Annotated in this window: 47 protein-coding genes; 24 read left to right on the top strand and 23 right to left on the bottom strand. The window is 68.3% G+C overall.

Translation table 11 applies throughout. The features are described 5' to 3' along the window. Nucleotides 1–288: 288 nt before the first annotated feature. The 3 genes from metX to ACZ5IK_RS04975 all read right to left on the bottom strand — a co-directional run bounded on the left by metX (nt 289) and on the right by ACZ5IK_RS04975 (nt 3185). The gene (gene metX / locus ACZ5IK_RS04985; RefSeq protein WP_465486594.1) at nt 289–1410 is read right to left on the bottom strand and encodes a homoserine O-acetyltransferase MetX; all 1122 of its coding nucleotides are present in this window, start codon (nt 1408–1410) and stop codon (nt 289–291) included. Continuing rightward, nucleotides 1407–2708 carry a bifunctional o-acetylhomoserine/o-acetylserine sulfhydrylase gene (locus ACZ5IK_RS04980; protein ID WP_465486593.1) on the bottom strand — a complete coding sequence of 434 codons (1302 nt, stop codon included), beginning with the start codon at nt 2706–2708 and terminating at the stop codon, nt 1407–1409. Before ACZ5IK_RS04980 ends, metX begins: the two co-directional genes overlap by 4 nt. Before the next feature lie 78 nt (nt 2709–2786). Further along, nucleotides 2787–3185, bottom strand: a complete 399-nt coding sequence (locus tag ACZ5IK_RS04975) for a VOC family protein (RefSeq protein ID WP_465486592.1) — start codon at nt 3183–3185, stop codon at nt 2787–2789. A 58-nt stretch (nt 3186–3243) separates the two neighbouring features. Between ACZ5IK_RS04975 and ACZ5IK_RS04970 the strand changes: the two genes are divergently transcribed. From ACZ5IK_RS04970 to ACZ5IK_RS04960, 3 genes are all read left to right on the top strand, one after another. Beyond that, nucleotides 3244–3603: a PadR family transcriptional regulator gene (locus ACZ5IK_RS04970; RefSeq protein ID WP_101610374.1), complete on the top strand. Its 360-nt coding sequence runs from the start codon at nt 3244–3246 to the stop codon at nt 3601–3603. After that, complete coding sequence (locus ACZ5IK_RS04965) at nt 3600–4037, top strand: VOC family protein (RefSeq protein ID WP_465486591.1); 438 nt, start codon at nt 3600–3602, stop codon at nt 4035–4037. The genes ACZ5IK_RS04970 and ACZ5IK_RS04965 overlap by 4 nt, the downstream gene beginning before the upstream one ends. A 193-nt stretch (nt 4038–4230) precedes the next feature. Further along, nucleotides 4231–5784: a PucR family transcriptional regulator gene (locus tag ACZ5IK_RS04960; RefSeq protein ID WP_465486590.1), complete on the top strand. Its 1554-nt coding sequence runs from the start codon at nt 4231–4233 to the stop codon at nt 5782–5784. Between the two features lie 141 nt (nt 5785–5925). Here ACZ5IK_RS04960 and ACZ5IK_RS04955 read toward each other — a convergent pair whose 3' ends face one another. The 3 genes from ACZ5IK_RS04955 to ACZ5IK_RS04945 all read right to left on the bottom strand — a co-directional run bounded on the left by ACZ5IK_RS04955 (nt 5926) and on the right by ACZ5IK_RS04945 (nt 7631). After that, nucleotides 5926–6153 (bottom strand): hypothetical protein, encoded by a 228-nt coding sequence (locus tag ACZ5IK_RS04955; RefSeq protein ID WP_007033850.1) that lies wholly within the window; start codon nt 6151–6153, stop codon nt 5926–5928. Nucleotides 6154–6270: 117 nt separating this feature from the next. Continuing rightward, the gene (locus ACZ5IK_RS04950) at nt 6271–6690 is read right to left on the bottom strand and encodes a pyridoxamine 5'-phosphate oxidase family protein (protein ID WP_465486589.1); all 420 of its coding nucleotides are present in this window, start codon (nt 6688–6690) and stop codon (nt 6271–6273) included. Beyond that, nucleotides 6690–7631, bottom strand: a complete 942-nt coding sequence (locus tag ACZ5IK_RS04945) for a zinc-binding dehydrogenase (protein WP_465486588.1) — start codon at nt 7629–7631, stop codon at nt 6690–6692. The genes ACZ5IK_RS04950 and ACZ5IK_RS04945 overlap by 1 nt, the downstream gene beginning before the upstream one ends. A gap of 165 nt (nt 7632–7796) precedes the next feature. On the opposite strand from ACZ5IK_RS04945, the gene ald reads away from it, so the two are divergent. The 4 genes from ald (at nt 7797) to ACZ5IK_RS04925 (ending at nt 15324) form a co-directional block, all read left to right on the top strand. Next, nucleotides 7797–8912, top strand: a complete 1116-nt coding sequence (ald, locus tag ACZ5IK_RS04940) for an alanine dehydrogenase (protein ID WP_465486587.1) — start codon at nt 7797–7799, stop codon at nt 8910–8912. Nucleotides 8913–9426: 514 nt separating this feature from the next. Beyond that, nucleotides 9427–10590 carry an ABC transporter ATP-binding protein gene (locus ACZ5IK_RS04935; protein ID WP_465486586.1) on the top strand — a complete coding sequence of 388 codons (1164 nt, stop codon included), beginning with the start codon at nt 9427–9429 and terminating at the stop codon, nt 10588–10590. Beyond that, the gene (locus ACZ5IK_RS04930) at nt 10590–11474 is read left to right on the top strand and encodes an ABC-2 transporter permease (RefSeq protein WP_101610381.1); all 885 of its coding nucleotides are present in this window, start codon (nt 10590–10592) and stop codon (nt 11472–11474) included. The genes ACZ5IK_RS04935 and ACZ5IK_RS04930 overlap by 1 nt, the downstream gene beginning before the upstream one ends. Nucleotides 11475–11601: 127 nt before the next feature. Beyond that, nucleotides 11602–15324 carry an ABC transporter ATP-binding protein gene (locus ACZ5IK_RS04925; RefSeq protein WP_465486585.1) on the top strand — a complete coding sequence of 1241 codons (3723 nt, stop codon included), beginning with the start codon at nt 11602–11604 and terminating at the stop codon, nt 15322–15324. An 816-nt stretch (nt 15325–16140) separates the two neighbouring features. Here ACZ5IK_RS04925 and ACZ5IK_RS04920 read toward each other — a convergent pair. Further along, nucleotides 16141–16452, bottom strand: a complete 312-nt coding sequence (locus tag ACZ5IK_RS04920) for a hypothetical protein (protein WP_465486584.1) — start codon at nt 16450–16452, stop codon at nt 16141–16143. A gap of 74 nt (nt 16453–16526) precedes the next feature. Here ACZ5IK_RS04920 and ACZ5IK_RS04915 point away from each other — a divergent pair, with 74 nt between their 5' ends. Continuing rightward, nucleotides 16527–17096 (top strand): DUF4291 domain-containing protein, encoded by a 570-nt coding sequence (locus ACZ5IK_RS04915; RefSeq protein ID WP_465486583.1) that lies wholly within the window; start codon nt 16527–16529, stop codon nt 17094–17096. On the opposite strand, the gene ACZ5IK_RS04910 is transcribed toward ACZ5IK_RS04915, so the two are convergent. Further along, entirely contained in the window at nt 17093–17359 is a 267-nt protein-coding gene (locus ACZ5IK_RS04910) for a hypothetical protein (RefSeq protein WP_465486582.1), read from the bottom strand. The genes ACZ5IK_RS04915 and ACZ5IK_RS04910 overlap by 4 nt on opposite strands. 373 nt (nt 17360–17732) lie before the next feature. On the opposite strand from ACZ5IK_RS04910, the gene ACZ5IK_RS04905 reads away from it, so the two are divergent. Continuing rightward, nucleotides 17733–21461, top strand: a complete 3729-nt coding sequence (locus ACZ5IK_RS04905; protein WP_465486581.1) for a multifunctional oxoglutarate decarboxylase/oxoglutarate dehydrogenase thiamine pyrophosphate-binding subunit/dihydrolipoyllysine-residue succinyltransferase subunit — start codon at nt 17733–17735, stop codon at nt 21459–21461. An 88-nt stretch (nt 21462–21549) separates the two neighbouring features. Here the strand turns inward: ACZ5IK_RS04905 and ACZ5IK_RS04900 are convergent, their stop codons facing one another. Continuing rightward, entirely contained in the window at nt 21550–22284 is a 735-nt protein-coding gene (locus ACZ5IK_RS04900) for a hypothetical protein (RefSeq protein WP_465486580.1), read from the bottom strand. A gap of 132 nt (nt 22285–22416) precedes the next feature. Then, nucleotides 22417–23982, bottom strand: a complete 1566-nt coding sequence (locus ACZ5IK_RS04895; RefSeq protein WP_465486579.1) for a S8 family peptidase — start codon at nt 23980–23982, stop codon at nt 22417–22419. A 392-nt stretch (nt 23983–24374) separates the two neighbouring features. Here ACZ5IK_RS04895 and ACZ5IK_RS04890 point away from each other — a divergent pair, with 392 nt between their 5' ends. Then, on the top strand, nt 24375–24890 hold the full coding sequence (locus tag ACZ5IK_RS04890) for a GNAT family N-acetyltransferase (RefSeq protein WP_465486578.1): 516 nt from the start codon (nt 24375–24377) through the stop codon (nt 24888–24890). 75 nt (nt 24891–24965) lie between these two features. Here ACZ5IK_RS04890 and ACZ5IK_RS04885 read toward each other — a convergent pair whose 3' ends face one another. From ACZ5IK_RS04885 to ACZ5IK_RS04870, 4 genes are read right to left on the bottom strand one after another with little or no spacing between them, the layout of a single operon-like run. After that, nucleotides 24966–25865, bottom strand: coding sequence for an ABC transporter substrate-binding protein (locus ACZ5IK_RS04885; protein ID WP_465486577.1), 900 nt, complete (start codon nt 25863–25865; stop codon nt 24966–24968). Further along, nucleotides 25862–26551, bottom strand: a complete 690-nt coding sequence (locus tag ACZ5IK_RS04880) for an ABC transporter permease (RefSeq protein ID WP_101610391.1) — start codon at nt 26549–26551, stop codon at nt 25862–25864. The genes ACZ5IK_RS04885 and ACZ5IK_RS04880 overlap by 4 nt, the downstream gene beginning before the upstream one ends. Further along, the gene (locus ACZ5IK_RS04875) at nt 26548–27231 is read right to left on the bottom strand and encodes an ABC transporter permease (protein WP_465486576.1); all 684 of its coding nucleotides are present in this window, start codon (nt 27229–27231) and stop codon (nt 26548–26550) included. The genes ACZ5IK_RS04880 and ACZ5IK_RS04875 overlap by 4 nt, the downstream gene beginning before the upstream one ends. Then, the gene (locus tag ACZ5IK_RS04870) at nt 27231–28319 is read right to left on the bottom strand and encodes an ABC transporter ATP-binding protein (RefSeq protein ID WP_465486575.1); all 1089 of its coding nucleotides are present in this window, start codon (nt 28317–28319) and stop codon (nt 27231–27233) included. The genes ACZ5IK_RS04875 and ACZ5IK_RS04870 overlap by 1 nt, the downstream gene beginning before the upstream one ends. Before the next feature lie 91 nt (nt 28320–28410). On the opposite strand from ACZ5IK_RS04870, the gene ACZ5IK_RS04865 reads away from it, so the two are divergent. Both ACZ5IK_RS04865 and ACZ5IK_RS04860 read left to right on the top strand, forming a co-directional pair. After that, nucleotides 28411–29814 carry a bis-aminopropyl spermidine synthase family protein gene (locus tag ACZ5IK_RS04865; RefSeq protein WP_465486574.1) on the top strand — a complete coding sequence of 468 codons (1404 nt, stop codon included), beginning with the start codon at nt 28411–28413 and terminating at the stop codon, nt 29812–29814. 51 nt (nt 29815–29865) lie between these two features. Next, complete coding sequence (locus ACZ5IK_RS04860; RefSeq protein ID WP_465486573.1) at nt 29866–30606, top strand: DUF4190 domain-containing protein; 741 nt, start codon at nt 29866–29868, stop codon at nt 30604–30606. Nucleotides 30607–30702: 96 nt separating this feature from the next. Here ACZ5IK_RS04860 and ACZ5IK_RS04855 read toward each other — a convergent pair whose 3' ends face one another. Further along, nucleotides 30703–31878: an NAD(P)-dependent malic enzyme gene (locus ACZ5IK_RS04855; RefSeq protein ID WP_465486572.1), complete on the bottom strand. Its 1176-nt coding sequence runs from the start codon at nt 31876–31878 to the stop codon at nt 30703–30705. Nucleotides 31879–32255: 377 nt separating this feature from the next. Between ACZ5IK_RS04855 and ACZ5IK_RS04850 the strand changes: the two genes are divergently transcribed. After that, nucleotides 32256–32861 carry a dTDP-4-dehydrorhamnose 3,5-epimerase family protein gene (locus ACZ5IK_RS04850; protein ID WP_465486571.1) on the top strand — a complete coding sequence of 202 codons (606 nt, stop codon included), beginning with the start codon at nt 32256–32258 and terminating at the stop codon, nt 32859–32861. 1 nt (nt 32862) lies between these two features. Here ACZ5IK_RS04850 and ACZ5IK_RS04845 read toward each other — a convergent pair whose 3' ends face one another. Then, nucleotides 32863–34470: a GMC oxidoreductase gene (locus ACZ5IK_RS04845; RefSeq protein ID WP_465486570.1), complete on the bottom strand. Its 1608-nt coding sequence runs from the start codon at nt 34468–34470 to the stop codon at nt 32863–32865. 168 nt (nt 34471–34638) lie between these two features. On the opposite strand from ACZ5IK_RS04845, the gene ACZ5IK_RS04840 reads away from it, so the two are divergent. After that, nucleotides 34639–35316, top strand: coding sequence for a hypothetical protein (locus ACZ5IK_RS04840; RefSeq protein ID WP_465486569.1), 678 nt, complete (start codon nt 34639–34641; stop codon nt 35314–35316). Between the two features lie 84 nt (nt 35317–35400). Here ACZ5IK_RS04840 and ACZ5IK_RS04835 read toward each other — a convergent pair whose 3' ends face one another. After that, a complete protein-coding gene (locus tag ACZ5IK_RS04835) occupies nt 35401–35871 on the bottom strand; it encodes a hotdog fold domain-containing protein (RefSeq protein ID WP_101610400.1) in 471 nt (156 codons plus the stop codon). 63 nt (nt 35872–35934) lie between these two features. Between ACZ5IK_RS04835 and ACZ5IK_RS04830 the strand changes: the two genes are divergently transcribed. After that, nucleotides 35935–36528, top strand: a complete 594-nt coding sequence (locus ACZ5IK_RS04830) for an acid phosphatase (protein ID WP_410600611.1) — start codon at nt 35935–35937, stop codon at nt 36526–36528. Continuing rightward, nucleotides 36528–37010 (top strand): GNAT family N-acetyltransferase, encoded by a 483-nt coding sequence (locus ACZ5IK_RS04825; RefSeq protein ID WP_465486568.1) that lies wholly within the window; start codon nt 36528–36530, stop codon nt 37008–37010. Before ACZ5IK_RS04830 ends, ACZ5IK_RS04825 begins: the two co-directional genes overlap by 1 nt. Nucleotides 37011–37410: 400 nt before the next feature. On the opposite strand, the gene ACZ5IK_RS04820 is transcribed toward ACZ5IK_RS04825, so the two are convergent. Continuing rightward, complete coding sequence (locus ACZ5IK_RS04820) at nt 37411–37914, bottom strand: hypothetical protein (protein ID WP_465486567.1); 504 nt, start codon at nt 37912–37914, stop codon at nt 37411–37413. A 243-nt stretch (nt 37915–38157) separates the two neighbouring features. Between ACZ5IK_RS04820 and ACZ5IK_RS04815 the strand changes: the two genes are divergently transcribed. Together ACZ5IK_RS04815 and ACZ5IK_RS04810 are read left to right on the top strand one after the other, a co-directional pair. After that, nucleotides 38158–39084 (top strand): diacylglycerol/lipid kinase family protein, encoded by a 927-nt coding sequence (locus tag ACZ5IK_RS04815; RefSeq protein WP_101610404.1) that lies wholly within the window; start codon nt 38158–38160, stop codon nt 39082–39084. Nucleotides 39085–39357: 273 nt separating this feature from the next. Then, entirely contained in the window at nt 39358–39612 is a 255-nt protein-coding gene (locus ACZ5IK_RS04810) for a WhiB family transcriptional regulator (protein ID WP_026466945.1), read from the top strand. A gap of 303 nt (nt 39613–39915) precedes the next feature. On the opposite strand, the gene ACZ5IK_RS04805 is transcribed toward ACZ5IK_RS04810, so the two are convergent. Further along, on the bottom strand, nt 39916–41439 hold the full coding sequence (locus ACZ5IK_RS04805) for a sensor histidine kinase (RefSeq protein WP_465486566.1): 1524 nt from the start codon (nt 41437–41439) through the stop codon (nt 39916–39918). A 106-nt stretch (nt 41440–41545) separates the two neighbouring features. On the opposite strand from ACZ5IK_RS04805, the gene ACZ5IK_RS04800 reads away from it, so the two are divergent. Further along, nucleotides 41546–41620, top strand: a complete 75-nt coding sequence (locus tag ACZ5IK_RS04800) for a 50S ribosomal protein bL37 (RefSeq protein WP_369299112.1) — start codon at nt 41546–41548, stop codon at nt 41618–41620. A gap of 68 nt (nt 41621–41688) precedes the next feature. On the opposite strand, the gene rsrA is transcribed toward ACZ5IK_RS04800, so the two are convergent. Next, nucleotides 41689–42012 carry a mycothiol system anti-sigma-R factor gene (rsrA, locus tag ACZ5IK_RS04795; RefSeq protein ID WP_101610408.1) on the bottom strand — a complete coding sequence of 108 codons (324 nt, stop codon included), beginning with the start codon at nt 42010–42012 and terminating at the stop codon, nt 41689–41691. Further along, entirely contained in the window at nt 42009–42647 is a 639-nt protein-coding gene (locus tag ACZ5IK_RS04790) for a sigma-70 family RNA polymerase sigma factor (protein ID WP_101613491.1), read from the bottom strand. The genes rsrA and ACZ5IK_RS04790 overlap by 4 nt, the downstream gene beginning before the upstream one ends. 190 nt (nt 42648–42837) lie before the next feature. Here ACZ5IK_RS04790 and ybaK point away from each other — a divergent pair, with 190 nt between their 5' ends. Both ybaK and ACZ5IK_RS04780 read left to right on the top strand, forming a co-directional pair. Beyond that, the gene (ybaK, locus tag ACZ5IK_RS04785) at nt 42838–43314 is read left to right on the top strand and encodes a Cys-tRNA(Pro) deacylase (protein WP_465486565.1); all 477 of its coding nucleotides are present in this window, start codon (nt 42838–42840) and stop codon (nt 43312–43314) included. A gap of 182 nt (nt 43315–43496) precedes the next feature. Further along, nucleotides 43497–44060 (top strand): hypothetical protein, encoded by a 564-nt coding sequence (locus ACZ5IK_RS04780; protein ID WP_465486564.1) that lies wholly within the window; start codon nt 43497–43499, stop codon nt 44058–44060. Here the strand turns inward: ACZ5IK_RS04780 and ACZ5IK_RS04775 are convergent. After that, nucleotides 44010–44618, bottom strand: a complete 609-nt coding sequence (locus tag ACZ5IK_RS04775) for an alpha/beta hydrolase family protein (protein WP_465486563.1) — start codon at nt 44616–44618, stop codon at nt 44010–44012. The two genes, ACZ5IK_RS04780 and ACZ5IK_RS04775, sit on opposite strands and share 51 nt — an antisense overlap. Further along, on the bottom strand, nt 44615–45373 hold the full coding sequence (locus ACZ5IK_RS04770) for an SOS response-associated peptidase (protein ID WP_465486562.1): 759 nt from the start codon (nt 45371–45373) through the stop codon (nt 44615–44617). The genes ACZ5IK_RS04775 and ACZ5IK_RS04770 overlap by 4 nt, the downstream gene beginning before the upstream one ends. Nucleotides 45374–45474: 101 nt before the next feature. Between ACZ5IK_RS04770 and rsgA the strand changes: the two genes are divergently transcribed. The 3 genes from rsgA to ACZ5IK_RS04755 are packed head-to-tail and all read left to right on the top strand — an operon-like array spanning nt 45475 to nt 48314. Next, on the top strand, nt 45475–46485 hold the full coding sequence (gene rsgA / locus ACZ5IK_RS04765; RefSeq protein WP_465486561.1) for a ribosome small subunit-dependent GTPase A: 1011 nt from the start codon (nt 45475–45477) through the stop codon (nt 46483–46485). A gap of 60 nt (nt 46486–46545) precedes the next feature. Beyond that, entirely contained in the window at nt 46546–47439 is an 894-nt protein-coding gene (locus ACZ5IK_RS04760) for an SCO4651 family lipoprotein (protein ID WP_465486560.1), read from the top strand. Nucleotides 47440–47441: 2 nt separating this feature from the next. After that, the gene (locus ACZ5IK_RS04755) at nt 47442–48314 is read left to right on the top strand and encodes an SCO4651 family lipoprotein (protein WP_465486559.1); all 873 of its coding nucleotides are present in this window, start codon (nt 47442–47444) and stop codon (nt 48312–48314) included. The last annotated feature ends 86 nt before the right edge of the window (nt 48315–48400 follow it).

The following is a 48400-nucleotide window of genomic DNA, read 5'->3' as shown; positions in this document are numbered from 1 at the left end:
GGGGGTCCCCTTTTTTTTGGAGGGGGAGAGGGTCTGCCTTTGTGGGGGTGTGTGGTTTGGGGGTGTGTTTTGGGGGGCCACCCCCCCCCCCCCCCCCACGACCAACCCGCCGATCCCGCCACCGTGAGCGCCACATCAGCCTCCCGGGACGTCGCGAAAGCCACTTTCGCGACACGGCCACTCGGCACCGGACGAGGCAAAGGACGCCTTCATCCCACCGCCAGCCTCGCCCACGAACACGCCACCGTTGACTCACCCCTCAATAGATGAGCTTCGTGACCCAGGTGCCTAGCCGAGCAGCAGCTTCACCAGCCGCGAGATCTGCTCGGTTTCGATCAGGAACGAGTCGTGCCCAAAAGGCGAGCCGATGACGGCGAACTCCGCCCCGGCGACCCCGTCCGCGATCGCCTGCGATTGGTACAGCGGGTAAAGCCGGTCACTGTCCACCCCGGCGGCGACCGTGCGCGCGGTGATCCGGCCGAGCGCGTTCTCGACACCGCCCCGCCCGCGGCCGACGTCGTGGGTGTTCATCGATTCGGTGAGCACGACGTAGCTGCCCGCGTCGAACCGGCGGGACAGCTTGCCCGCGTGATGGTCCAAATAGGACTCGATGGCGAACCGGCCGCCGCGCAACGGATCTTCTTCGTCCTGATAGCGGCGGCCGAACCGTTGCGACAGCTCGCCTTCGCTGCGATAGGTGACGTGCGCGATCCGGCGGGCGATGCCGAGGCCCGCGTGGGGGCCACCACCGGGGACGTCGTGGTAGTCGCCGCCGTGCCAGCCCGGATCGGACCGGATGGCGTGCAGTTGCGGCGCGGCCCAGGCGATCTGGTCCGCCGAAGCCCGCGCTGTCGACGCGAGGACGAGCAGCGATGCGACCCTGTCCGGCTCGCTCACCGCCCATTCCAACGCGCGCATCCCGCCCATGGAACCGCCGAGCACCGCGGCCCACCGGCCGATGCCCAGCGCGTCGGCGAGGACGGTCTCGGCGGCCACCTGGTCCCGGACGGTCACGGCGGGAAACCTGCTACCCCAAGGGCTTCCGTCCGGATGTGACGAAGACGGGCCGGTCGAGCCCTGACAGCCGCCGAGCACATTCGGGACCACGACGAAGAAGGCGTCCGTGTCGACGGCCTTGCCGGGGCCGATCAAACCGTCCCACCAGCCCGGGCTGACGTGGCCGTCCTCCGCCGGGCCGACGGCGTGACTGTCCCCGGTGAGCGCGTGCTCGACCAGGATCGCGTTGGAGGCACTGGAATTCAGCGTCCCCCAAGTCTCGTAGGCGAGAGTGAAGGGGATTTCCGGCCCGGTTTCGAGCGTCTGGACGCCGGTGATGAACCGGCGGCGGCCGGGTGGATCTCCCTCCCGCCACGCACCGGTGGCGGGAGGGAGATCCGAAGCCTGGGTCACAGAGCCGCCTTGGCCGCCCGGAATCCGGCCTCGAGGTCGGCCTTGAGGTCCTCGATCCCTTCCAGGCCGACGGCGAGCCGCACGAGGCCCGGCGTCACCCCGCTGGAGACCTGCTCCTCCGGCGTGAGCTGGCTGTGCGTCGTCGAGGCCGGGTGCACGATCAGGCTGCGCACGTCGCCGATGTTGACCAGCTGGCTGTGCAGTTCCGTACCGTCCACAAAGGCCCGTCCGGCGTCGACACCGCCACGCAGGTCGAACGAAAGCACCGCGCCGGCGCCCTTCGGCAGGTACTTCTTCGCGGCCTCGTGGAACGGGCTCGACGGCAGCCCGGCGTAGTACACCTTTTCGACCTCGTCGCGCTGCTCCAGCCATTCGGCCAGCGCCTGCGCGTTGGAGACGTGCCGCTCCAGCCGCAGCGACAGCGTCTCGATCCCTTGCAGGATCAGGAAACTGTTCAGCGGCGCGATCGCGGCGCCGGTGTCACGCAGGATCTGGACGCGGGCCTTGGCGGCGTACGCGCCGGGGCCGAGCGCTTCCCAGTACTTGAGACCGTGGTAGCTCGGGTCGGCCTCGTTGAAGCCGGGGAACCGCGCCGGGTCCTTGCCGAAGTCGAAGGTGCCGCCGTCGACCAGCACGCCGGCGACCGTGGTGCCGTGACCGCCGAGGTACTTGGTCGCCGAGTGGACCACGATGTCGGCGCCGTGTTCGATCGGGCGGACGAGGTACGGGGTCGGCACGGTGTTGTCCACGACCAGCGGGACACCGGCGTCGTGCGCGGCGTCGGCGACCTTCCGGATGTCGAGGACGTTGCTGCCGGGGTTGGCCAGCGTCTCGGCGAAGAACAGCTTGGTGTTGGGCCGGACCGCCGCCTTCCACTGCTCGATGTCGTCCTGATCGTCGACGAACGAAACCTCGATGCCGAGCTTCGGCAGCGTGTAGTGGAAGAGGTTGTAGGTACCGCCGTAGAGCGACGGGCTGGAGACGAAGTGGTCGCCCGCGTTCGCGAGGTTGAGGATCGCCGCCGTCGTCGCCGCGGTCCCGGAGGCGAACGCCAGCGCCGCGACACCGCCTTCGAGTGCGGCGAGCCGCTGCTCCAGGACGTCCTGCGTGGGGTTGTTGATCCGCGTGTAGATGTTGCCGGGCTCGGCGAGGCTGAAGAGATCGGCGCCGTGCTGGCTGTCACGGAACACGTACGAGGTGGTCTGGTAGATCGGGGTCGCCCGCGCGCCGGTGGCGGTGTCCGGCGCCGCACCCGCGTGGATCTGCTTGGTCTCGAACGACCATCCGTCCGCGCTCATCGCGATTCTCCTAGCGGTTCAAGGGTTTCGGCTGTTGTCACCGAAGCTAGCTCCGCCGAACGGAGCACCCAACCATTCTCAGGAGGTGGGATTCCGCTCCTGAAGAGCGAACCTGTTGCCCTCCGAATCGGTGAACATCGCCCACCAGCCCCAGGGCTGCTTCTCCGGACGCGCCGGGAATTCGACGCCCTTCGCCGCGAGCTCTTCGTAGGTCTTTTCGATGTCGTCGGCGTAAAAGAAGAAGTTGCCCGTCGGGAGTTCGTCCCGCACCGCGAAGCGTTCGAGGTCCTCCGGCGCGGTGCTCAGGACAAGTGCCGTCACACGATCGGGGGAAGTGACCTCGACCCACCTGTTCCCTTTGTCGTCGTACGGCACGTCGGTGGTGATCTCGAAGCCGACGACCTCGGACCAGAACTTCTTCGCCCGTTCCTGGTCCCGTACCCCGACGACGATCTTGTGGACACCTTGAATCGGCATGTCCGGCTCCCTTTGTATCCATCATGGATATAACGAGATCGGAGTGTATGCTTCCCGAATGGCCGACGGCAACCCGCAGCTCACCCCCGCGGCGTTCCAGACCCTGCTGGCACTCGCGAACGGCAAAGGCGGCCGCGCGCACGGCTACGCGATCATGGGTTTCGTCGACGAGTTGAGCGGCGGGACCGCCCAGCTCGGGCCCGGCACGCTGTACCGGACGCTGGCCCGGCTCGTCGCCGACGGCCTGGTCGAAGAGGCTCCGGACGCGAGCGAGGACCAGCCTCACGACTCGCGCCGCCGCTACTACCGGCTGACCCGCGCGGGCCGGGAGGTCGCCGCACGGGAGGCGGAGTTCCTGAGCAGGCTCGTCGCGGTGGCGGGCCAGGCTGGGCTGTTGAAGCGCGCGGAGTCGGCGTGAGCCGGGCGCTCGGCTTGGTGCCACATCTGTTCGTCAAGCACGTCGACACGTCGATCTCTTTCTACGGCAAGGTGTTCGGCGCCGTGGAACTGTTCCGCAACGTGCTGCCGGACGGGGTCGTGCTGTTCGTGGAACTCGCCGTCGGCGACGCGCGGCTGCTGGTGAGCCAGGAGATCCCGGCTCTGGACGCGCTCGCGCCGTCGACCCTCGGCGGCACGCCGATGCTGCTGACCTTGGAGACCGACGATCCCGACGACCTCGTCCGGCGCGCGGTGTTCACGGGCGCCCGGGTGGAAGCGCCGGTCGAGGAAATGTTCTTCGGCGAACGCTACGGCCGGATCGTCGATCCGGACGGGCATCGCTGGGCGCTGACGACCAAACGGGAGCGATTCACTCCCGAGGACATCGACGCCAGAACACCACCCGAGGTCTGAGCAGGTGCGATAGGTGACCGGCGGACGTCTCCTCGGGCAGCGCGTCAGCGCGATGAGGAGACTTCACCGCGCCCGCCTCTTTTGGGCCGGAGGCCCACGGAAACGCGATGAAGGGGCACCCTCGGCGCTCGGCGTGAGCGATCTTCGAGACCGCCCCTTCGGCGTGTTTTCGTCAGCGGGCGCAAAATAAGGCATGGTTTCCGTACGCAGTGTCGTCGACCGGGTCGGGCCGACGCTGCTGCACGCGCTTCAGGTCCCCGATGAGTCCTCCGCCGTCGGCGACGTCGTCATCGCCGAACCCGGCAACACCCTCGCCGCGGGGGACCTCGTCCTCGGCGTCGCGATCACCGAAACGTCCGAAGCCGCGGAACTCGTCAAGCACAGCGCGGCCAAAGGCGCCGCCGCCGTCCTGCTGAAACCGCCGCTCGCGGCGAAACCCTCGGTGAAGCGGGCGGCGAAAACGGCGGACATCGCGTTGATCGAAGTGCGGCCGGCGACGTCGTGGGCCCAGCTCGTCTGGCTGCTCAGAACCGTCCTCGACGCGCTGGCCGACGAGTCCGACGCCCTGGAGGACGGCGGCGGGCCCGGGTCCGGTGACCTGTTCCGGCTCGCGGACGCCGTCGCTTCGGTGGTCGACGCGCCCGTGACCATCGAGGACACCAACTCGCGGGTGCTCGCCTACTCGGCGAGGCAGGATCTGACCGACTCGGCGCGCGTGTCCACGATCATGGGCCGCCGCATCCCCGACGACGTGCTCGCGCGGTTCCGGTCACGAGGGGTGTTCCGCGAGCTTTCCCGTGGGCGGCAAACGATCTTCGTGCCCGCGCAGCGCGACGGCACGCTGCCCCGGCTCATCGTGCCGATCCGGATGGGCGGCGAACTGCTGGGGTCGATGTGGGCGGTCGTCGCGGGCCCGGTCTCCGACGAACGCGCGGCCGCCTTCGCCGACGCGGCGCCCGTCGTCGCCCTGCACCTGCTGCGCCGTCGCGCGCACACCGATTCCCAGCGCCGGGTCTCGGCCGAGCTCCTGCGCGCCGTACTCGAAGGGAAGGCCAGCCCGCGCAAGGCGATCGCGGAACTCGACCTGTCCGAGGAGCCGCACCGCGTCGTCGTCATCGAGGTTTCCGGTGGCGACGGCCGCGACGACGAGGGGCTGAGGCTCGCCCTCCTCGAACGGATCTCGCAGGGCGTCGGCAGGCGGCCGGTGGCCACCGAACTCGGCGGCGTGCTCTACGCCGTCGTCCCGGACGGCGACGGCTGGGGCGAACTCCGGGCCGCGCTGGAAGCCCTGCCCGCGTCGAGGAAGGGCGGGACACCACGGGCGGCCGCGGGGTCCGCCTGCGAAATCGGCGAGCTCGCGACGTCCCGCGTGCAAGCCGACGAGGCGCTGGGCCTGCTGCGCGCGAAGCTCGTACCCGGTCGCGTCGTGGTCTTCGACGAGGCGTGGAAGGAGCTTTCACTGCACCGGGGAGCGACCGCGGCCAGCACGGCGAAGGTCGCCGAACTGGGCCCGCTCGGCTTGTTGCGCGCGCACGACGAAGCCCACGAGAGCGGCTACGTCGACACGCTCTACCAGTGGCTGAGGCATCCCGGCGACCCGCGCGCGGCCGCGAAAGAACTTCGAATCCATCCGAACACCCTGCGGTATCGCCTGCGGCGGCTGCTCGATCTCGTCCCGCTGGATCTCGACGATCCCGACGTCCGGCTGGCGTTGATCACGCAGCTCGTTTCCCTGCGCTGGAGCTGATCGGCATTCGACTAAAGAACGTTCACTAACGAACACTTTGTAGTGCGACAAAATCTTGAGCAGACGTCATGAAAGGGTCTTTCAGGACGCGCTTTGATCAGCGCTGTCGTCTTGAAAGACCCTTTCCTGACATCCGGACGGCTAGTGCGCGCTGGCGCGATATCCGTCCTCAATGGTCTGCCGCACCGCGGCGAGCAGATCCGCACCGGGGTAAAGCGGCAGAAGCACACCGGGGCCACCGTCGACCCGCAGGGCGGCTTCGTAGCCATGCCCGGGAGTTTCGACCAGACCCACGATGACATCAGCCGGATTGCCTTCGGTGTCGACGGTGCGGACACGCCGCTCCCGCCGCCAGTCCTGATTTGTCATGCGCAACAGAATGGCAGCTTACCGGCCAGTAAGATCAACATCTTGACTCGATCGTGCTGCATTTACCGTTTCGCAGGTTGCACGGCCGCGCCCACCCCCAGCGAACGCGGCCGTACGTCATACCCGATAACCGAGGTCTTCGGCGGCGAATCGCTTCGGCACCATCCGGACCCAGACGGTCCCTTTCACCTCGGGATCATCGTGCAGGTAAGAACGAAATCGCGCATCCCATTTGCACTCGTCGGCCCCGAGATACCGGCTCAGCAGCCGCCGTCCACGTGGGACGTCGAACGGCAGCACCTCCGCTTCACCGCGCGCGAGAACTTGCCGTACCAGGCCGGTGCCGACATCGCAGACGTCGACGGTCACCGCGATCGACGGTGACTCGCGCACGAGTCCGGCCAGCCGCGCCCACGGTCCGGTGAGGATCCAGAAGGCCCTGCTCTCCCAGAGATACCAGGTCGGGCGCACGGTCGGCCCCGCCGTGGCGACCCTGGCCGTCAGCGGACCGGCGAGGAAGGCGTCGACGTCGAACATCAGACCTCGAGCAACGTCTTGCCGAGAGCGCCACGCGACTGCATCACCGCGTGCGCGTCCGCCGCCCGTTCGAGCGGGAACCGTTGACCGATCAGGGGTTCCAGCCGCCCGGCGGCGGCCTCGGCGAGCGCGGACTCGGTGAACGCCCGCATCTCCGCCTGGCCGCCGATGTCCCGGATCACCGTGACCCCGCGCGCGGCCGCGTCCTCTTCGGACACCTCGGTCCACGAGCCGCTCGAGAGCCCGTAGATCAGCATCCGGCCGCCGGTCTTCAGCAGTCCGAACGACGTCTTCCCGACCTCGCCGCCGACACCGTCGAACACGACGTCGACCTCGCCGGCCTTCGCCGCCCAGTCCGGCTCGCGGTAGTCGACCGCCAGATCGGCGCCCCGTTCCCGGACGTGCCCGGTCTTCGCCGGGCCACCGGCCGCGCCGACGACCTCCGCCCCCGCGGCCTTCGCGAGCTGGACGACCAGTCCGCCGACCCCGCCCGCCGCGGCTTCGACCAGCACGCGCTCCCCCGGCCGGACGCGCGCGGCGGTCACCAGCGCCGTCGCCGTGCGGCCGTCGGCGAGGATCGCCACCGCGGCGTCGAGGGCCAGCCCGTCCGGCACCTCGAAGACGGAATCGGCGGCGACCGCGACCCGCTGCGCGTACGCCCCGGAGCCCCCGGTCGAGGTCACGACCCGCTTCCCGACCAACCCGAGGTCGACGCCTTCACCGACGGCGCTGATCACACCGCCGACGCCGTTGCCCGGGATCATCGGCAACTCGGCGCGGAACGGCCCGCCTCCGCCGGCGCGGAACTGGGTCTCGACGAACGTGATGTTGGCGAACGCCACCTCGACCAGGGCCTGGCCCGCTGCGGGCACCGGATCGGGGGCGTCACCCGCCACGAGTACTTCGGGCCCGCCGAACTCTTTCAACCACACGGCTCTCATGTGACCCAAGGTGCAAGCTCCAGTTGACTGGAGGTCAAGTGATTGTGCTCCCAAAACCATGATCGGTGCTTGATCTTGTCCCGGGCGCACGATGACACCGCCGTCCGGGTGGCTCACCGTGAGTGGCAGCACCTTTGTTCCCAACCCGCCGCAGGAGGCAGTCCCGTGCGTATCGCCGTCCCCCGTGAAATCAAGAGGCATGAGTACCGCGTGGCGCTCACCCCGGCGGGCGTGCACGAACTGACCGGGCGCGGCCACGACGTCTTCGTCGAGACCGGCGCCGGCCTCGGCTCGTCCATCACCGACGAGGAGTACCTCGCCGCGGGCGCGAAGATCCTCGCGACGGCGGAGGAGACCTGGTCCGAGGGCGAACTCGTGCTCAAGGTCAAGGAGCCGATCGCCGAGGAGTACCCGCGGCTGCGCGCCGACCAGGTGCTGTTCACCTACCTGCACATCGCCGCGGACCGGCCGCTGACCGACGCGCTGCTGGCCGCGGGCACCACCGCGATCGCGTACGAGACGGTGCAGACCCCGAACCGCGCGCTGCCGCTGCTCGCGCCGATGTCCGAGGTCGCCGGTCGGCTGGCGCCGCAGGTGGGCGCGTTCTCCCTGATGAAGCCGAGCGGTGGCCGCGGCGTGCTGCCCGGCGGCATCCCCGGCGTCCACCCGGCGCGCGTGGTCGTGATCGGCGGCGGTGTCGCCGGGATCAACGCGGCGCGGGTCGCGCTCGGCCTCGGCTCGGACGTCGAGATCCTCGACACCAACGTCGACCGCCTCCGCCAGATCGACAACGACTTCGGCGGCCGCATCCGCACGGTGACCTCGAACGCGCTGTCGGTCGAGCAGTCCGTACTGGAGGCCGACATGGTCATCGGCGCGGTGCTCGTGCCCGGCGCGAAGGCGCCGAAGCTGGTCTCGAACGACCTCGTTTCGCGGATGCGCCCGGGCAGTGTGCTGGTGGACATCGCGATCGACCAGGGCGGCTGCTTCGCCGACTCGCGGCCGACCACGCACGACGAGCCGACCTACAAGGTCCACGAGTCGGTGTTCTACTGCGTCGCGAACATGCCGGGCGCCGTCCCGCGCACGTCGACCTACGGGCTGACCAACGTGACGCTGCCGTACGCCGTCCAGCTGGCGGAGTTCGGCTGGCAGAAGGCGCTGCAGGCGGACGCTTCGCTCGCGAAGGGCCTCAACACGCACGCGGGCGCCCTGACGAACGCCCCGGTCGCGGCCGCGCACGGCCTGCCCGCCACCGATCTGGCCGACGTCCTGGCCTGACCCCCAAGCCACACTCCCACGCGAGGGACCTTTGTCACCCCAGTGCAAAGGTCCCTCGCTCCTTAAACACTGAAGGCCCCTCGCCAACACGAGGGGCCTTCAGTTCGTTTTGGACCGGGTAAACCTCGCCACCGCCGCGGACCGCGCCGTGGGGTCTGGGGCTCGGGCCCCGGATATAACGGCGGCCCGCTCAACCAACCTGGGGGTCATTGGGAGCGGGCCGCCTCCTACATCGTAGGTAATAAGTCGCCGTCGCGCTGCATGGGGTTGCCATGTCTTCGGAAATATTTCCTCACGAACCACCTCAACGGTCGGTGAATTTCCGCGCCCCGGACCGCATAACCGGTAGTCAGCGGCCATTCGGCCCAGCGGCGGGTGCGCTGAGGGACGGAGTCGTCACCGCACCGAACGTGACGAAGGTCGCTTTCGGCGGATTGACCCCTTCCGCGGGTGCGGACTCACCGGGTGAGGCAGGATGTCGCGTGATCGGCCTTCGTCAACAAAAGGGGACGGTATGCACGACGGCAGTGGCCGCATCGCGGTGCAGAATTTGAGCAAGCAGTTCGGTGCGGTCAACGCGGTCCAGAATCTGAGCTTCACGGTGGAGCCGGGTTCGGTGACCGGGTTCCTGGGACCCAACGGGGCCGGGAAGACCACGACGCTCCGGATGCTGCTCGGGCTGGTGACGCCCACGAACGGCACGGCGACCATCAACGGGCGCCCGCACGACCAGCTGGGCAATCCGGCACGGGTCGTCGGTTCGGTGCTGGAGAACGAGGGCTTCCATCCGGGACGCACGGCGCGGAATCACCTGCGCGTGTACTCGGCGGCGATCGGGATGCCGGATCAGCGGGTGGACGAGGTGCTGGGCCTGGTCGGCCTGTCGTCGGCGGCGGACCGCAAGGCGGGCGGGTTCTCGCTCGGCATGCGGCAGCGGCTGGCGCTGGCGACGGCGCTGCTGGGGAACCCGCAGGTGCTGGTGCTGGACGAGCCGACGAACGGTCTCGACCCCGAAGGCATCCTGTGGCTTCGGAACTTCCTGCGCGCGTATGCGCGTGAGGGGCGCACGGTGCTGGTCTCGAGCCACCTCCTGAACGAGGTGGAGCAGACGATCGACCAGGTCGTGATCATCAGCCAGGGCATGACGCGCTACAACGGCTCGCTGGACCAGTTGCGCAAGAGCAACCAGTCCCGCGTGCTGGTGCAGTCCGCCGACGCGAACGGCCTCGTCGCCGCGCTGCAGGAGGCGGGCATCACGCAGGTCTCGCCGATGCCGGACGGCCGGGTCGCGGTCTCCGGTGCGACGGTGCAGCAGATCGGTGACATCTCCGCCAAGGCGAGCATCGCGGTCTACGGCATGCAGGAGGAGACCGCGGATCTCGAGCGGATGTTCTTCCAGCTGACCCAGGGCCAGTACGCGGCGCCGCAGCCCGGTTTCCAGCAGGGCCCGCCGCCGGGCTACCAGGGTCCGCCTCCGGGTTACCAGGGCCCGCCGCCCGGGTATCAGGGGCCGCCGCCCGGCTACGCGCCGCAGAACACGCCGCCGCCCGGTTTCGCGCCGCCGCAGCAGTTCCAGCAGCAGGGTCAGCCGCCGCAGCAACAGCAGTACCAGCAGGCGCCGCCTCAGCAGCAGGCGCAGCAGCAGGGCCAGAACGAGGGCTGGGGAGGCCAGGGCTGATGGGCAACCTGATCAAGGCGGAGTTCCGCAAGACGCTCACGCTCAAGGCGTGGTGGGCGCTGATGATCCCCGCGGTGGTCTTCGCTTTCGCGTTCGCCCTGTTCTGGGGCATGGTCACGAACGACTTCAGCGACTTCCTCGGCCGCTCGGACACTCGTGAACTGACCGAAGCGCTCGGCATCTCGACCGGCGAACTGCCCGTCGGCCTGCTCGCCCTCGGGCACGGCATCAACATCGGCACGATGATCCCGATCATCTTCGGCGTCTTCGCCCTCGCCGGCGAGTACACGAAGAAGACGATCACCACGACGTTCCTCACCGCCCCGAACCGGGTTTCGGCGTTGAGCGCGAAGATGATCACCTACGTCGCCTGGGGCGCGATCTACGGCGTGATCATCGTGGGCGCGGCGAGCCTCGGCACCGTGATCACGGTCGACAGCGCGCGCCTGCCGACGGCGGGCCAGTGGCTGGGCGTGCTCGGCGCCGGTGTCCTCGCGACGATCCTGGCGACCCTGTTCGGCATCGGGGTCGGCGCGGTCTGGCGCAGCGTGATCGGCAGCATCATCACGCTGACCATCTGGATGCTCGTGGTCGAGAACGTCCTGGTGTTCGTGTCCTTCGGTGCCTGGGACATCACGTGGCTCGGCGGGGTCCTGCCGAACGGCACGGTCAACGGCATCGTGGGCGCCATCGGCGCGGAGGCGTTCGGCGCCGCCGGTGTGAAGGTGCCCGGCCTGCAGGACGAGACGGCGTGGGCGCTGCAGTACGCGGCCGGCGCCCCCGGCGCCTTCTCGTGGTGGGCCTCGGCGCTCATCTTCTTCGGCTGGACGATGGTCTTCTTCCTCGCCGGCTGGGCCGTGAACCAGAAGAAGGACATCACGTAGGTCTTCGCCAAAGCACGACATGAAAGGCCCGTTACTTGCAAATTTTGCAAGTAACGGGCCTTTCATGTCACCAGGCTCTCCCCCGAAACCGGCCGATCCTGTCGGTCGCGCCGCATAGGCTGGCGGGGTGACTACTGCTCCACCTCGCCCGCGTCAAGCCAGTCCGGCACGTGAGACGGCCCCGGTACCCACCGGAGGCTGGATCCGCCGCCTGGCCGCTTCGTGCTGGAAACACCCTTGGCTCGTCGTCCTGTCGCTGGGCGCGGCGATCATCGGCGTCGGCCTGCAGGCCGCCGGTCCGCTGCTGATCCGGGAGGCGCTCGACGGCGCCGTCGCGGGCGACACCTCCCGCCTCGGCGTGCTCGCCGCCGTCATGGCGGTGCTGCAGGTGCTGACCTTCGGCAACGCCTTCGCCCGCCGGTACGTCGGCGGACGGCTGGCGCTCGACGTCCAGCACGATCTGCGCCGCCAGGTGTTCAACGCGGTCTCCCGGCTCGACGGCGGCAAGCAGGACGCGTTGCGCACCGGGCAGGTCGCCTCGCGCGCGATCTCGGATCTGCAGCTGGTCACGTCGGTCCTGATGCAGGTGCCGCTCTCGGCGGGTTCGGTGATCTTCGCGCTGCTGTCCCTCGGCGCGATGCTCTGGATGTCGCCGACGCTGACCCTCATCGCGATGGTCGTCGCCCCGGCGATCGCGATCATCATGGCGGTGAGCCGGAAGCGGCTCTTCCCCGCGACCTGGGCGGCCCAGCAGCGCGCGGCCGACGTCGCGCAGCAGGTCGAAGAAACCGTCACCGGCGTGCGCGTCGTGAAGGGCTTCGGCCAGGAGGCTCGCGAAGTCGCGAAGCTGGAGAAGACGGCGAAGAAGCTCTTCGCCGAACGCATGCGCGCCGCGCGGCTTTCCGCATTGCCGACGGCCACGACGGCGGCGCTGCCCGCGGCGGGTCAGGTCGCGGTGCTGGCGGTCGGCGGCGTCCTCGCGTTGAAGGGCGAGGTCAGCCTGGGCACGTTCCTGGCGTTCGCGACCTACCTCTCCATCCTGATCGGCCCGGCGAGGATGATCTCGAGCCTCGTCGTCCAGGCCCAGCTGACCAGGGCGGGCGCGGAACGAGTCAACGAACTGATCGACGCGCAGCCGGACGTCGTCGACAGCCCGGACGCGCGGCCGCTCCCCGAAGGTCCCGTCGGCGTGCGGCTGGACGACGTCTCGTTCGGCTACACGCGGTCGGATCCCGTGCTCGACGGTCTCACTTTGGAAGCCCTTCCCGGCGAAACACTGGCGCTGGTCGGCACCGCCGGTTCGGGCAAGTCGACGATCTCCCTGCTGCTGCCCCGGTTCTACGACGTGCACAGCGGTTCGGTCCAGGTCGGCGGCCTCGACGTCCGCGACGTCCGGCAGCACGACCTGCGCAGCACGATCGGCGTCGTCTTCGAGGAGGCGTTCCTCTTCTCCTCGTCGGTGCGCGACAACATCGCTTACGGCAGGCCGGACGCGAGCGACGAGGAGATTCGCGCGGCCGCTCGGGCGGCGGAGGCGGACGAGTTCATCCAGCGCCTCCCCGAGGGCTACGAAACGCTCGTCGGCGAGCGCGGCCTCACATTGTCGGGCGGGCAGCGGCAACGGCTCGGCCTGGCCAGGGCGCTGATGACCGATCCGCGAGTGCTGGTCCTCGACGACGCGACGTCCGCCATCGACACGGTCACCGAAGCGGCGATCCACGACACCCTGCGCTCGGTCACCGAGAGCCGCACGACCCTGCTGATCGCGCACCGCCGCTCCACCCTCGCCCTCGCCGACCGGATCGCCGTGCTGGACAAGGGCCGCGTCGTCGACATCGGCACCGAGGAAGAACTGCTGGCGCGCTGCCCGCTGTTCCGCGAGCTCGTCGCGGGTCCGGGTGACGACGTCGAGGAACCGCATCGCTGCGAGGGTCTCGACTGCGGCCCCGCGGGAATCACCCCAGCCCTGTGGCCGGAGCAGGACAAGTCCGACGAACTGGCGGGCGAGCGCAAGGGCGCCGGCGGCGAGTGGGACGTCGATCTGCCGCCGACCGGGGAACTCCTCGAAGGCGTCCGGAAACTGCCGCCCGCCACGGACGTCCCCCGGCTGCCGGGCACCGACGTCACCGCGCCCGAGCCGAGGTTCCGCCTCAGCCGCCTGCTGAAACCGGTGCGCGGTCCGCTCGCCGTGGTGATCGGCCTGGTCGCGGCGGACGCGCTGGCCACCATCGCGATGCCCGCGCTGTACCAGCAAGGCATCGACAACGGGGTGCGCGCCGGAGCGGAGGCGGTGATCTGGCTGATCGCCGGGATCGGCGCGCTGGTGATCCTCGCGGACTGGCTGGTGGTCTACCTCCAGACCAAGATGACCGCGAGGGTCGGCGAGACGGTGCTGTATTCGCTGCGCGTGCGCAGTTACGCCCATCTCCAACGGCTCGGGCTCGACTTCTACGAACGTGAACTGTCCGGGAAGATCATGACCCGGATGACCACGGACGTCGACGCGCTCTCGACGTTCCTGCAAACCGGTGTCGCACAGGCGGTGGTGAGCGCGCTGACGCTGATCGGGATCGCGGCGGCGCTGATGATCACGGACATCGGGCTGGCGTCGTACGCGCTCGCGGTACTGCCGATCCTCGTCGTGGCGACGGTGATCTTCCGCCGCGCTTCTTCGAAGGCGTACACCGAGGCGCGGGAACGCGTCAGCGTGGTCAACGCGGACATGCAGGAGAACGTGAACGGGCTGCGGGTCGCACAGGCGTACACGCGTGAGGAGCGGACGGCGGAGAAGTTCGCTTCCCGCAGCGACGAGTACCGGCGTTCGCGGCTCCGCGCCCAGCGTTACGTCGCGACGTACTTCCCTTTCGCGGCAATGCTTTCCGGGCTGGCCGAGGTAGTCGTGCTGATCGTCGGCGCGAATCGGGTCGCAGCGGGCACGCTGTCGGCAGGTGTACTGGTGGCATTCCTCTTGTACCTGGGCCAGTTCTTCTCGCCGATCCAGCAACTTTCTTCGGTGTTCGACGGCTATCAGCAGGCGCGGGTCGGGCTGTCGCGCATCGGCGATCTGCTGCGGACGCCGACTTCCGTTCCGGAGGCGGAGAAACCGGTCGCGGTCCCGGAGCGGCTGCGGGGCGAGGTCTCGTTCAAGGACGTCGATTTCGCTTACACGGCAACGGATGAGCCCGCTTTGACACAGCTTTCACTGGAGGTCGCGCCCGGCGAGACCGTCGCACTGGTCGGGGCGACGGGCGCCGGGAAGTCGACGGCCGTGAAGCTCGTCGCGCGGTTCTACGACGCGACGGGCGGCGTGGTCCGGATCGACGGCACCGACATCCGCGAGTACGACCTGGCCGCGCTGCGCACGCGAATGGGCGTGGTACCCCAGGAAGCGCATCTGTTCTCGGGAACCGTCGCGGACAATGTGCGCTACGGCAGGCCTTCCGCGACGGACGCGGAGGTCGAGGAAGCGGTCCGGTCCGTCGGCGCGCTCGACGGTGTCGCCGCGCTCCCCGCCGGTTTCCACCAGCCCGTCGGTGAACGCGGACGGTCACTTTCGGCCGGACAGCGGCAACTCGTCGCCCTCGCCCGTGCCGAACTCGTGGACCCGGACGTCCTCCTGCTCGACGAGGCGACCGCCGCTCTCGACCCGTCCACCGAAGCCGCCGTCCTGCGCGCGACCGAACAACTCGCGCGCCGCCGCACGACGTTCGTGGTCGCGCACCGCCTCGCCACCGCCGCCAAGGCGGACCGGATCGTCGTCCTGGACCGCGGCCGGATCGTCGAACAGGGCACGCATCCGGAACTGGTCGCGGCGGGCGGCCACTACGCGCGCCTGTGGGCCCTGGGCTGAGTTCTCGTGAGTGGTAAGGGCGGTTCTGGTGGACCTGTATTTGCCTACCCACTGGATTCGATGTCATCTGGTGGGCTTGTAGGGCTTGTTCTGGATGGCGATGTGGTCGAGTGGGGAGGATTTGAGACGTTGACCGTCTCAAATCTTCCCCGCTCGGCTGCCGCCGCGGGGTTGTGGGGGTGGCATGGCCTTGATCGACGGAGGATCGGGGACGTTGAGTGTCTCCGATCCTCCGTTGATCAAGCTCCGAGACCGCGTCGACATCCGGGCGCACGCGTGAGCCGCAATCCGGTAGTGGTCAGGTGGCCGCGTGAACCGAGTGTGGAGGATTCAGGACGTTGAACGTCCCGAATCCTCCACACTCGAACGTGTCGTCGCGGACACTCCACATTCACCCTGGTCACGCATAGGCAGGCAAATACCGGTCCGTTCCAACCGCCCTTACCACTCACGAGCATTACGCGGCCGGGTTGCGCCGAGGCGGATCTGGACGGCCGACAAGAACCGACCGCACTCCGTCTGTCCACTCGGGACACTTCTGAGCGGCTAAATGTCTTATTGATGCTTATATGTAAGCTTTGTGACTGGGGTCGTGAGTGGCAATTCGCGTTCTAACCCTCTTTGCCACTCACGACCCCGTCGCAAAGCGCCCAAATCGGATATCTGCCTGCCCCGCCGCCGAGCCCGCCATAGTGGCCAGCGCTCGAGAGTCGGAGCGCGCCGGTTGCGGAGTGGTCTCGTTGCCGAGCGGAGGTTGCACGACCGGCCCGGCGGATCGGGCGCGCCGCGCCACCGTGTCCTTAACACTCACGAGCCTTACGCGGCAGCGAGATCCAGCTGGAACTGCGCCCCGGGAGCCCCCGGTTCCCACCCTCGCTCCAGCGCCAGCCGAATCGCCCGTTCGACGTCCGATGGCACTACCGCTTTCGACGGCACCCCCATGTAGTTCGACGGGTGCCCGTGATCCGTCTGCACCAGCAGCACCGCACCCCGGGCATCTTCGAGTTCCACCGCGTACGACAGGAAATAGCCGCCGTCCTGGGCGTGAGTCGGCTTCCGCCGGATGTTCCACCGATAGGCGGTCTCGTCGACCACGATCCGTCGCGATCCCTTGCGCAGCAATGCCATGAAACCAGCATGCACTGACGAGCAAGGGAATTTCGGTCGCGCGCGATCGACCACATCTGTCACGATCACGGCAAATGAAAGAAGAAATCCCGGCGCGGCAGATCCGCGCCGTTCACACCGAAACCACGATCCGCGTCTATCAGGCGTATTCACCGGCCATCGCGGACGCCGCCCTCGAGGCGGGCACCTTCGTGCCGCCGTTCAAACGCGAACGGATGACCTGGATCAAGCCGTCCTTCCTGTGGATGGCGTACCGCTGCGGCTGGGCGGCCAAGCCCGGACAGGAACGCGTACTCGCCCTCGACCTCACTCGCGAGGGCTTCGCCTGGGCGCTCGGGCACGCGGCGCTCAGCCACTACGACCGGGACGTCCATCCCGATCGCGAGACGTGGCGGCGCGAGGTCAAGACCAGCCCGGTCCGCGTCCAATGGGACCCGGAACGCGGCATCCGTCTCGGCCCGCTGAAGCACCGTTCGCTCCAGATGGGGCTGAGCGGCGAGGCCGTCGATCGCTATGTCGACAAATGGATCACCGCGGTCACCGACGTCACCTCGACCATGCGCGAGATCGGCGCCCTCGTCGCGGCGAATCGCATCGACGACGCCGAAGCGCTGCTACCAGCGGAGCGCCCCTACCCCGCCTAGGCGTGCCAGGTGAGGCCGCTCATCCCGGCGGCCTCCAGGTCACGTTCCGAGGCCCACCGGAAGGTCCCGGGCCGGACGTGGACCCCGGCCGTCACCGCCCAGTCCGGCTCGTCGGGTTCGACGTGCTCCATCTCCTTGAAGTCGGAGAGCGTCGGCCACACCGCGGAGCACGAGTCGCACATCAGCACGACCTCGCCGGACTCGGTGACCAACGGGCGCACACGTCCCTCGTCCCAGAACGACGGACACTCGTCCAGCCACATCGCCTGCCACCACCCTCGTGGGCGATCGGCGGCCGGCACGACACCGGCCGCATCCTCCCCCCAGCAAAACCCGCCGACGTGAACTCCAGGCTGTCCCGGCACGACCACCTCGCCAACCTTTACCGACCAAACAGTGACCTGACCTGCACAGACGGTGAAACGACACCAAAGGTCCCCCGCTCCCCCGAACGGCCGCGACCCGGTCGGCCGGGTGCTTCGGTTTCGATCTCTTGATCGAGACAGTGACCCATCGCCTAGTGCGCCACGCCTCACACAGGCCAGTTCCATCACACGACCGCCACCGAGGGGGTTAGCCTGGTAGGCGCATCAGCGGTGTTCAAGATCTCGAGACGGATAGAGGCGAGTCCAAGCCGTGTCCAGCAGCAGCCCTGCGTCACAATTCGGCCCCAACGAGTGGGTTGTCGAGGAAATGTACGACCAGTTCCTCGCCGACCCCACCTCAGTCGATGCCGCCTGGCACGACTTCTTCGCGGACTTCAAGCCAACGCAGGCCGCGCAGACGAAGGCTGACGACGCACGTCAGACCTCCTCGGAGACCGCCAAGGACGGCTCGGGCACCAACGGCCAGGCCTCCGCGCCGTCGCCGCAGACGGTCCGCAACGCCGAGTCCACCGCGAAGCAGACCGCCCCTGCGAAGGCGGCTCCGAAGACCGAGGCGAAGCCGGCCGCGAAGCCCGCTCCCAAGGCCGCGGCACCCAAGGCAGCCGCGAAGGCGCCCGCCAAGCCTGCCGAGAAGGACGCCGAGCCGGAGTCGAAGCAGCTCCGCGGCGCCGCGGCGGCCATCGCGAAGAACATGGACGCCTCGCTGTCCGTGCCGACGGCGACGAGTGTGCGCGCCGTCCCGGCGAAGCTGATGGCGGACAATCGCATCGTCATCAACAACCACCTCAAGCGCACGCGCGGCGGCAAGATCTCCTTCACGCACCTCATCGGTTACGCGATGGTCCGCGCGCTGAAGAACTTCCCGAACATGAACCGGCACTACCAGCTGATCGACGGGAAGCCGTTCGCGATCACGCCGGAGCACGTGAACTTCGGTCTCGCGATCGACATGAAGGGCAAGGAAGGCTCCCGCACGCTCGTCGTGGCCTCCATCAAGGCCACCGAGAACATGACCTTCATGCAGTTCTGGCAGGCCTACGAGGAGATCGTCAAGAAGGCCCGCAACGGCAAGCTGACGGCCGACGACTTCGCCGGCACCACGATCTCGCTGACCAACCCCGGCGGCATCGGCACCAACCACTCGGTGCCGCGGCTGCAGGCGGGCCAGGGCGCGATCATCGGCGTCGGCGCCATGCAGTACCCGGCGCACTTCGAGGGCACCAGCGAGAAGGCCCTGGTCGACCTCGGCGTGTCCAAGATCATGACGCTGACCTCGACCTACGACCACCGCATCATCCAGGGTGCGGAGTCCGGCGAGTTCCTCAAGCGGATCCACGAGCTGCTGCTCGGCGAAGACGGCTTCTACGACGACGTCTTCACCAGCCTGCGCCTGCCGTACGAGCCGATCCGCTGGGTCGCCGACATCCCGGACGGCCCGGTCGACAAGACCGCGCGCGTGATCGAGCTGATCGACGCCTTCCGCATGCGCGGTCACCTGATGGCCGACACCGACCCGCTGAACTACCGGCAGCGCAGCCACGCCGACCTCGACGTCCTCTCCCACGGCTTGACCCTGTGGGACCTGGACCGCGAGTTCCCGGTCGGCGGTTTCGCCGGCCAGGAGCGGATGAAGCTGCGCGACATCCTCGGCGTCCTGCGCAACTCCTACTGCCGCACCGTCGGCATCGAGTACACGCACATCCTCGACCCCGAGGAGCGCCGCTGGATCCAGGACCGCGTCGAGGTCCCGCACGAGAAGCCGGACCCCGCGGTCCAGAAGTACGTGCTCTCGAAGCTCAACGCCGCCGAGGCGTTCGAGACCTTCCTGCAGACCAAGTACGTCGGCCAGAAGCGCTTCTCCCTCGAAGGCGGCGAGACGGCGATCCCGCTGCTCGACACGCTGCTGGACAAGGCCGCCGAGCACGAACTCGACGAGGTCGTCATCGGCATGCCGCACCGCGGCCGCCTGAACGTGCTCGCCAACATCGTCGGCAAGCCGATCGCGCAGATCTTCCAGGAGTTCGAGGGCAACCTCGACCCGGGCCAGGCGCACGGCTCCGGTGACGTGAAGTACCACCTCGGCGCCGAGGGCAAGTACTTCCGCATGTTCGGCGACGGCGAGACCAGGGTGTCGCTGACCGCGAACCCGTCGCACCTGGAGACCGTCGACCCGGTCCTCGAGGGCATCGTCCGCGCGAAGCAGGACATCCTCGACAAGGGTGGCGAGGGCTTCACCGTCCTCCCGGTCCTCATGCACGGCGACGCGGCCTTCGCGGGCCAGGGTGTCGTGGCCGAGACGCTGAACCTGGCGCTGCTGCGCGGCTACCGCACCGGCGGCACCGTGCACGTCATCGTCAACAACCAGGTCGGTTTCACCACCGCGCCCGAGCACTCGCGTTCGAGCGAGTACGCCACCGACGTCGCGAAGATGATCGGTTCGCCGATCTTCCACGTGAACGGTGACGACCCCGAAGCCGCGCACTGGGTGGCCAAGCTGGCCGTCGAGTACCGCCAGGCGTTCCACAAGGACGTCGTGATCGACCTGATCTGCTACCGCCGCCGCGGGCACAACGAGGGCGACGACCCTTCGATGACCCAGCCGGCGATGTACGACATCATCGACACGAAGCGTTCGGTCCGGAAGACCTACACCGAATCGCTGATCGGCCGCGGCGACATCTCCGTCGAAGAGGCCGAGGCCGCGTTGCGCGACTTCTCCAGCCAGCTGGAGCACGTGTTCAACGAGGTCCGCGAGCTGGAAAAGCACGTCGCGAAGGCCAGCCCCTCGGTCGAGGAGGAGCAGCAGGTCCCGGCCAAGGTGCCCACGGCGACCACCAGCGAGGTCATCGAGCACATCGGCGACGCGTTCCTCAACGTCCCCGAGGGCTTCACCCCGCACCCGCGGGTCAAGCCGGTCATGGAGCGCCGCCACAAGATGTCCCGCGAAGGCGGCATCGACTGGGCCTTCGGTGAGCTGCTCGCCTTCGGTTCGCTGGCCATGGAAGGCCGTCTGGTGCGGCTGTCCGGCCAGGACTCCCGCCGCGGCACCTTCACCCAGCGCCACTCGGTGCTGATCGACCGCAAGAACGGCCAGGAGTACTCGCCGCTGGCCAGCCTGGCCGACGGCCAGGGCCGCGTCATGATCTACGACTCGGCGCTGTCCGAGTACGCGGCGGTCGGCTTCGAATACGGCTACTCCGTGGCCAACTCCGAAGCGCTGGTCATGTGGGAAGCGCAGTTCGGTGACTTCGTCAACGGCGCGCAGACCGTCATCGACGAGTACATCTCCTCCGGCGAAGCCAAGTGGGGCCAGCTCTCCGACGTCGTGCTGCTGCTGCCGCACGGCCACGAGGGTCAGGGACCGGACCACACCTCCGGCCGCATCGAGCGTTTCCTCTCGCTGTGCGCCGAAGGCTCGATGACCGTCTCGGTCCCGTCCACCCCGGCGAACTACTTCCACCTCCTCCGCCGTCACGCACTCGACGGAGTCAACCGGCCGCTGGTGGTCTTCACCCCCAAGTCGATGCTGCGCAACAAGGCCGCGACCTCGCAGGTCGAGGACTTCACCGGCCAGACGAAGTTCATGTCGGTCATCGACGACGCCGTCGTCGACCCGGCGAAGGTGCGCAAGGTCCTCCTGACCTCGGGCAAGCTGTACTGGGAGCTGGTGGCGGAGCGGACGAAGCGCGAGGCGAACGACATCGCGATCGTGCGCGTCGAGCAGTACTACCCGCTGCCGAAGAAGAAGCTGCTGGCGGCGCTCGAGCGCTACAACGGCGCTCCCGCGGTCTGGGTCCAGGAGGAGCCGGAGAACCAGGGCGCGTGGCCGTTCTTCGGCCTGAACCTGCCGCGGAAGCTCCCGGAGGTGTTCTCCAGCCTCGACGTCGTGTCGCGTCGTCCGATGGCCGCGCCGTCGGCCGGTTCGTCCAAGGTGCACGAGGTCGAGCAGAAGGCGCTCATCGCGCGGGCCTTCGACTGATCGCCTGACAAGTACATGAAGGCCCCCTTCCTTGCGCCTGGCGCAAGGAAGGGGGCCTTCATGTACTTGGAGTGTCGCGAAAGCTCGACTAACCGATAGCGCGGGAAGTCGCCTTCGCGACCTTCAGCGCGTTCTCCTTGCAGAACGTCTGGTCGACCACTCCGGAGGGGTCCGCGCCGGTCACGATGATCTGGGCGTCTACGTTGCCCTGGTAGAACCTGATCGTGCACTGGCTTTGGGAGCTCGTGGTGATGTACGCGGCCTTGGTCGCCTTCTCCATGTTCGGGATCAGTTCGCCGCCGTCGTCGAACGCGTTCTCGTAGCCGGCCTTGGCCGTGCCCTCTCCGTTGCCCGAACCCGGTTCCACCGACTTCGCGAGATACATGGACACCAGTGCCGAGGGCGCTTTGTACTCTCGCCAGCTGCAGTCCGACGCGTAGAGCTCGATGCTCGGATCCGAGGTGCTCGCGCGCCGCTGCCCGGCCGGGTTCTCCAGCGGCGGCAGGTTCCGCACGCCTTCCCCGATCTTGGCGCACGTCGGCAGCACGGTGTACTTGTCCGGCGGCCCGGTCTTCTTGGACGACGTCGGCGCGGCGGAAGAAGACGAACCGGAGTCGCCGGAGAGCAGCAGGAAGGCCGCGACACCGCCACCGCCGAGCAGTACCACCGCGCCGACGGCGATCCCGACGATGAGGCCGGTGTTGGACTTCTTGGGCGGGGGCGCTCCGTACCCGGGCTGCGGGTATCCGGGATATCCCTGCTGCGGGTAACCCTGCTGATACGGCTGCTGTGGCCCCTGCTGGTAGGGCGGTCCGGGCTGCATGCGCAGAGATTAGAGCCTCACGATGGTCCTTAGTGGACGAACGCCGCAACTGGGCGCCGAATCACCCTCCGGAGACGGGAAGGCCCCCTTCCCAGCAGGAGGAAGGGGGCCTTCGCGTACTCCAGGGGTGGATCAGAGGGTCAGCGACCAGCTGTTGAGCGTGCCGGTGTCGACCCGGTACACGTCCTGCACCTTCAGGTTCCAGACGCCGTTCGCGGCCTCGGCCGCGGCGTTGACGGTGTACGTGGTGTTGATGTTGTCGGACGAGTCGTTGCTCGAACCCTTCAGGCGGTACGAGGTGCCGTCCGGCGCGACCAGGTCGATGACCAGGTCACCGACGTAGGTGTGCGTGATGTTCACCGCGACCTTGGTGGTGCCCGAGGCGTTGCGGGCGCAGTTCGCGACGGTGACCGGGCTGGTCACCGCGGCACCGGCGTCGGGGATGGCGACGGCGCCGCTGCTGGTCTGCGTGCCACAGGGCGTGGGCTCGGGGCCGGGGCCACCGCCGGTACCGGTGTAGAGCAGCACGTTCGGCGAACCGGTGCCCGGGTTGGTCACCTTGTCCTTGGTGCCGTTGGCGACCAGCGCGTCACGGACCTGCTTCGGCGTGGCCGACGGGTTGGCGGAGGCGTACAGGGCCGCCGCGCCGACGACGTGCGGGGTCGCCATCGAAGTACCGCTGATGGTGTTGGTGCCGTTGTTCAGCCACGTCGACGTGATGTTGCTGCCCGGCGCGAAGATGTCGAGGCAGGTGCCGATGTTGGAGAAGCTCGACCGCGCGTCCGTGTTGGTCGTCGAGCCGACCGTGATCGCCTCGGGGGTGCGGGCGGGCGACACGTTGCACGCGTTGGCACCGGTGTCGTTACCGGCCGCGACACCGTAGGTGACGCCCGCCGCGATCGACCGCTGGACGGCCTGGTCGAGGGTCGCCGAGGCGCCGCCGCCGAGGCTCATGTTCGCGACGGCGGGCTTGACGGCGTTCGCGGTGACCCAGTCGACACCGGCGATGACACCGGCGGTCGTCCCGGAACCGGAGCAGTTCAGCACGCGGACGGCGACGAGCTTGACGCCCTTGGCCAGACCGTGCGCGGTGCCGCCGATGGTGCCCGCGACGTGGGTGCCGTGGCCCTGGCAGTCCGTGGCGTCGTTGTCGTTGTCGACGGTGTCACGGCCGTGGGTCGCACGTCCGCCGAAGTCGGGGTGCGTGGTGAGGATGCCGGTGTCGACGACGTACGCGGTGACGTTTGACGCGGTGGTGCTGTAGCTGTACTTCTGGTCCAGCGGAAGGCTTTGCTGGTCGACCCGGTCCAGGCCCCACGACGGCGGGTTCAGCTGGTCCGCCGAGATCGAGACGGTCTGGTTCTGCTCCACGTAGGCCACCGCGGGGTCGGCGGCGACACGCTTCGCCTGCTTTTCGGTCAGCGCGCCGGAAAAACCGCGGACCGACGACGCGAAGGTCTTCTCGACCGTTCCGCCGTGACGGTTCGTCAGGTTCTTGGCAGCGGCCTCGACCGAGGAGCCGTCCTTCAGCACGACGATGTAGCTGTCCTTGATCGCCTTGGCGCTACCCGCGTTGACGATCGAACCCTCGGCCGCCGACGCGGCGGTGGTGCCGCCGAGCGCCGTGAGCACGGCGACGGCCGCAGTGACACCGAAGACAGGCAGGCGTCTCTTCAAGGTTCCCAGGGAATTGTTCAAGATATTCCTCCCAGGCAGGGTCGACCCACGGGCATGAATAAGCCCGCCGGATCGTTGGGGTGAATCAGAGGTGAAGCGCGTTCCACTAGGAGCGCAGGCTGAGACTAAATCGCGGGTTCACCCCAAGGAAGACCTTGCATTACGGACATCTCGGTAGTAATGGGCGGACTTCCGGCGCAGGTCGGGCACCGTTCAGCCCCCGCCTTTAGTCGCGTTTTGCGCCCGTACGGCCCACGAAGAATGGGGAATCCGCACACCTTGTGGTCGCTTTCCCGCCCACCGGGCGTTTCAGCGGAGTGAAAGTACACACGGATGGCCGCCTACTAAAGTCGCGACCTCGCCGGGCGGAAATCGATTTCCATCCTACCTTCGGATGGAGCACACTCGGGCCCATGCAGCTCCGACAGGAAATCCCGGCCGACAGCGAGGCGATCCACGCCGTCCACCTGGCCGCGTTCGCGAAACACAGTGTCCCGGTCGTCGAGGCGAAACTCGTCGACGAACTCCGGGAGGACGGCGATCTGATCGGCGCACTGTCCATCGTGGCCGAACGTGACGGGAAGGTCGTCGGGCACGTCTGCTGCAGCCCGTCCCGCCTCGGCTCCGACGAGAAGTCGACGGTCGGCCTCGGCCCGCTCGGCGTCCTGCCCGAGTACCACGCCTCCGGCATCGGCTCCGCGCTCGTGCACGCGGTACTCGGCGCGGCGGACGCGCTCGGCTACGGCGCGGTGGTCCTTCTCGGCGACCCGAACTACTACTCCCGCTTCGGCTTCGTCCTCGCCGGACAGCACGGGATCACGCCACCGGTCGCGGAATGGGCACCGCACTTCCAGGTTCGCACCCTTCGCGCGTACACCCCCGGGCTCCGGGGCGGGTTCCGCTACTCGCCCGCTTTCGACCGCCTCTAACCCTTCCCGCGTTTCGTCCTCTAGTTGCGGTACATGCACGCGCAACTACCGCAACCAGAGGACGAATTGCGGCGGTCAGGAGGGCGCGAGGAGGTTGTTCCGGCGCAGGAATTCCTCGGCGACGTCGAGCGGGTTGCGCTTCTCCTCGCTGAACTGGACGTTCAATTCGGTCAGCTGATCGGTCGTGAGCGCCGCCGAAACCCGGTTCAGCGCTTCGACCTCCTTCGGTGACAACGTCCCCTTCGCGACGAGAGGGACGATGTTCTGCGCGGGGAACATGTTCTTGTCGTCCACCAGCGGAACGAACCCGTTCGCGGCGATCGTCGACGACGTGCTGAACAGGTCCGCGACCTGGATGTCACCGGATTTCAGCGCGGCGACCGTGACCGGGCCGCCGGTGTCGGTCGTGCGGATCTCGGCGAACTCGCAGCCGTAGAGTGCCTTGATCTTGTCCTTCCAGCGGCTGCTCCACTGACCGGGACCACCGAAGACGAGTTCCTTGCACCGCTTGCCGAGATCGGAGAAGGTCTTGATCCCGGAATCGGCGAGTTCCTTGCGCACCACCAGAAGGTCCTTGTCCTCGGCGGGCGCCTGGTCGAGCACCTCGAACCCGGACGGCACCTTCTGCTTCAACTGCGCGTAGACGTCCTGCGGGGTGGTCGCCTGCGTCTCCTTGTCGAAGTAGCGCAACAGGTTCCCGCTGTAGTCCGGCACCACCGAAAGCGACTTGTCCTGCAGTGCCTTGACGACGACCTCGCGGCTGCCGACCGGCGGGCGCACGGTCACGTTCTCCGCACCCGCGTTGCGCAGCGCGCCCGCGTAGATCTGGGCCAGCAGAAGACTTTCCCCGACGTCGGACGCGCCGATGATGATGTCACCGGTCGTACCGCCTTCCGCGCCGCCGGCGAGCGGGTTGCCACAACCCGCCGCCAGCAGGGCGATCCCGGCGAACAGCGCCGTCACCGTCCGCTTCATACTTTCGCCTTCTTCCCGCTCGCGGCCTGCGCCAGCCGGACTCCCTTGGGCACCAGCGCTCGCTGGACACCCGCGAGGACGAGATCCAGCAGCACGGCGAGCAAGGTCGTCAGGATCGCGCCCGCGACCACCTGGGGATAGTCCAAAATGGCCAGTCCATCGAGGAGGAACCGGCCGAGTCCGCCGAGCCCGACGTACGCCGCGACGGCGGCCGTCGCCACCAGTTGCAGCACCGAGTTCCGCACCCCGCCGAGCACCAGCGGCAGCGAGATGGGCACCTCGACCTTCCACAACCGTTGCCAGCCGGTCATTCCGATGCCCTGCGCCGCGTCGACGACGCCGTGATCGGTCGCCTGCAGGCCCGCGTAGGTCCCGGCGAGGATCGGCGGGATGGCGAGCACCACGAGCCCGATGATCGTCGAGATCTCGCTTTCGGTGAAGAGCAGGAACAGGAAGGTCACCAGCCCCAGCGTCGGCAGTGCGCGGATCGCGTTGCCGCCGCTCACCAGCAGCACCGCGCCGCGGCCGGTGTGCCCGACGTAGAGCCCGAGCGGGATCGCGATGATCAGCGCGAAGACCAGTGCCAGCAAGGTGTAGCCGAGATGCTGCAACAGCCGGTTGAGAATGCCCTCCGCGCCCTGCCAGTGGGCAGGGTCGCCGAACCAGTTCAGAACGTCGCCGATCATTTCGCCCCCGCCGTGGTCGCCACCCGGTCCCAGGGTGTGAGGAGATCGCGGAGCTGGACCAGCACCAGATCGACGATCAGCGCGAGCAGCAGTGTCGCGACGATCCCGACGACGATCGGCGAGAAGTACTCGCGCTGGAAGCCGTCGGTGAACAGCACGCCGAGCCCGCCGGTGCCGATCAGCGCGCCGACGCTGACCAGGCTGATGTTGCTGACCGAGGCCACCCGGACGCCCGCCGCGAGCACCGGCACCGAAAGCGGCAGTTCCACGCTGAGGAACCGGCGCGCGGGTTTGTAGCCGATCGCCGTGGCCGCGGCGACGACATGCGGCGGGACGGCGTCGAGCGCGTCCAGCACCGGGCGCACCAGCAGGGCGGCGGTGTAGACGGTGAGCGCGACGATGACGTTGACGCTGTCGAGGATCTTCGAGCCGATGATGCCCGGGATCACCACGAACAACGCGAGCGACGGGATCGTGTACAGCAGGTTCGACACGACCAGCAGCACGGAACGCGCGGCGGCGAACCGATGGCCGAGCCAGCCCGCCAGCACCGAGATCACCAGCCCCAGCACCAACGGGACCAGCGACAGGTAGACGTGGTCGAGCAGGTCGCCGAAGAACTGCGAGCGGTTGTTGGCGCTCGCGAGGTAGCGGCCGAGTTCCGCGAAGAAGTCCCCCATCAGGAACCCAGTGGCAGCGCTTCGATCACGTCGAGGACTTGCTTGGCTCTGACCACGCCGAGGACCTTGTTTTCGGCGTCGACCACGACACCGAGGCTCGCGGGCGACGAAAGCGCCGCGTCGAGCGCGCCGCGGATCGGCGAACCCTGGACGTACAGCGAACCGCCCGCGACGAGATCGGTCTCGGCGAGCTCTCCGTCCACAGTGGACCCGGGGCGCAGCCAGCCGCGCGGCTGCCCGTCGGCGTTGACCGCGACCAGCCACTCGTCGGACGGCCCGGAGACCGGCTTGCCGACCTCGACCCGCTTGACGTCTTCGACGACGATGCCCTCCGCGGAAAGGAAGGAAAGCCCGCGATAGCCACGGTCCTTGCCCACGAACGACGCGACGAAGTCGTCGACGGGATGCCGCAGCACGTCCGACGGCGTGCCGTACTGCGCGAGCACACCACCGACCCGGAGCACGGCGATCTTGTCGCCGAGCCGCACGGCCTCGTCGATGTCGTGGGTGACGAACACGATCGTCTTGCCCAGCTGCGACTGCAAGCGCAGCAGCTCGTCCTGCAGTTCCTCGCGGACGATCGGGTCGACGGCGGAGAACGGCTCGTCCATCAGCAGCACCGGCGAATCCGCCGCGAGCGCCCTGGCGACGCCGACCCGCTGCTGCTGGCCGCCGGAAAGCTGGGCGGGGTACCGCTTGCCGAGTTCCGCGGGCAGGCCGACGGTTTCGAGCAGCTCGGCCGCCCGCTTGCGCGCCTTGCCCTTGTCCCAGCCGGTCAGCAGCGGCACGGTGGCGACGTTGTCCAGGACTGTCCTGTGTGGAAAGAGGCCGGCGTGCTGGATGACGTAGCCGATGCCGCGGCGCAGCAGCGCGGGGTCGCCGTCGCTGACGTCCTTGCCGTCCAGCAGCACGGCGCCGGAGGTCGGCTCGACCATGCGGTTGATCATCCGGAGCGACGTGGTCTTGCCGCAACCGGACGGCCCGACGAAGACGGTGATGGTGCCGTCCTCCACGGTGAGGTTCAGGTCGTCGACGGCGACCGTCCCGTCCGGATACCGCTTGGTCACGCCACGGAACTCGATAGTCACGTGTCTCTCCCCATGTCTGGTCGAAAAACCGTAGCCCAGATCGGCCCTGTTGGCACGGTGTCCCAGGAGCCGGTTCACTAGGCTGCAGGCCGTGAGTCCTTCCGTCGATGACGTCCTCGCGGCGCACGGTGTCCACGTGCGACCGCTCCATCAGGTGATTTCCCTGCTCCGGACGGATTGGCGTGACCTCGGCGAGCTGATCCGGGTCAGCACCGCGCCGCGCCGGAGTGTCGAAGACGTCCTGAACGCGCTCGGCGACGACCTCGAGCGGAACGAGTCCCGCCTCCGGCTGGCCCCCGCCGCCCGCGAGAAGTACGCGCGCTTCGGGGCACAGGACCGGAAAACCGATCCCGACCTGCTGAAGACCATCACCAGCTACGTCGAGAACGTCCCGGCGCCGCTGGCCGCGCTCGACCACGTGCAGGCGACTCCGGAGACCGTGCTGAACCGCGCGCTGTGGCTGGACGAACGGTACGACCTCGACACCGCGAAGCTGCTGTTCCTCGGCGACCACGACCTCACTTCACTGGCCGTCCGCGCGCTGCGGCCCGACGCGGACCTCACCGTCGTCGATCTCGACGATCGTGTGCTCGCCTACATCGACGAGCTCAGCGAGCGGTCCATCCGCACCCTGCACACGGATCTGCGCGTCGGCCTGCCACCGTCGGTGACCGGGCGGATGGATCTCGTGTTCAGTGATCCGCCTTACACCCCCGAAGGGATGGGTCTGTTCGCGGCGCGTGGGGTCCAGGCGCTCAGCGAACCCTCGGACGGGCGGTTGCTGCTCGCTTACGGCTACAGCCCCCGCCACCCCGCCCTGGGCGCACAGGTGCAGCGGGCGCTCGCGACGCTCGGGCTGACCTTCGAAGCGATCCTTCCGGGCTTCAACCGGTACTTCGGCGCGCAGGCGATCGGGAGCGCGGCGGACCTCTACGTCTGCCAGCCGACCGCGAAGTCGAAGAAGAACCGCGGCGGCAAGGGGAAGGCCGCGATCTACACGCACGGACCGCAGTCGGTGGAGTCCGCGGGCGCGGCCAAGCCGTCGCTGCTGGACAAGCTGCACGAAATCGCCACCGAGGGCGGGCTGGCGCTGGAGTCGCGGCCGGTCGACTGGTCCGTTTCCGGACCGGAAGGCGACGCGGTCGCGATGGACCTCTCGGCCGACCCCGGCCCGTGGCTGCTGCGGACCCTGCTGGGCACCAACGCGCGGCGGCTGGCGCTGCTGGTCCCGAACTCGCATCCCGACCTGACGAACGCGGAGGCGCAGGGCGCGCTCAACCGGCTGGTCGGGGCGAAGTACAAGCTGCGGCTGCTGCGGAGCACCCCGGACAACCGGCACGCCATCGTCGTCGCGGACGCCGTCGAGCACCAGGAAGACCTGCTGACCCGGGCGCACGCGCGGCTGGCGAACGTGTCACTGGACCTGCCGCCGGAGCTGACGGACGCGCGGCTGATCGACCTGCCGCGGCACCGCCTAGCGGAACTGCTCGCCTGACGCCTCCGGCTGTCATCGGAACTTCATGGAGCCGTACCTAGGTTCGGCTCCATGAACGAACCGCGCGGCCTGCCGCTGACAGGGGTCGTGCCCGCTCCGCCGTACGGGTCCCCCTACCCTCCGCCGCGACCCACGACCAGCGGCCTGGCGATAGCCGCGCTCGTGCTGGGCCTGACCGGTTGCCTGCCGCTGACGTTGCTGCCCGCGATCATCCTGGGCATCGTCGCGGTCGCCCAGACCGGTCCGGGGAAGCGGCCGGGCCGTGGTCTGGCGATCGGTGGCCTCGCGGCCGCCGGGGTCTGGACCGTCGGCTGGGTCGCCCTGCTCGGGAACACCATGGCGGACCCGGACCGCTACACCGCGAACCCACCGAGCGCGGGCTGCGCGACCCCTGCACACGGTTACGCCACCGTGTGCACCTTGAAGCCGGGCGAATGCTTCGAGCAGCCCAAGGTCAACGGCACCTACACCAGTGTCGAACTCACCTCGTGCGGTGGCGCGCACAGCACCGAGGCGATCGGGGCCTTCATCGCGCCGGACGGTCCGTGGCCCGGTAACGAGAAACTGAAAGCGGAGGCCTTGACCCGGTGCGAGCGGATCATGGCCAAGAACGTGGACCGTCCCCGGCTGGACTCGGCCGGAGTCGACGCCTACCTGAGCTACGCGGGACCCGATCGCGTCGGCTGGGAGCACGGTGTGCGCACCGTGCACTGCACGATCTACTCGCCCGGCTCACAGCTGACCGGTTCCGTACTCGCCTCCGGCGCCGATCTGGCCCTGCCGACCAGCTGAGACGCGCAACCCCCGGACGCAATGAACGGGACTTTCATTGCAAATTTTGCAATGAAAGTCCCGTTCATTACACGCTTGGGTCCGTGAAAGGGACCGTCACACCACGCCGTCGGCCTCGGCGGCCTTCGCGACCGCGGCGGCCACCTCGGGCGCGACGCGCGGGTCCAGCGGGCTCGGGACGATGCGGTCCGGGCCGAGGTCGTCCTGCGCGACGGAGAAGATCGCGTCGGCCGCGGCCAGCTTCATGTTCTCCGTGATCGCCCGCGCGCCGGAGTCCAGCGCGCCGCGGAAGACGCCGGGGAACGCCAGCACGTTGTTGATCTGGTTCGGGAAGTCGCTGCGCCCGGTCGCCACGATCTTGGCGTACCGCGACGCCACCGCCGGGTGGACCTCCGGGTCCGGGTTCGACAGCGCGAACACGATCGCGTCTTCGGACATGCCTGCCAGCAGGGTCTCGTCGATGGTCGCCCCGGACAGGCCCAGGAAGACGTCGGCGCCCTTCAGCGCCTCACCGAGGCCGCCGCGCAGGCCGCTCGTGTTCGTCGTTTCGGCCAGCTTCTGCTTGATCGGGTTCAGGCCCTCACGGCCTTCGTGGATGATGCCGCGCGAGTCGAGCACGGTGACGTCCGCGACGCCGGCGTTCCGCAGGATCCTGGCGCAGGCCACACCCGCCGCACCCGCTCCCGAGACGACCACGCGCTGGCCGGAGATGTCCTTGCCGAGGACCTGGTTCGCCCCGCGCAGCGCGGCCAGCGTGACGATCGCCGTGCCGTGCTGGTCGTCGTGCATGACCGGGCAGTCGAGGGCCTCCTTGAGGCGGTCCTCCAGTTCGAAGCAGCGCGGCGCCGAGATGTCCTCCAGGTTCACCGCGCCGAACGACGGGCGCAGCCGGACCAGGGTCTCGATGATCTCGTCGACGTCGGTGGTGTCGAGCACCAGCGGGATGGAGTCGAGGCCGCCGAAGGTCTTGAACAGGACCGACTTGCCCTCCATGACCGGCAGCGACGCGCTCGCGCCGATGTCACCGAGGCCGAGCACCGCCGTACCGTCGCTGACCACCACGACCAGCCTGTCCGCCCACGTGTACCGCTTCGCCTTGGCCGCGTCCTCGGCGATGGCCAGGCTCACCTTCGCCACCCCGGGCGTGTACGCGACCGAAAGGTCACGGGGCGAGGAGATCGGGCGCGTCGCGGCCACGGAGAGCTTGCCGCCCTCGTGTCCCTCGAAGATCTCGGTGTCGGTCACTGGCGTGGTCATCGTGGTTCCCGTCATTGCTTCCGCCGTGTCTAAGGACGGCGAAGTCTCGATTCGAGCGAAGGTCATCGGGTTTCTCCTGGGACTGCGAGCGGGGGAACTGGCCGGTGAGCAGGCCGAACAGGGCATGGCCCAGCCACCTGGGGTAACTCGTCCTCCGACACGGCAGCCCAGCGCGGTAGCGCCGGCCTGTCGGCGAAGCGTCCATTCGGCCATCGGTGCCGTGGGTGTGGCGACGGCCGCGGACGCAGCGGTCAGATCATTGTGACAGGCATACGGACCAGTGTGCCCCTCTGGTGCGGTTGATGTCACAAAGAGGCCCGGCTTTCCGCAGCTCAGGAGAGGTTTCCCAAGACGTCCGTCCGGCTTGGGAATGGCTCGTTAACATTGAGGCCATGCAAGCCAGGCGCCTCAGCATCCCCGACTGTTTCGAATTCACCCCTCGCGTATTCCCCGATCACCGCGGTCTGTTCGTGGCGCCGTTCCAGGAGGAGGCGTTCGCCGAAGCGGTCGGACATCGGCTTCGCCTGGCACAGACCAACACCAGCGTTTCCCGGCGCGGCGCCGTCCGCGGCCTGCACTTCGCGGACACCCCGCCCGGGCAGGCGAAATACGTGTACTGCCCGAGCGGTTCGCTGCTGGACGTCATCGTCGACCTCCGCGTCGGCTCGCCCACCTTCGGCGAATGGACGTCCGTGCTGCTCGACAGCGCCGAGTACAAAGCGGTTTACATCGCCGAAGGCCTCGGTCACGCTTTCATGGCGCTCGAAGACAAAACGGTGATGGCCTACCTCTGTTCCGAGCCGTACAACCCGGCCGGCGAGCACGGTGTCAACCCGATGGACGCCGATCTCGCGCTGCCGTGGCCGCGGGACGTCGAGGCGGTGGTGTCCGAAAAGGACACCTCGGCGCCCTATCTGAAGGAAGCCCTGGAGCAGGGTTTGCTGCCGAAGTACGACGAATGCGTCGCGTACTACGAAAAGCTGCGGGCCGAGGGCTGAGTCAGCGCGACAGGTCCTCCCGCAGCACCCGATCCACGTTCCGCTCCGCCAGCGCGGTGATCGTCACGAAGGGGTTCACCCCGGTGCTGCCCGGGATCAGCGATCCGTCGGTCACGTAGAGGTTCCGATAGCCCTTCACCCGGCCGTACAGGTCGGTGGCCTTGCCCAGCACCAGCCCGCCCAGCGGGTGATAGGTGAACCGGTTCTCGAACGACCGCGTGTCCCCGAACAGGTCGCTCCGGTAGACCGTGCGGTTCGCCCGGTTGATCTTGTCGAACAACGACTTCGCCGCGTCGATCGACGGCTGCCCCTGCGCGGCGCTCCACCGCAGTCGCGCGGAGTCGCTGGCGGCGTCGTAGGTGAAGTGGCCGCGTTCGGGGTTCTTCGTGATCGCCAGGTACAGGCTCAGCCACGTCTCGATCCCGGCGGGGACCGGCGCGACTTCGGCGAAGACCGGGTTCACCGGGTCGTCCCACGCGTCGATGCCGAGCGCGGGCATCCCCGACTGCAGCGAGCCGCCGAGATCCCACGCGTGGTTGGCGCGGCCCAGCATCACGTTGCCGTTGGTGCCCCAGCCGCGGCCGACCTCGTCGTTCAGTTCGGGCAGTGTCCCGGTTTCCCTTGCCCGCACGAGCAATTCCGTCGAACCGAGGCTGCCGGCGCCGAGGAACAGGTACTTGGCGCCGAGTTGTTTCCTCGCCACGACCGCGCCGTCCTCGGACGTTTCGTGCACGGTGAGGACGTACGTGCCGTCGGTCTGCTGGGTGATCCCGCGGACCTGGTGCAGCGTCTTGATGGTCACCTTCCCGGTGCCCAGCGCGGCCGCGAGATAGGTCTTGTCGAGGGAACGCTTGCCGTGGTTGTTGCCGTAGATGACTTCCGAGGCGAGCGCCGACCGCGGCACCGTGCCCGCTTCTTCCCGCTTCAGGTACTCGAAGTCGTAGACGCTGGGCACGAACACCGTCTTGAGCCCCGCCCGCGCCGCCGCCTTCCGGGAAACCCTCGCGTACTTGTAAGAACGGCAGGTTTCGAACCAGCCCGGGTCGATGTGGTTCACCCCGAGCGCCTGGTTGGCCCGGGGGAAGTAGGTCCCGTACATCTCGTCCGCGTCGACGGCGGGCAGGATCTCCTCGAAGTACGACCGCTTCGGCGTCACGGCCATCGCGCCGTTGACCAGCGAACCGCCGCCGACGCCTCGTCCGACGTACACGGACATGTCACCGTGGTTCACCCTGTCGAGGACACCGGGGTACCGCTTGATGTCCCGGTTGGCCAGGTCCAGCCAGAGGAACGACGCGAGCGGCGCCTGCGTGCGGTCCTTGAACCACATGGCCCGCCTGTCCGGCTTGAGCATGTCGCAGAAGACGTTGCCGTCGGGACCGGGTTCGTTCCACAGTTTGCCCATCTCGAGCATGACGGTGGGAATCCCGGCTTCGCCGAGGCGGAGGGCGGTGACCGCAGCGCCGTAACCGGTGCCGACGACCACGGCCGGCGAGAAGCCCGGGGCCGCTTCTTCGGCCCGCGCGGTGGAAATCGTGGTGAGCCCGAGAGCGGCGGCGGAGTTGAGTGCGGTGAACCCGAGGAACTTGCGGCGCGACAGTGGGGACATGGGCCGATGATCACCCGCTGCTCGCGGCGCCTTCAAGACCGAATCCGAATTGGATTCGCGTCAGCTGGGTAAACACCGTTAAGTTTCACTCGAACGTGGTGATTTCCGGGATCCCCTGGGGGTCTTCCCCGATGTGACCCAGACCGCGACGGACCACTCTTTCGAGTCATGAGACGCCTTTTCGCCGCGGCCGCGGCCGCACTCTCCGCCGCCGCCCTCGTCGTCCTGCCCGGCCACGCCTCCGCGGCGTCGTCCCCCTTGCCCGAGTTCGACTTCTCCGCCTGCCCCGCCCCGCCCGCCAACGCCGACCCCGGCACCTGGCGCTGCGAAGCCTTTGTCTCCCAAGGAGTCCTGACCATCGGTGATCGCGAGATCCCGCTCGGGGAGATGCGGCTGACGTTCTCCGAAGGCAAGGTGGACGGGAAGTTCGCGCAGGCGTTCGGCGAACTGCGTCATGCTCCCGCACGGATCGACGGCACTTTCGGGGCGAGCATGCAGCTGAAGTACGGCGGCTACTCGGACTTCCTCTCGAACGACGAACGCCGCGGCGAACTGGACCTGTACGCGGCCCTGCGGCATCCGTTGCTGCCCAAGGGATGCACGATCGGCACGCTCGACGCGCCGCTCCACTCGGTGGTCAAGGACGATCCGGCGGTGCCCTTCGAAGTGATCTCGAAGAACCCGCAGACGGTGAAGTTCGGCGTCGTCGACACCCAGCTCGCCCTGCCGCGCACGACCGGCTGCGGACGCTTGACGCAAGTAGCCGACCACTTGCTCGGCCTGCCGTCACCGAGCGGGTCGAACACCTTCAAGCAGGTGACCTACGTCCAGTTCAAGCCCCTCTGACTTCCCGCAATTAGTCCTCTAGTTGCGGTAGTTGCACGCGCAAGAACCGCAACCAGAGGACGAAACGCGGAACGAGGTGGGCACTTACTTCTTCTTGGTCACCCAGATGGTGATGGTCGCGGTCACGACGGGCTTGCCGTTCGTGTCCGTGATCGTCACCGGCACGGGGAGCTCGAATCCCTCGTCGCCGAATTCCGGCAGCTCGGGGAGTTCGGCGACGGCCCGCAGGCCGGTCTCGGCCTTCGCCACGTAGGAGACCGTCATCCCCTTGGGCAGCCAGCGATGCGTCGTCGGGACGGTCGCCTCGGCGAGCATGCCCATGGCGATCTCGGCGAGGTTGCACGCCGCGATCGCATGAAAGGTCTTGATGTGGTTGTAAACACCCCACCACTTCGGGGACGTCACCTCACATCGGCCGGGCCGCAGTTCGCGCACCGACGGGAGCACCGTCCGGAAGTACGGCACACGCAGGCACATCGCCGCCGAGAACAGCTGTTTGCCGACCGGCTTCCCGGCCAGCCGGTTCCACATCGCGTAGGTCGGATTCTGCGCCATCACGGTCTCCTCATCATGTTACTCACCAGTAGCATAACCGGACCGCAGGCTATATTCGCAACCGTGGCTAATCGGCTCTTCCTTCTCCGGCACGGTCAGACCGAGTGGTCCGTCAACGGACGGCACACCGGGCGCACCGACATCCCGCTCACGGCCGCGGGCGAAGGGCAGGCCCGCGCGGCGGGCGGCACCCTGCGCGCGGTGCTCGGCGGCAGCCCCGCCCTCGTCCTTTCCAGTCCCCGCACCCGCGCGCTGCGGACGGCCGAGCTGGCAGGCCTGCGCGTCGACGAGGTCACCGAAGAGCTGTCCGAATGGGATTACGGCGACTACGAGGGCATCACCACCCCGGTGATCCGCGAAACCGTTCCCGGTTGGACGGTCTGGTCGCATCCGATCCCGGGCGGCGAAAGCGCGGAAGACGTCAACGCCCGCGCGGACAAGCTGATCGACCGTGTCCGCGAGCCGCTCGGCAAGGGTGACGTGATTTTGGTCGGCCACGGGCACTTCAGCCGTGTCCTGGTCGCGCGCTGGGTCGGGCTGCCCTCGACGGCGGGCGTCCACTTCGGACTCGACCCGGCGGGCGTCGCGGTGCTCGGTGACGAACGCGGCGAGCCCCAGATCGAACACCTCAACCTGCTCCCCACGACGGAGGACTAGTGGCCGACGACCGCATCCGGCGGATCCGCGAAGAAGACATCGACGCCGTGGTCCGGCTGGTCTACGACCTCGCCGAGTTCGAACGCGCCCCGGACGAGTGCCACCTCACGCCCGAGCAGCTGCGCGTCGCGCTGTTCGGCGACGCTCCGGGCCTGTTCGGGCACGTCGCCGAGGTCGACGGCGAGATCGTCGGCTACGCGCTGTGGTTCCTGAACTTCTCCACGTGGCGCGGCGTGCACGGTATCTACCTCGAGGACCTCTACGTCCGCCCCGAGCAGCGCGGCTCCGGCCTCGGCAAGGCGCTGCTGGCCACGCTCGCGGCGGTCTGTGTCGAGCGCGGGTACGCCCGCCTCGAATGGTCGGTGCTGAACTGGAACCCGGCTCAGGGGTTCTACAAGTCACTCGGCGCGGTGCCGATGGACGAGTGGACCGTGGACCGGCTCACCGACGAACCCTTGAAGGCCCTCGCCGCCGGGATCTGACAGCCAGGCGCAGCGGGGTCGGGTTGGTCGTGAGTGGCGTTTCGGGTTCTGGCGGACCCATATTTGCCTACCCACGGGATCCTGATGTGGGTGAGTGGGGAAGATTTGGGACGTTGACCGTCTCAAATCTTCCCCACTCGGCTGCCGTCCGCGGGGTTGTGGGGTGGCATGAGCTTGATCAACGGAGGATCGGGGCATTGAACGTCCCGAATCCTCCACGCTCGAACCCTGCCGCGGCGAGATTCCGGTGTCATCGAGCCCCGAGACCGGAGCGACCCCCTCGACTCCCGCACCTCACCTTCGCCCTGGTCACACGTAGGTAGGCAAATACCGGTCCGCACTCACCCGAAACGCCACTCGCGACCAACCCGACCCCCGCCATCTTCGACTTACCCCTCGATCAGGAGTCCCGCTCCTCGCGTTCGCGACGCGCCGCACGTCCCGCGGCGCCGTCGCGTTCGGCGGCTTCTTCCTCGGTCTCGCCCTCCCGCAGCCCGAGCGCCCACGCCCGCGACGGGCGGCGGAACAGCAGCACGATGACGGCGACGCCGATCAGGCCCAGCGGCACGCCCCACAGCGGCTGCCCGGACGGCCCCGCGCCGTACCAGCCGACGCCGACCAGGATCAGCGCGACGACCACCCCGGGCGACCTCGCCCAGGTCTTCCCCAGCACCAGTCCGGCCGCGCAGGCCAGCGTTCCGGCGGCGAGGACGAGGTAATAGGCGACCTCGGCCAGCAGGTTCTCCGGTCCGGCCTGGCCGTTGACCAGGAGCAGGACCGCGAACACGATCAGGGCGAGCCCCGGCAGCGCGGTGACGACGCCGGCGAGGCGGACTTCACGGGGCGCGGGCGAGAGCTTGTCGGCGATGGACACGGCGAAACAGCCTTCCAGGCTTTCGGACACGGCGCTCCACCAGGGCGGGTCACCGTACGTGAGCACTTTCGATCGTATGCCACCCGGTCGGCCGTTTTCGTCCGGCCGCCGACCGGAAAAAATGAAGGCGTCGTCGATGAGCGGGCGGTCGGCCCGGGTGCACTTGTCACGACGAGCAGAGGCCTGCTCCGGGTGTTTCGTGATGCCCGGAGCACTGAGCTTCGCGTCACCTGACGCTCCCCTCTTCGGGCGGACGTCACCTACCCTGCGGAAGTGCGTGCCATCCTCGTCGTGAATCCCCAGGCCACCTCGACCACCGCCGGTGGCCGTGACGTGCTGGCGCACGCACTGGCCAGCCAGGTCAAACTCGACGTGGTGGAAACCGACTACCGCGGCCACGCGATGGCCGTGGCGCGGTCCGCCGCCCGTGACGGGATCGACCTGGTCGTCGCCCACGGAGGCGACGGCACGGTCAATGAAGTGGTCAATGGTCTGCTCGCGGATTCCGACGGCGCTCCGGGCGACATCGGCGACGTCCCCATGCTCGGGGTCGTGCCGGGCGGCTCGGCGAACGTCTTCGCCCGCGCGCTGGGGATCGCGCACGATCCGGTGGAAGCGACGCACCAGCTCCTCAACGCCATCGAGAACGACAGAAGCCGCAAAGTCGGACTGGGACTAGCGGACGGCCACTGGTTCACCTTCAACGCCGGAATGGGCTGGGACGCCGACGTCGTCGGCCGTGTGGCCAAGCGACGGGGCAAACAGACCACGGCGGGGCTCTACCTGAGGGCCGCGGTGGCGTCCCATCTGCGGCCTCCGCTCGGCCGTCCGGCCCTCACGGTCCGGATCCCGGGTGAAGAACCCACCGAAGTGCTGACCGCTTTCGTGTCGAACACCGATCCATGGAGTTACCTGGGTGACCGTCCCGTCCACCTGAACCCGGGCAGCTCATTCGACACCGGATTGGGCCTTTTCGCGTTGAGCGGTCTGCGATTGCCCACCGTGTTCAAGCATGTACGGCAGGCATTGCTCACGAAGAGCGACCAACGCGGACGACGTCTCCTTCGTCACGATGACCTGCCGATGATCCGCATCGACGCTGCTGAACCGGTAAACTTCCAGGTGGACGGCGACCTCGTCGGCCAGCGGAAGCGAGTGGAGTTCTTCAGCGTTCCGGGTGCACTGACAGTAACCGTCTGAGCACCGGACCACTGATCGCCTGCGGCAAAGTGCAACCTGCCGCTCATCGACGCAGAACCTCCGCTCACCGCATCGGCCTTCCCTTCGGAGGGCTGTTTCGGAACGAAACCGCAGGTCAGAAGCGTCGCTCGGCCGGGTGAGCTGACTCACCGATCTTCAGAAAACCCTTGTCGAAACGGGTGCTTCGTGAAAGCATTCACAAGCACCCAAAAAAACGACCGCCATGACGACTATGGCGCGGAGTACCGCGCCGTTATGAAGGAGCTCAGAAACATGGACTGGCGCCATGACGCGGCCTGCCGAGACGAGGACCCCGAGCTGTTCTTCCCGGTGGGAACCAGCGGTCCTGCTCTGTCGCAGGTAACTCAGGCGAAATCCGTGTGCCACCGCTGCACCGTCGCTTCCGACTGCCTGGCCTGGGCTTTGGCCAGCGGGCAGGACGCAGGCGTCTGGGGCGGGATGAGCGAGGACGAGCGACGGGCCCTGAAGCGCCGTCGTACGCACATCGGCACGCGTACCTCCGCCTGAGTTTCAAGACTCAGCACGCTTCATCGAAGTAACCAAAACCGAGTAGCACCCCAAGCTTCGGGAATCCCGCGGCGCAGTGGCTGTATGGCCCTGCGTTGCGAGGTGACACCTACCCGACTTGAGCTTAACAAGCGAGGCCAACACGCCCCCACGGGGGTCCGGCTTCACCGGACTTTCTCCAAGTCCTCCCGCGGAACCGTTACAGGGCCGGCGCCATCTTTCTCTTCGGGCGCCGGCCCTAAAACGTGTCCGGGTGAGACAGTCCACAAAGGACGATCAAAAAGGACTGTCCACTACGGCCACTCAGAGCCGGCGGGAAAGCGGGATCCGCAAAGCCGCTTCGGTGCCCGCCCGGCGACCGCCGGGTTCCTCGGCCTCTCCGCGAAGTCCGCGAAGGGACAGCGATCCGCGCAGTTCCGATTCCACCAGCGTCCGCACGATCTGCAGGCCGAGGCCGTCGCTGCGTTCCAGTGAAAAACCCGACGGCAATCCGCGCCCGTTGTCGCGGATGACGACGTCGAGCCAGCGGGCGGACCGCTCCACCTCGAGTTCGACCTTGCCCGGCCGTCCGCCGGGGAACGCGTGCTCGATGGCGTTCTGGACCAGTTCGGCCAGCACCATCACCAACGGCGTCGCGATCTCGGCGACGACGACGCCGAACGAACCCGTGCGCGAAAGCCCGACCTGGGACTCGGCCGTCGCGACCTCGCCGACCATCGGGAGCACGTTGTCGAGCAGCTTGTCGAGATCGACCCGCTCGTCCACCGAGATGGACAGCGCCTCGTGCACCATCGCGATCGACGAGACCCGGCGCACGGACTCGCCGAGCGCGAGCCGCGCCTCCTCGCTGGAGGTCCGGCGCGACTGGAGCCGCAGCAGCGCGGCCACGGTCTGCAGGTTGTTCTTCACCCGGTGGTGGATCTCGCGGATGGTCGCGTCCTTCGAAAGGAGGGCGCGGTCACGGCGCTTCACCTCGGTGACGTCGCGCACCAGCACGAGCGCGCCGGCGGGCTGCCCCGCCGGGCGCAGCGGCAGCGCACGGAACAGCACGACGGCTCCGCGGCGGGAGTCCGCCTCGGTCCGGCTGCTGGGCTTGCCGTCGAGCGCCTCGATGATCCGGTGCGACACCTCGGTCGCGTCGAACGGGTCACGGATGAGCGACCTGGTCAGCGGCGCGAGACGCTGGCCGACGAGGTCGGATTCGTGCCCCATCCGGTGGTAGGCCGACAACCCGTTCGGGCTGGCGAAGACCACGGTGCCGGTCGGGTCGAGGCGGATCAGGCCGTCGCCGACGCGGGGGCTGGTATGCGTGTCCGTCTGGTTCCCCGGGCTGGGGAAGGTGCCGTCGACGATCATCTGGCACAGGTCGCCCGCGCTGCCGAGATAGGCGATCTCGAGCGGGCTCGGCACCCGCGAGGCCGCCAGGTTGGTCTCGCGGCTGAGGACGGCGATCACCGTGCCGCCGATCACCACCGGGATGGCCTCGCGGCGCATCGGCAGGTCGCGGTACCAGTGCGGATCCTCTTCGCGGCAGATCCGCACCTCGCGGCTCGCCTTGGCGAGCTGCGGATGCTCGTCCACGGTGAACCGGGAGCCGACGACGTCCTCGGGATGGGCCGTCGGCGCGGTCGTCGGGCGCGCGTGCGCGACGCAGACGTAGTCGCCGCCGTCGGGCTGGAGCTCCTCCGAGACGGCGACCCAGAGCAGGAAGTCGGCGAAGGACAGGTCGGCCAGCAGCTGCCATTCGGCGACCACGGTCTGGAGATGGTCCGCGGCTTCACCGGACATGCCGGTGTTCTCCGCGAGCAGATCGGAAAGGGTGGACACGTCCCCATCCAAGCAGGGTGAGGGCCGCATGACACACTGAACAGGTTGACCCTGGCCCAGCGGTGTCGTACCACCCCGCGAGGGCCACTCGGACGAGGAGTGAAACATGTCGAAGCGCGCCCGCAAGCGTCGCGACCGTAAGAAGAACGGCGCGAACCACGGCAAGAAGCCCAACTCCTGATCATCGATCAGACAGCGAAGGCCCCCGCACCGATCCGGTACGGGGGCCTTCGTGTGTCTTGAGCCGGGTTATTCGAAGGTCTGCTCGATCCGGACCTCGGTGCGCTCGATGGTGATCGCGCCCTTGGTCTGCACGGTCTGGCGGATCGAGGCCCGCAGCCGGGACTTCAGGTCGTCCGGCGCGTGGTCACCCCCGCACTTGCGGGCGAGCAGCTGCTTGATGTGCTCGTCGATGCCGTATTCCTCGAGGCACGGCGGGCAGTCCTCGATGTGCTTGCGCAGTGCCTCGTCGCGCTCGGCGCTGCACTCCTTGTCCAGCAGCAGGTAGATGTCGGCGAGGGCTTCCTCGCACTTGACCTTGTCGTCCGCGCCGGAGCAGTAGTCGTCGTTCATCGCCCCGCCACCTCCTGCCGGTTGCCCGCGCGGATGAAGCCCCGTTCGCGGGCGACGTCGGCGAGCAGGTCACGGAGCTGGGCGCGGCCGCGGTGCAACCGGGACATCACGGTGCCGATGGGCGTGTCCATGATCTCGGCGATCTCCTTGTACGCGAAGCCTTCGACATCGGCGAGGTAGACCGCGAGGCGGAACTCCTCCGGAAGCTTCTGCAGTGCTTCCTTGACGTCGGCGTCGGGCAGGTTGTCCATCGCTTCGACCTCGGCCGAGCGCAGCCCACTGGAGGTGTGACTCTCCGCCTTGGCGATCTGCCAGTCGGTGATCTCCTCGGTGGGCTGCTGCACCGGCTGGCGCTGACGCTTGCGATAGCCGTTGATGTAGGTGTTCGTGAGGATGCGGTACATCCACGCCTTGAGGTTCGTACCCGCCTTGAAGGACGCGAAGGCCGCGTACGCCTTCAAGTACGTCTCCTGGACGAGGTCCTCGGCATCGGCGGGATTCCGGGTCATCCGCATGGCGGCCGAGTACAGCTGGTCGAGCAGGGGCATCGCGTCCCGCTCGAAGCGCTCGGCCCGCGCGGCCGCCTCTTCGGCGTCCGTGCCCGTGTCCGGCGCGGGATTCTGCGTGCTCGGCAAACCGTTCCCTTCTCGATCGGCGTCGATGCGCTTGTGCGCATGAGACGACGTCGAGTTTACGCGCGGACGGATCACCTGGCCGCCCGGCGTGCGCGGGATCAGGATTCGGGGAGCTTCCAGTGTGGTGGGCACGTGCGTTCCAACAGTGTTGCCCGGTCGGGCATTCCCGGCGCCCTCGTAGACTCCGGCCATGGCAGGCAAGGGAACCCCGGCGACGGCGCTGCTGGCGAAGCGGAAAGTGCCGCATGTCCTGCACGCCTACGACCACGATCCGAGGGCCGAGTCGTACGGCCTCGAGGCCGTCGAGGCACTGGGGCTCGACCCCGCGCGTGTGTTCAAGACACTGGTCGCCGACGTCGACGGGAAGCTGACCGTCGGCGTGGTCCCGGTCACCGGCCAGCTGGATTTGAAGGCCCTCGCCGCCGCCTCGGGCGGGAAGAAGGCGAAGATGGCCGACCCCGCGGCCGCTCAGCGCGCGACGGGGTACGTGCTCGGCGGGATCTCGCCGCTCGGGCACCGGAGCCGGCTCCCGGTGGTGATCGACGCGTCGGCGGAGAAGTTCGAGACCGTGCACTGCTCGGCGGGGCGTCGCGGCCTGGAGGTCGAGCTCGCTCCGGGCGATCTGGTGCGCCTCACCGGGGCCACCGTCGCCCCCATCGCCGGTTGAAGTCCCGCGTTTCGTCCTCTAGTTGCGGTAGTTGCGTGTGCAAGTACCGCAACTAGAGGACGAAACGCGGGGTGGGGATTCACCCTCGCGGGGGAAGTGCCTCGGTCCCTGGCGGGAAGATCACGGGCCCCGCCTGCGGAATCGTCGTGGCAAGCGAACGACGACCCCTGGGGAGCGACACCATGACCAAGACCGTGCCCGACGTGCCGAGGTGGGCGAACCTCGCCGCCCACGCCACGCTGCTGGCGACCCTGCCGTCCGGGCTGTGGCGGATCGCGATGGGTCTCGGTGTGCCGGTCGGGTTCACCGCGCAAGGGCTGACGGAATTCGGCATCCCCGGCTGGGGCACGGCCTACGTCTTCGGGCTGAGCCTCCTCGCCGAGGCGCTCGCGTTCCTCACCCTCGGGCTCGTCCGGCCGTGGGGTGAGGTGTGGCCGCGCTGGATACCGGGACTGCGGGGCAGGCGGATCCCGCCGCTCGCCGCGATCGTCCCGGCCGCCGCGGGCGCGATCGCCCTGACCCTGCTGAGCCTCCAGGCGCTGTCCGGCTGGAACGAGGCCGGGTCGTCGATGGCGCCGGGCAGCTGGGAGGACTCGCCGGTCTACGGCGTCGTCATGGCCGTCTGTTACGCGCCGCTGCTGCTCTGGGGTCCACTGCTGGCCGCGGTCACCGTGCACTACGCCCGGCGACGGTTCTCAGGCGAGCGGCCGCAGCACACGCTCGAGCCACTCGGAAGCCGCGCGTGACACGCCGTCGAGGTCGGCGCTGAGGTTGTGGTCACCCTTGAGCACCACGATCTCGTGATGCGGGCCCGCCTTGGGCAAGCCGAACGGGTCCCGCTCGCCCTGGACGACCAGGGTCGGGACCTCGACGGCGTCCAATTCACCCTGCCGGGTCTTCTCCGGCTTCCCCGGCGGGTGTTCGGGGAAGGCCAGGCAGAGCACCGCCACCGCCTGCCCGACGGCGGCGGTCCGGCAGGCGACACGCGCCCCGGAGGACCGGCCGCCGAACACGATCGGGAGATCGTCGAAACGCTCGGAGATCTCGTCGGCCACGGTGAGCCAGGCGGTGTCGAGTTGCGTGGCGGGAGCGGGTGCCCGGCGGCCCGCCACCCGGTACGGCTGCTCGACGAGCGCGACGTGGACACCGGCCGCCTGCGCCGCGCGTGTGACCGCGACCAGGTCCTTCGCACCGATCCCGCCGCCGGCGCCGTGGCCGAGCATCAGTACTGCGACACCTTCCTCGGCGCAGTGCAACTCGGCCCGCGCGGGGCCGTAGGCGGTGTCGATCTCCAGTGTCGTCATGAGCTCGGCAGGTCGAAGAGCGCGCTGTCGGCGGCGGGTTCGACCCGGTCCAGCAGCTCCGGGCCGTTGTTGCGGACGTTGTTGACCAGGCTGGACACCGGCCGCAGCTCGATCGTGTCGACCAGCTCCGCCGAGGGCGGGACGAGCAAATCGGTGACGTCGGGCAGGTCGGGGTCGAGCCAGGTGTCCCACTTCTCGCGCGGCATCAGCAGCGGCATGCGGTGGTGGATGTCGGCGAGCCTGCCGACCGAGTCCGTGGTGATCACGGAGAAGGTGATCAGCGGGTCGGCGTCCCGGTCGTCCTTCGGCCGCCAGGTCTCCCAGATCCCGGCGAACGCCAGCGATCCGTCACCGGGGCCGGTCATGAAGAAGGGCTGCTTCTCCTTGCCGTCGCGCCGCCACTCGTACCAGCCGTCGGCGGGGACGAGGCAGCGCCGCGCGGAGACCGCCTTCTTGAAGGACGGCTTCTCCTTGGCCGTCTCGGCACGCGTGTTGATCATCTTCGAGCCCACTCCGGGGTCCTTCGCCCAGAACGGGACCAGGCCCCAGCGCATCATCCGCAGCGACCGGACGGGCGGCTCGTCTTCGAGCACCGCGCCGTCGGCGTCACGCGGATGCCGCTGCACCACCGTCGGGACGTCCTTGGTCGGCGCCACGTTGTGATCGGTCCGGACCCGGCCCTCGGTCAGGTCCACCGCGGCGAATTCGTCGATCAGCGCCGCGGGGTCCTTGGTGGCGGCATAACGCCCGCACATGCGAAAACCTCCCTAATCGACAGTCATCGTTACACGCCGGGCAGACGTTGGCGAGCAGCATGGGATCATTGTTCCGAGGTGTTCGAAGAGCAGGAGGCGGTTTGGCTGGCAAGGACTGGCGCAAGCTGGACGAATCCGATGTGCGGATCCGTCCCGGCAAGGGCACCAGACCGCGCAGCAAACGTCGTCCCGAGCACGCCGACGCCTCCACCGCGATGGTCATCGGGAAGGACCGCGGGCGCTGGACCTGCGCGATCGACTCGGATCCGGAACGCGTCGTCACCGCGATGCGCGCCAGGGAGATGGGCCGGGTCTCGGTGGTCGTCGGCGACACCGTCGGCATCGTCGGCGACGTGAGCGGCAAGGCCGACACCCTCGCCCGGATCATCCGGGTGGATGAACGCTCCAGCGTGCTCCGCCGGACCGCGGACGACACCGATCCGTTCGAACGGGTGGTCGTCGCCAACGCCGAGCAACTGCTGATCGTGACCGCGCTGGCCGATCCCCAGCCGCGCACGGGCTTCATCGACCGATGTCTCGTGGCCTGCTACGCGGGCGGCCTCAAGCCGGTCCTCTGCCTGACGAAGGCCGACCTCGCGAGCCCGGACGAGCTCCTCGCCGGTTACGCGGGCCTCGACATCCCCGCCGTGGTCACGCGGCACGACGAGTTCCCGGACGAACTGGTCGGACGGCTCAAGGACCGGGTCACCGCGCTGGTCGGGCATTCGGGGGTCGGGAAGTCCACCCTGGTCAACCGGCTGGTGCCGGACGCCGGGCTGGCGACCGGCGTGGTCAGCGCGGTCGGCAAGGGCAGGCACACATCCGTCGCGGCCGTCGCGCTCTCGCTGCCCGGCGGCGGCTGGGTGGTCGACACCCCGGGCATCCGCTCGTTCGGTCTCGCGCACGTGACCGCCGACGACATCGTGCTCGCGTTCGAGGAGTTCGCCGCGGCGGCCGAGGAGTGCCCCTCCGGCTGCGGTCACCTCGGACCGCCCTCGGATCCGGACTGCGCACTCGACGAGGTCGTCACCGAGGGTCACGCGAGCATGGACCGTTTGGAGTCTTTGCGCCGCCTTTTGGGCTCCCGAGCTGGACATGACGACGAACGGTAACTAATTTCGCCCGCGCGCGATAACCCGTTCGGATTAGATCAACTTTTCTGAGGGGTCCACTTGAAGCGCGTAACCATGCTCGCCGCCATCACCACGGCCGCCGTCCTGGCGCTGTCCGCTTGCGGTGGCGAGAAGCAGTCCGGCGCGGCTGCTCCCGTTCCTTCCGAAGCGAAGAGCTCGCTTTCGTCGCCGCTCGGCGACCCGATCCAGCTCGCGGCGCTGACCCGCGAGAGCACCAAGAAGGCGAAGTCGTCGAAGATGACGATGGAGGCCGTCGCGGGCGCACAGAAGAACACGGCGTCCGGGCAGGGCGTGTACGACGGCGAGAACAGCAAGCTCTCGATGATCATGGACGCCGACGGCAAGAAGCTCGACATGCTGTTCGTCGACAACGCGCTGTTCTTCAAGCTCGACGCGGAAGACAAGGCCGAGCTGAAGACCGACAAGGCGTACGCGAAGATCGCGGCCGACGGCCAGGACCCGATCTCGCAGCTGCTCGGCAAGATGATGTCGAAGGCCGCCAAGGACAGCGACCCGTCCCGCATCCTCGAGCAGATCTCGAAAGCGGGCAAGATCACGAAGTCGGACCAGGTCGAGCTGAACGGCGAGCAGACCAACCACTACGTCGTCGAGATCGAGGCCGAGAAGGCCCTCGCCCTCATCATGGGCAACATCGGCATCCCGCTGCCCGCCGAGACCCTGAACCAGCTCAAGGCGAAGCTCGAGGGCAAGAACGTCACCATCCTCACCGAGCTGTGGCTCAACGCCGACCAGCTGCCGGTGCAGGTCATCTCGGACCAGACCGCGTTCGTGAAGGCCATGGGCGCCCCCGGTGACGGTGTCGCCAAGACCACGGTCAAGTACACCGACTGGGGTGTCCCGGTGAACATCACCGCACCGCCCGCCGACCAGGTCGGCGAGATGGCGGAGCTCGCGAAGAAGGCCGGCCGGTAAACATGCACCCGACTTTCAAACTCGTCGCGGCGGCCGCGGCCCTGACTCTCGTGGTCACGGGCTGCGGTACCCGCCCCAGCGCGCCGGCCGAGAACAAGGGTGGCGAGCTCGCGCTGGCCACCCCGTTCACCGACGCGCTCGGCCTCGTCGAGGCCGCGAAGCAGGGGACGCGGAAGACCAAGTCCTCCAAGACGACCATCGACGCCTCGTCCGGGGATTCCAAGGTCACGGGCACTCTGCTCGCGTACTACGACGGTCCCGCCTCGAAGATCGAGGCGAACATGACCGTCGAGGGTGAAACCGGCATCCTGCGCCTGGTCGGCCAAACACTGTTCATCAATCTCCCCCCGTCCGAGAAGGCCAAGGCCAAGACGGACAAGAACTGGGGGAAGATCGACCTCAACAGCCAGGATCCCCAGGCGAAGGCCATGGGCAGGGCCATCCAGAGGTCGTTCGAAATGGGCGACCCGGCGAAGCAGCTGGAGCTGGTCGAAAAGACCGGCCGCATCATCAGGTCCGAGCAGACCCAGCTGGACGGCGTCCCGGTGAACCACTACTTCGTCGAGTTCGACGCCAAGAAGCAGCTCGCCCTGTTCCTCGGCGACGACGTCCCCGCGGACAAGCGCGCGGAGATCGAGAAGCGGTTCGAAGGCAAGGACCTGCGGATCCCGGCCGAGATTTGGCTCAACGCCGAACAGCTACCGCTGAAGATGGTCACGGACATGACGTCGTTCATGAAGTCGGCGGGAGGGTCACAGACCGGCGAGACCAAGTCGACGTACACCTACAGCGACTGGGGAACGCCGGTGGACATCGTTCCGCCTCCGGCCGCCGAGGTCGGCGACTACTTGGAAATGATGAAGCAGGGAATCTAGTACCCCCTTGCGCGTGAAGGCCCCCTTCCCTCGGCTCAACCGCGGGAAGGGGGCCTTCCCCCGCTCCCCCACAACCACAAGGCGGA

This window comes from Amycolatopsis sp. NPDC031561 (assembly GCF_055580625.1).
Note: the sequence above shows the minus strand (reverse complement) of the source record. Positions and strands in the feature narration are given on the sequence as shown.

What these genes read in the sequence shown, in the direction of transcription:
- ACZ5IK_RS04910 (WP_465486582.1), bottom strand. Translation starts at nt 17,359, where the DNA reads ATGTGGCTGGACGAGTGTCCGTCGTTCTGGGACGAGGGACGTGTGCGC.
- ACZ5IK_RS04755 (WP_465486559.1), top strand. Translation starts at nt 47,442, where the DNA reads ATGCACCCGACTTTCAAACTCGTCGCGGCGGCCGCGGCCCTGACTCTC.
- ACZ5IK_RS04960 (WP_465486590.1), top strand. Translation starts at nt 4,231, where the DNA reads ATGGTTTCCGTACGCAGTGTCGTCGACCGGGTCGGGCCGACGCTGCTG.
- ACZ5IK_RS04970 (WP_101610374.1), top strand. Translation starts at nt 3,244, where the DNA reads ATGGCCGACGGCAACCCGCAGCTCACCCCCGCGGCGTTCCAGACCCTG.
- ACZ5IK_RS04900 (WP_465486580.1), bottom strand. Translation starts at nt 22,284, where the DNA reads ATGCAGCCCGGACCGCCCTACCAGCAGGGGCCACAGCAGCCGTATCAG.
- ACZ5IK_RS04930 (WP_101610381.1), top strand. Translation starts at nt 10,590, where the DNA reads ATGGGCAACCTGATCAAGGCGGAGTTCCGCAAGACGCTCACGCTCAAG.
- ACZ5IK_RS04775 (WP_465486563.1), bottom strand. Translation starts at nt 44,618, where the DNA reads ATGACGACACTGGAGATCGACACCGCCTACGGCCCCGCGCGGGCCGAG.
- ACZ5IK_RS04840 (WP_465486569.1), top strand. Translation starts at nt 34,639, where the DNA reads ATGAGACGCCTTTTCGCCGCGGCCGCGGCCGCACTCTCCGCCGCCGCC.
- ACZ5IK_RS04860 (WP_465486573.1), top strand. Translation starts at nt 29,866, where the DNA reads ATGAACGAACCGCGCGGCCTGCCGCTGACAGGGGTCGTGCCCGCTCCG.
- ACZ5IK_RS04915 (WP_465486583.1), top strand. Translation starts at nt 16,527, where the DNA reads ATGAAAGAAGAAATCCCGGCGCGGCAGATCCGCGCCGTTCACACCGAA.
- ACZ5IK_RS04975 (WP_465486592.1), bottom strand. Translation starts at nt 3,185, where the DNA reads ATGCCGATTCAAGGTGTCCACAAGATCGTCGTCGGGGTACGGGACCAG.
- ACZ5IK_RS04780 (WP_465486564.1), top strand. Translation starts at nt 43,497, where the DNA reads ATGACCAAGACCGTGCCCGACGTGCCGAGGTGGGCGAACCTCGCCGCC.
- ybaK (WP_465486565.1), top strand. Translation starts at nt 42,838, where the DNA reads ATGGCAGGCAAGGGAACCCCGGCGACGGCGCTGCTGGCGAAGCGGAAA.
- ACZ5IK_RS04880 (WP_101610391.1), bottom strand. Translation starts at nt 26,551, where the DNA reads ATGATCGGCGACGTTCTGAACTGGTTCGGCGACCCTGCCCACTGGCAG.
- ACZ5IK_RS04770 (WP_465486562.1), bottom strand. Translation starts at nt 45,373, where the DNA reads ATGTGCGGGCGTTATGCCGCCACCAAGGACCCCGCGGCGCTGATCGAC.
- ACZ5IK_RS04850 (WP_465486571.1), top strand. Translation starts at nt 32,256, where the DNA reads ATGCAAGCCAGGCGCCTCAGCATCCCCGACTGTTTCGAATTCACCCCT.
- ACZ5IK_RS04950 (WP_465486589.1), bottom strand. Translation starts at nt 6,690, where the DNA reads ATGTTCGACGTCGACGCCTTCCTCGCCGGTCCGCTGACGGCCAGGGTC.
- ACZ5IK_RS04835 (WP_101610400.1), bottom strand. Translation starts at nt 35,871, where the DNA reads ATGGCGCAGAATCCGACCTACGCGATGTGGAACCGGCTGGCCGGGAAG.
- ACZ5IK_RS04885 (WP_465486577.1), bottom strand. Translation starts at nt 25,865, where the DNA reads ATGAAGCGGACGGTGACGGCGCTGTTCGCCGGGATCGCCCTGCTGGCG.
- ACZ5IK_RS04980 (WP_465486593.1), bottom strand. Translation starts at nt 2,708, where the DNA reads ATGAGCGCGGACGGATGGTCGTTCGAGACCAAGCAGATCCACGCGGGT.
- ACZ5IK_RS04955 (WP_007033850.1), bottom strand. Translation starts at nt 6,153, where the DNA reads ATGACAAATCAGGACTGGCGGCGGGAGCGGCGTGTCCGCACCGTCGAC.
- ACZ5IK_RS04875 (WP_465486576.1), bottom strand. Translation starts at nt 27,231, where the DNA reads ATGGGGGACTTCTTCGCGGAACTCGGCCGCTACCTCGCGAGCGCCAAC.
- rsrA (WP_101610408.1), bottom strand. Translation starts at nt 42,012, where the DNA reads ATGAACGACGACTACTGCTCCGGCGCGGACGACAAGGTCAAGTGCGAG.
- ACZ5IK_RS04890 (WP_465486578.1), top strand. Translation starts at nt 24,375, where the DNA reads ATGCAGCTCCGACAGGAAATCCCGGCCGACAGCGAGGCGATCCACGCC.
- ACZ5IK_RS04920 (WP_465486584.1), bottom strand. Translation starts at nt 16,452, where the DNA reads ATGGCATTGCTGCGCAAGGGATCGCGACGGATCGTGGTCGACGAGACC.
- ACZ5IK_RS04855 (WP_465486572.1), bottom strand. Translation starts at nt 31,878, where the DNA reads ATGACGGGAACCACGATGACCACGCCAGTGACCGACACCGAGATCTTC.
- ACZ5IK_RS04945 (WP_465486588.1), bottom strand. Translation starts at nt 7,631, where the DNA reads ATGAGAGCCGTGTGGTTGAAAGAGTTCGGCGGGCCCGAAGTACTCGTG.
- ACZ5IK_RS04935 (WP_465486586.1), top strand. Translation starts at nt 9,427, where the DNA reads ATGCACGACGGCAGTGGCCGCATCGCGGTGCAGAATTTGAGCAAGCAG.
- ACZ5IK_RS04845 (WP_465486570.1), bottom strand. Translation starts at nt 34,470, where the DNA reads ATGTCCCCACTGTCGCGCCGCAAGTTCCTCGGGTTCACCGCACTCAAC.
- ACZ5IK_RS04810 (WP_026466945.1), top strand. Translation starts at nt 39,358, where the DNA reads ATGGACTGGCGCCATGACGCGGCCTGCCGAGACGAGGACCCCGAGCTG.